Annotated in this window: 53 protein-coding genes and 2 pseudogenes (1 of these 55 running past the window's edge); 28 read left to right on the plus strand and 27 right to left on the minus strand. The window is 68.6% G+C overall.

The annotated features are described in order from the left end of the window. The 4 genes and pseudogenes from ACWELJ_RS08270 to ACWELJ_RS08285 all read left to right on the plus strand — a co-directional run. Positions 1-298: pseudogene (locus tag ACWELJ_RS08270) on the plus strand (hypothetical protein); the annotation flags it as partial. Beyond that, positions 291-899, plus strand: a complete 609-nt coding sequence (locus ACWELJ_RS08275; RefSeq protein ID WP_452365491.1) for a peroxidase-related enzyme — start codon at positions 291-293, stop codon at positions 897-899. The pseudogene ACWELJ_RS08270 and the gene ACWELJ_RS08275, both read left to right, overlap by 8 nt. A gap of 687 nt (positions 900-1,586) precedes the next feature. Next, the gene (locus tag ACWELJ_RS08280; protein ID WP_452365492.1) at positions 1,587-2,219 is read left to right on the plus strand and encodes a TetR/AcrR family transcriptional regulator; all 633 of its coding nucleotides are present in this window, start codon (positions 1,587-1,589) and stop codon (positions 2,217-2,219) included. 135 nt (positions 2,220-2,354) lie between these two features. Beyond that, positions 2,355-3,197 (plus strand): alpha/beta fold hydrolase, encoded by an 843-nt coding sequence (locus ACWELJ_RS08285; protein ID WP_452365553.1) that lies wholly within the window; start codon positions 2,355-2,357, stop codon positions 3,195-3,197. 109 nt (positions 3,198-3,306) lie between these two features. Here ACWELJ_RS08285 and aspA read toward each other — a convergent pair whose 3' ends face one another. From aspA to ACWELJ_RS08300, 3 genes and pseudogenes are all read right to left on the minus strand, one after another. Further along, complete coding sequence (aspA, locus tag ACWELJ_RS08290) at positions 3,307-4,713, minus strand: aspartate ammonia-lyase (RefSeq protein WP_452365554.1); 1,407 nt, start codon at positions 4,711-4,713, stop codon at positions 3,307-3,309. A 129-nt stretch (positions 4,714-4,842) separates the two neighbouring features. Then, positions 4,843-5,379 (minus strand): annotated as a pseudogene (locus ACWELJ_RS08295) (cyclic nucleotide-binding domain-containing protein); the annotation flags it as partial. Next, positions 5,315-7,123, minus strand: coding sequence for a protein kinase domain-containing protein (locus ACWELJ_RS08300; protein WP_452365493.1), 1,809 nt, complete (start codon positions 7,121-7,123; stop codon positions 5,315-5,317). The pseudogene ACWELJ_RS08295 and the gene ACWELJ_RS08300, both read right to left, overlap by 65 nt. Positions 7,124-7,253: 130 nt before the next feature. On the opposite strand from ACWELJ_RS08300, the gene ACWELJ_RS08305 reads away from it, so the two are divergent. Together ACWELJ_RS08305 and ACWELJ_RS08310 are read left to right on the plus strand one after the other, a co-directional pair. After that, positions 7,254-9,275, plus strand: coding sequence for a hypothetical protein (locus ACWELJ_RS08305; protein ID WP_452365494.1), 2,022 nt, complete (start codon positions 7,254-7,256; stop codon positions 9,273-9,275). Positions 9,276-9,402: 127 nt separating this feature from the next. After that, positions 9,403-10,512 (plus strand): BTAD domain-containing putative transcriptional regulator, encoded by a 1,110-nt coding sequence (locus tag ACWELJ_RS08310; protein WP_452365495.1) that lies wholly within the window; start codon positions 9,403-9,405, stop codon positions 10,510-10,512. On the opposite strand, the gene ACWELJ_RS08315 is transcribed toward ACWELJ_RS08310, so the two are convergent. Then, positions 10,478-12,538, minus strand: coding sequence for a prolyl oligopeptidase family serine peptidase (locus tag ACWELJ_RS08315; RefSeq protein ID WP_452365496.1), 2,061 nt, complete (start codon positions 12,536-12,538; stop codon positions 10,478-10,480). The genes ACWELJ_RS08310 and ACWELJ_RS08315 overlap by 35 nt on opposite strands. Before the next feature lie 106 nt (positions 12,539-12,644). Between ACWELJ_RS08315 and ACWELJ_RS08320 the strand changes: the two genes are divergently transcribed. Both ACWELJ_RS08320 and lpdA read left to right on the plus strand, forming a co-directional pair. Continuing rightward, positions 12,645-13,649 (plus strand): dipeptidase, encoded by a 1,005-nt coding sequence (locus ACWELJ_RS08320; RefSeq protein ID WP_452365497.1) that lies wholly within the window; start codon positions 12,645-12,647, stop codon positions 13,647-13,649. A gap of 102 nt (positions 13,650-13,751) precedes the next feature. Beyond that, a complete protein-coding gene (gene lpdA / locus ACWELJ_RS08325) occupies positions 13,752-15,155 on the plus strand; it encodes a dihydrolipoyl dehydrogenase (protein WP_452365498.1) in 1,404 nt (467 codons plus the stop codon). Positions 15,156-15,260: 105 nt separating this feature from the next. Here the strand turns inward: lpdA and ACWELJ_RS08330 are convergent, their stop codons facing one another. Both ACWELJ_RS08330 and ACWELJ_RS08335 read right to left on the minus strand, forming a co-directional pair. Further along, positions 15,261-15,740 (minus strand): nucleoside deaminase, encoded by a 480-nt coding sequence (locus tag ACWELJ_RS08330; protein ID WP_452365499.1) that lies wholly within the window; start codon positions 15,738-15,740, stop codon positions 15,261-15,263. A gap of 8 nt (positions 15,741-15,748) precedes the next feature. Further along, a complete protein-coding gene (locus ACWELJ_RS08335) occupies positions 15,749-16,147 on the minus strand; it encodes a winged helix-turn-helix transcriptional regulator (protein WP_452365500.1) in 399 nt (132 codons plus the stop codon). A gap of 109 nt (positions 16,148-16,256) precedes the next feature. Between ACWELJ_RS08335 and ACWELJ_RS08340 the strand changes: the two genes are divergently transcribed. Next, the gene (locus ACWELJ_RS08340) at positions 16,257-17,108 is read left to right on the plus strand and encodes an SDR family oxidoreductase (protein WP_452365501.1); all 852 of its coding nucleotides are present in this window, start codon (positions 16,257-16,259) and stop codon (positions 17,106-17,108) included. Between the two features lie 19 nt (positions 17,109-17,127). Here the strand turns inward: ACWELJ_RS08340 and ACWELJ_RS08345 are convergent, their stop codons facing one another. The 4 genes from ACWELJ_RS08345 to ACWELJ_RS08360 form a co-directional block, all read right to left on the minus strand. Continuing rightward, entirely contained in the window at positions 17,128-17,583 is a 456-nt protein-coding gene (locus tag ACWELJ_RS08345; RefSeq protein ID WP_452365502.1) for an aggregation-promoting factor C-terminal-like domain-containing protein, read from the minus strand. A 187-nt stretch (positions 17,584-17,770) separates the two neighbouring features. Beyond that, positions 17,771-19,030: an RNA polymerase sigma factor gene (locus tag ACWELJ_RS08350; RefSeq protein WP_452365503.1), complete on the minus strand. Its 1,260-nt coding sequence runs from the start codon at positions 19,028-19,030 to the stop codon at positions 17,771-17,773. Between the two features lie 46 nt (positions 19,031-19,076). Next, positions 19,077-19,433 carry a YciI family protein gene (locus tag ACWELJ_RS08355; protein ID WP_452365504.1) on the minus strand — a complete coding sequence of 119 codons (357 nt, stop codon included), beginning with the start codon at positions 19,431-19,433 and terminating at the stop codon, positions 19,077-19,079. 93 nt (positions 19,434-19,526) lie between these two features. Continuing rightward, the gene (locus ACWELJ_RS08360; RefSeq protein ID WP_452365505.1) at positions 19,527-19,904 is read right to left on the minus strand and encodes a VOC family protein; all 378 of its coding nucleotides are present in this window, start codon (positions 19,902-19,904) and stop codon (positions 19,527-19,529) included. A gap of 123 nt (positions 19,905-20,027) precedes the next feature. Here ACWELJ_RS08360 and ACWELJ_RS08365 point away from each other — a divergent pair, with 123 nt between their 5' ends. Continuing rightward, positions 20,028-20,804 carry a TetR/AcrR family transcriptional regulator C-terminal domain-containing protein gene (locus tag ACWELJ_RS08365; RefSeq protein WP_452365506.1) on the plus strand — a complete coding sequence of 259 codons (777 nt, stop codon included), beginning with the start codon at positions 20,028-20,030 and terminating at the stop codon, positions 20,802-20,804. Between the two features lie 136 nt (positions 20,805-20,940). Then, on the plus strand, positions 20,941-21,642 hold the full coding sequence (locus ACWELJ_RS08370; RefSeq protein ID WP_452365507.1) for a GNAT family N-acetyltransferase: 702 nt from the start codon (positions 20,941-20,943) through the stop codon (positions 21,640-21,642). Positions 21,643-21,672: 30 nt separating this feature from the next. Here ACWELJ_RS08370 and ACWELJ_RS08375 read toward each other — a convergent pair whose 3' ends face one another. From ACWELJ_RS08375 to ramB, 8 genes are all read right to left on the minus strand, one after another. Then, complete coding sequence (locus ACWELJ_RS08375; protein WP_357090805.1) at positions 21,673-22,212, minus strand: carboxymuconolactone decarboxylase family protein; 540 nt, start codon at positions 22,210-22,212, stop codon at positions 21,673-21,675. 58 nt (positions 22,213-22,270) lie between these two features. Further along, a complete protein-coding gene (locus ACWELJ_RS08380; RefSeq protein WP_452365508.1) occupies positions 22,271-23,107 on the minus strand; it encodes a GntR family transcriptional regulator in 837 nt (278 codons plus the stop codon). A gap of 12 nt (positions 23,108-23,119) precedes the next feature. Further along, positions 23,120-23,812 carry an urea ABC transporter ATP-binding subunit UrtE gene (urtE, locus tag ACWELJ_RS08385; protein ID WP_452365509.1) on the minus strand — a complete coding sequence of 231 codons (693 nt, stop codon included), beginning with the start codon at positions 23,810-23,812 and terminating at the stop codon, positions 23,120-23,122. Beyond that, positions 23,796-24,677, minus strand: coding sequence for an urea ABC transporter ATP-binding protein UrtD (gene urtD, locus ACWELJ_RS08390; RefSeq protein WP_452365510.1), 882 nt, complete (start codon positions 24,675-24,677; stop codon positions 23,796-23,798). The genes urtE and urtD overlap by 17 nt, the downstream gene beginning before the upstream one ends. Further along, entirely contained in the window at positions 24,674-25,852 is a 1,179-nt protein-coding gene (gene urtC / locus ACWELJ_RS08395; RefSeq protein WP_452365511.1) for an urea ABC transporter permease subunit UrtC, read from the minus strand. Before urtC ends, urtD begins: the two co-directional genes overlap by 4 nt. Beyond that, entirely contained in the window at positions 25,849-26,733 is an 885-nt protein-coding gene (gene urtB, locus ACWELJ_RS08400; protein ID WP_452365512.1) for an urea ABC transporter permease subunit UrtB, read from the minus strand. Before urtB ends, urtC begins: the two co-directional genes overlap by 4 nt. A gap of 106 nt (positions 26,734-26,839) precedes the next feature. Beyond that, positions 26,840-28,075 (minus strand): urea ABC transporter substrate-binding protein, encoded by a 1,236-nt coding sequence (gene urtA / locus ACWELJ_RS08405; protein WP_452365555.1) that lies wholly within the window; start codon positions 28,073-28,075, stop codon positions 26,840-26,842. Between the two features lie 539 nt (positions 28,076-28,614). Beyond that, positions 28,615-30,024 (minus strand): acetate metabolism transcriptional regulator RamB, encoded by a 1,410-nt coding sequence (gene ramB / locus ACWELJ_RS08410; protein ID WP_452365513.1) that lies wholly within the window; start codon positions 30,022-30,024, stop codon positions 28,615-28,617. A gap of 106 nt (positions 30,025-30,130) precedes the next feature. On the opposite strand from ramB, the gene ACWELJ_RS08415 reads away from it, so the two are divergent. Continuing rightward, positions 30,131-31,648, plus strand: a complete 1,518-nt coding sequence (locus ACWELJ_RS08415; protein WP_452365514.1) for an ATP-dependent DNA ligase — start codon at positions 30,131-30,133, stop codon at positions 31,646-31,648. Positions 31,649-31,949: 301 nt separating this feature from the next. On the opposite strand, the gene ACWELJ_RS08420 is transcribed toward ACWELJ_RS08415, so the two are convergent. After that, a complete protein-coding gene (locus tag ACWELJ_RS08420; RefSeq protein WP_452365515.1) occupies positions 31,950-32,390 on the minus strand; it encodes a DUF4254 domain-containing protein in 441 nt (146 codons plus the stop codon). Positions 32,391-32,473: 83 nt separating this feature from the next. On the opposite strand from ACWELJ_RS08420, the gene ACWELJ_RS08425 reads away from it, so the two are divergent. The 6 genes from ACWELJ_RS08425 to ACWELJ_RS08450 all read left to right on the plus strand — a co-directional run bounded on the left by ACWELJ_RS08425 (position 32,474) and on the right by ACWELJ_RS08450 (position 37,562). After that, complete coding sequence (locus ACWELJ_RS08425; protein WP_452365516.1) at positions 32,474-33,439, plus strand: hexose kinase; 966 nt, start codon at positions 32,474-32,476, stop codon at positions 33,437-33,439. Positions 33,440-33,563: 124 nt separating this feature from the next. Continuing rightward, positions 33,564-33,917: a hypothetical protein gene (locus ACWELJ_RS08430; protein ID WP_452365517.1), complete on the plus strand. Its 354-nt coding sequence runs from the start codon at positions 33,564-33,566 to the stop codon at positions 33,915-33,917. Positions 33,918-34,002: 85 nt separating this feature from the next. Next, positions 34,003-34,806, plus strand: coding sequence for an ABC transporter ATP-binding protein (locus tag ACWELJ_RS08435; RefSeq protein WP_452365518.1), 804 nt, complete (start codon positions 34,003-34,005; stop codon positions 34,804-34,806). Continuing rightward, a complete protein-coding gene (locus ACWELJ_RS08440; RefSeq protein WP_452365519.1) occupies positions 34,803-35,555 on the plus strand; it encodes an ABC transporter permease in 753 nt (250 codons plus the stop codon). The genes ACWELJ_RS08435 and ACWELJ_RS08440 overlap by 4 nt, the downstream gene beginning before the upstream one ends. Positions 35,556-35,578: 23 nt before the next feature. After that, entirely contained in the window at positions 35,579-36,382 is an 804-nt protein-coding gene (locus tag ACWELJ_RS08445; RefSeq protein ID WP_452365520.1) for an ABC transporter permease, read from the plus strand. Positions 36,383-36,461: 79 nt separating this feature from the next. Beyond that, a complete protein-coding gene (locus ACWELJ_RS08450; RefSeq protein ID WP_452365521.1) occupies positions 36,462-37,562 on the plus strand; it encodes an ABC transporter substrate-binding protein in 1,101 nt (366 codons plus the stop codon). A gap of 14 nt (positions 37,563-37,576) precedes the next feature. Here the strand turns inward: ACWELJ_RS08450 and ACWELJ_RS08455 are convergent, their stop codons facing one another. From ACWELJ_RS08455 to ACWELJ_RS08465, 3 genes are all read right to left on the minus strand, one after another. After that, positions 37,577-38,602, minus strand: a complete 1,026-nt coding sequence (locus tag ACWELJ_RS08455; protein WP_452365522.1) for an XdhC family protein — start codon at positions 38,600-38,602, stop codon at positions 37,577-37,579. Positions 38,603-38,615: 13 nt separating this feature from the next. Further along, positions 38,616-39,383 carry a nucleotidyltransferase family protein gene (locus tag ACWELJ_RS08460; RefSeq protein ID WP_452365523.1) on the minus strand — a complete coding sequence of 256 codons (768 nt, stop codon included), beginning with the start codon at positions 39,381-39,383 and terminating at the stop codon, positions 38,616-38,618. Positions 39,384-39,504: 121 nt separating this feature from the next. Continuing rightward, a complete protein-coding gene (locus tag ACWELJ_RS08465; RefSeq protein ID WP_452365524.1) occupies positions 39,505-42,117 on the minus strand; it encodes a tetratricopeptide repeat protein in 2,613 nt (870 codons plus the stop codon). A 279-nt stretch (positions 42,118-42,396) separates the two neighbouring features. On the opposite strand from ACWELJ_RS08465, the gene ACWELJ_RS08470 reads away from it, so the two are divergent. Beyond that, positions 42,397-42,831: a hypothetical protein gene (locus ACWELJ_RS08470; RefSeq protein WP_452365525.1), complete on the plus strand. Its 435-nt coding sequence runs from the start codon at positions 42,397-42,399 to the stop codon at positions 42,829-42,831. Beyond that, on the plus strand, positions 42,828-43,040 hold the full coding sequence (locus ACWELJ_RS08475; protein WP_452365526.1) for a hypothetical protein: 213 nt from the start codon (positions 42,828-42,830) through the stop codon (positions 43,038-43,040). Before ACWELJ_RS08470 ends, ACWELJ_RS08475 begins: the two co-directional genes overlap by 4 nt. Positions 43,041-43,117: 77 nt before the next feature. On the opposite strand, the gene ACWELJ_RS08480 is transcribed toward ACWELJ_RS08475, so the two are convergent. Next, on the minus strand, positions 43,118-43,597 hold the full coding sequence (locus ACWELJ_RS08480; protein WP_452365527.1) for a DUF1772 domain-containing protein: 480 nt from the start codon (positions 43,595-43,597) through the stop codon (positions 43,118-43,120). 514 nt (positions 43,598-44,111) lie between these two features. Between ACWELJ_RS08480 and aceA the strand changes: the two genes are divergently transcribed. The 6 genes from aceA (at position 44,112) to ACWELJ_RS08510 (ending at position 50,699) form a co-directional block, all read left to right on the plus strand. Beyond that, positions 44,112-45,401, plus strand: coding sequence for an isocitrate lyase (aceA, locus tag ACWELJ_RS08485; protein ID WP_452365528.1), 1,290 nt, complete (start codon positions 44,112-44,114; stop codon positions 45,399-45,401). A gap of 308 nt (positions 45,402-45,709) precedes the next feature. Next, a complete protein-coding gene (locus ACWELJ_RS08490; RefSeq protein ID WP_452365529.1) occupies positions 45,710-46,582 on the plus strand; it encodes a 3-hydroxybutyryl-CoA dehydrogenase in 873 nt (290 codons plus the stop codon). Positions 46,583-46,800: 218 nt separating this feature from the next. Next, a complete protein-coding gene (gene metE / locus ACWELJ_RS08495; protein ID WP_452365530.1) occupies positions 46,801-49,116 on the plus strand; it encodes a 5-methyltetrahydropteroyltriglutamate--homocysteine S-methyltransferase in 2,316 nt (771 codons plus the stop codon). 125 nt (positions 49,117-49,241) lie between these two features. Next, positions 49,242-49,946 carry a helix-turn-helix transcriptional regulator gene (locus ACWELJ_RS08500; RefSeq protein WP_452365531.1) on the plus strand — a complete coding sequence of 235 codons (705 nt, stop codon included), beginning with the start codon at positions 49,242-49,244 and terminating at the stop codon, positions 49,944-49,946. 103 nt (positions 49,947-50,049) lie between these two features. After that, positions 50,050-50,430, plus strand: a complete 381-nt coding sequence (locus ACWELJ_RS08505) for a VOC family protein (protein ID WP_452365532.1) — start codon at positions 50,050-50,052, stop codon at positions 50,428-50,430. A gap of 77 nt (positions 50,431-50,507) precedes the next feature. Continuing rightward, positions 50,508-50,699: an antitoxin gene (locus tag ACWELJ_RS08510; protein WP_357281948.1), complete on the plus strand. Its 192-nt coding sequence runs from the start codon at positions 50,508-50,510 to the stop codon at positions 50,697-50,699. A 61-nt stretch (positions 50,700-50,760) separates the two neighbouring features. Here ACWELJ_RS08510 and ACWELJ_RS08515 read toward each other — a convergent pair whose 3' ends face one another. Continuing rightward, complete coding sequence (locus ACWELJ_RS08515; protein WP_452365533.1) at positions 50,761-51,813, minus strand: NAD(P)-dependent alcohol dehydrogenase; 1,053 nt, start codon at positions 51,811-51,813, stop codon at positions 50,761-50,763. 109 nt (positions 51,814-51,922) lie between these two features. Between ACWELJ_RS08515 and ACWELJ_RS08520 the strand changes: the two genes are divergently transcribed. Continuing rightward, positions 51,923-52,660 (plus strand): ZIP family metal transporter, encoded by a 738-nt coding sequence (locus tag ACWELJ_RS08520; RefSeq protein WP_452365534.1) that lies wholly within the window; start codon positions 51,923-51,925, stop codon positions 52,658-52,660. A 66-nt stretch (positions 52,661-52,726) separates the two neighbouring features. Beyond that, a complete protein-coding gene (locus ACWELJ_RS08525; RefSeq protein WP_452365535.1) occupies positions 52,727-53,839 on the plus strand; it encodes a S1C family serine protease in 1,113 nt (370 codons plus the stop codon). Between the two features lie 10 nt (positions 53,840-53,849). On the opposite strand, the gene ACWELJ_RS08530 is transcribed toward ACWELJ_RS08525, so the two are convergent. The 3 genes from ACWELJ_RS08530 to ACWELJ_RS08540 form a co-directional block, all read right to left on the minus strand. Next, positions 53,850-54,416, minus strand: a complete 567-nt coding sequence (locus tag ACWELJ_RS08530) for a vitamin K epoxide reductase family protein (protein WP_452365536.1) — start codon at positions 54,414-54,416, stop codon at positions 53,850-53,852. Next, positions 54,416-55,222 (minus strand): DsbA family protein, encoded by an 807-nt coding sequence (locus ACWELJ_RS08535; protein WP_452365537.1) that lies wholly within the window; start codon positions 55,220-55,222, stop codon positions 54,416-54,418. The genes ACWELJ_RS08530 and ACWELJ_RS08535 overlap by 1 nt, the downstream gene beginning before the upstream one ends. An 88-nt stretch (positions 55,223-55,310) precedes the next feature. After that, on the minus strand, positions 55,311-55,922 hold the 3' portion of the coding sequence (locus ACWELJ_RS08540) for a polyphosphate kinase 2 family protein (protein WP_452365538.1). The gene runs 240 nt beyond the window's last position; the window shows 612 of its 852 coding nt (coding positions 241-852); the start codon falls outside the window, past its right edge — the gene reads right to left on this strand; it ends in the stop codon at positions 55,311-55,313.

The following is a 55,922-nucleotide window of genomic DNA, read 5'->3' on the forward strand; positions in this document are numbered from 1 at the left end:
GCTGATCGCCGCGGCCGTGGCGGTGGCGGCGCTGGCGGGCGCGCCCGAGCTGGCGGCGCTTTACGCGGGGCTGGGAACGGCTCCGGCCGAGGGGGATCCGGTGCTGGCCGCCATCCTGCGGCACGCCGCGCGGGTGACGACCGCGCCCGCCGCCATCACCCGCGCGGATATCGACGCCCTGGCCGCGGCCGGGCTGTCCGAGCGCGACATCGTCACGGTGGCGCAGCTCATCGGATTCGTGCACTTCCAGGTCCGGCTGCTGGCCGGTCTCACACTGATCGGAGCGGAGCATGGGTGAGCAGGGCGTGAGCGAGGTGCGCCGCGTCGAGAACGGGCGCCGCCCAACGGGATTCACCCAGGAGCAGCTGGACTGGGTGCCGTGGGTGGAACCCATCCGGCTGGCTGATGCCGATGAGTTGCAGAAACCCCTGCTGGAGGGCGATCGCGGGATCGGGCCGTACTTCCGGCTACTCGCGCGCAACCCGGAGGTGCTGGCGCATCGCAGTGGCAACGACAAAGAGATCTTCTACGGTCGAGGGGGACTGACCCGCGCGGAGCGCGAACTCGCGGCGACCGTTACCTCCCGGCACAACGGGTGCGAGTACTGCGCCTCCGTTCATTCGCGTTTCACATCTGCGTTGTCCAAGCGGCACGGGGATGTTCAGCGGTTGCTGGACGAAGGCAACGAAGTACGGATCGACGAAAGGTGGGACGCGGTCATCGATTTCGTGGACGCGCTCGCCGCGAACCCGCCCCGAGCCACCGCCGGCCATCTGAACCGCTTGCGGCAGTTGGGTTTCGATGCCGCGGAGCTGCACGATCTGGTGTTGTCGGCGGCGTCGTTCTCCTGGGCCAACCGTCTGATGCTCACGCTCGGGGAGCCGGAGGTGCCCGCGTAATCCAGTGCGCTATCGAGTTGGTTCTGGAAAGTTCATCCGTAATCTTCCCTCCGAGGTATCGGCTCGGTATCGTCGCGATGGCAAACAGTCAGTGACAACACTGGCAATCGTTCGGATCGGAGCATCACATGGCGAACTTCCTTTCGGATGTTCTTTCTCAGACCCTGTTCAAGCTGCTGGCTACCGGATCGGCGAGCCTTTCCGCCAAGTAGCCACGCGAGCGCCATCTTTCGGCAACTGAACGGTGTCGGAGTGATGCGGAAGGGCCCTCCCACGGTTTCGGGGATCGGGCCCTTTTTCGTGTCCGGATTATCCGGATGCGGCGTGGGGTACTCCGCCCCTGCGCCGGCTCCGGTGCTGGTCCGGCGGCGCGTCGCGAGGGACGCTCAAATAAAACCTAAAAAGTTCCTCGAAAAGTATTCCGTCCAGTTGGCCTGCTCTGTATCGTGATGAACGGCAAACGATCAGTGACTTTCGGGTCAACGCGACATCGGGCCGCGAGTCTCTCCCCCCGGACCCGCGTACCGAACTCGGGACGGTTCCCCTGCCTATACCCACCGTCCCGGGTGCGTCGCATGTCCCGATGTTGCTGAGCCAACTTTCGGCTAACGCGCGGTAAGTCGAAGGTTCAAACGAAGGGCCCGATCCATGACGAGGGGATCGGGCCCTTCGGTATTGTCTGGCGCAATGTCACAGGAAACGAACGCGGGAAGAATGTACGCCGGGCAGCCCGTAGAAGACCGGCAGCGGCAGCGTCGTGCGCGTTTTCTGGAGTCCGGGCTCACGGTGTTCGCGCGCGACGGATACGCCAATAGTTCCGTCGGGGCCATCTGCAAGGACGCCGGACTCTCCTCCAGACAGTTCTACGAGGAGTTCACCGGTCGCGAATCGCTGTTGCTCGAGCTCTACGAGCACATCGATCGCGAGTCGCGGGAAGCCGTGGCGGCCACCATCGCCGAGCACTCCGACGCCAACGCCATCGACATCATCGACGCGGCGGTCCGCGCCTACATCGAGTCCATCGGGCGCGATCCGCGCAAGGCCAGAGTCGCGCTCGTCGAAGTCGTCGGCGCCGGCCCCAAGGTGGAGAAGTTCCGCCTGGAGCTGCGCCGCGCCTGGGGCGCGTTGCTGGCCAGCGCCGCGGAGGACGCGGCCCTGCACGGCGAGATCCCGCCCGGCGACTACGAAATGCGCGTGCTCGCCATCATCGGCGCGGTGAACTACGTGGTCGACGCCTGGAGCGGCTCGGATCCGCGCCAGCCGCTCGACGACGTCATCCGGGTGCTGCGCCGCATCATCATGGGCGCGGTCAGCGCCTGACCCGAAAACCCACCTTCCGACGCTCTTTCGCGCCCGTCCGCCTCGCGGACGGGCGCGAACTTTACGGGTAGCGTGCCGATCATGGAGGCTGCGCCGAACAGCGGGCCCGGGCCGAACAGCGGGCCCGGGCCGACCATGGAGACCGTGCCGATCCAGCTGCCCGACGGGACCACGGTCCCGGTACGGCTGATTCCGGCGAAGGGCTCGCACCGGCATCCGATCACGGCCGATACGCCGCGCCCGGTGGTGGTGATCGCCCCGGGCCTGGGCGTGCCGGGGGAGTACTACTCGCTGTTCGGAATGCCGCTCGCGGCCCGGGGTTTCGACGTGGCGCTGCTGGAGATCCGCGGCAACGGCGGCGGAGCCGCGACCGGACCGGCCCGCTACGGCTATCAGGACCTCGTGTCGGTGGACTTCCCGGCCATGTTCGAGGCCGTGCGCCTGCGCTTCCCCGACAGCACCCCGTACCTGCTCGGCCACAGCATGGGCGGCCAGCTGGGCGTCATGTACGCGTCCCGGATCCGGGGGCGGCTGGGCGGGCTGATCCTCATCGCGTCCGGCACACCGCATTTCCGCGGGTATTCCGGGCTGGCCGCGGTCGGCAGCGCGGCGCTGTCGCTGACCGCCAATCTGGCCGGGTTCTGGCCGGGCGACACGGTCACGGCGGGCGGCTTCGGGCGGCAGTCCAAGGCGCTCATCGCCGATTGGGCGCGACTGGCCCGCACCGGCAGGTTCGAACCCGCCGGAGCCGATATCGACTACGAGGAGCGGATCGGGCGGCTGAAACTGCCGGTCCTGTCGATCACCATGACCGGCGACGAGCTGACCCCGCGCGGATCGGCCCGCCAACTGCTCGCGAAACTGCCGCAGGCCGACATCACCACCTGGCACAATCCGGCCCCGCTCGGGCACAACGGCTGGATCAGCGACCCCGGCTCCACCATCGACTACGTCGAGAAGTGGCTGCGCGACCGCTGACAGGCCGCGTGACCGCTGAAACGGGCTGTGTGATCGCTGAAACGGGCTGTGTGATCGCTGAAAGTGGCTGTGCGACCGCTGATTCGGCAGCGGCCCGGCGGCCGGCCGCTCACAGCAGCCCCGAGCGCGGCGCGGTCATCTTCTCCGGGCTCAGCAGGTCGTCGAGCTCGGCCTTGGTCATCGCGCCGCGCTCGAGTACCAGGTCGTAGACGCTGCGGCCGGACTCGAGCGCCTCCTTGGCGATGGCCGCCGACTGCTCGTAGCCCAGCGTGGGCACCAGCGCGGTCACCAGTCCGATGCTGTGCGCCACCAGATCCCGGCAATGCTCCCGGTTGGCGGTGATGCCGGTGACGCAGCGGCTGGTCAGGGTGACCGCGGCATTGCGCAGCATCATGGTGCCCATCATGAGGTCGTGGGCCATAATCGGTTCGGCCATATTGAGTTCCAGCTGGCTGGCCTCGGCGGCCATGGTGACGGTCATGTCGTAGCCGATGAGCTGGAAACAGACCTGGCTGACCACCTCCGGGATGACCGGGTTGACCTTGCCCGGCATGATCGACGAACCCGGTTGCATGGCGGGCAGATTGATCTCGCCCAGGCCCGCGCGCGGACCGCTGGACAGCAGTCGCAGGTCGTTGCAGATCTTGGACAGCTGCACCGCGGCGCGTTTGAGGGTGGCCGACACCGCCACGAAATCGCCGGAGTCCTGGGTGGCCTCGACCAGATTCTCGGCCTGCACGATCGGCAGTCCGGTGATCTCGGCCAGTTTGACGGTGACCAGGTCCGCGTAGCCGGGCGGGCTGGTGATGCCGGTGCCGATGGCGGTCGCGCCCATGTTCACCGCGAGCAGGTCCCCGCCGATGCGCCGCAGATGGTTGACGGCCTCGCCGATCATGACCGCGTACGCGCCGAATTCCTGGCCCAGGGTCATCGGGACCGCGTCCTGCAGCTGGGTGCGGCCCATCTTGATCACGTCGGCGAACTCGACGGCCTTGGCGCGCAGCGCGTTCTGCAGTTCGACCAGCGCCGCGGAGGCGTCCTGCAGGGACAGGTAGACGCCCAGCTTCACCGAGGTGGGGTAGACGTCATTGGTGGACTGCGAGCGGTTCACGTCGTCGTTGGGATGCAGGTACTGGTATTCGCCCTTGCGGTGGCCCATGAGCTCCAGGCCGCGGTTGGCGATCACCTCGTTGGCGTTCATGTTGGTGGAGGTGCCGGCGCCGCCCTGCACCATGTCGACGATGAAGTTCTCGCGCAGATGGCCGGTGAGCAGCTCGTCGCAGGCCGCCACGATGGCGTCGGCCTTGGGCTGGGCGAGCGAGCCGAGTTCCGCGTTGGCCAGGGCCGCAGCCTTTTTCACGTGCGCCAGGGCGTTGACCAGGTGCCCGAACTTGCGCAGTTCGATGCCCGAGATCTGGAAGTTCTCCACCGCGCGCAGGGTCTGCACGCCGTAGTACGCCTCGGCGGGCAGCTCCCGGGTGCCGAGCGAATCGTGTTCGGTGCGAATGCCGCCCAGCGGCTGCTGGGCCGCGATGGCGGCCGACAGCTGGGCGGAGACCGCGCGCATGCGGTGCGCGACCAGCTGGGCGACCCGGGAGACCATGCGGTAGTAGCGATCCGGGTGCAGGACAGCGAGCTCCCGCAGCGTCGCGCGCGGCACGGTGAGCACGACCGCGCCGGTGACGCTGCGCCCGGTCGCGGTGTGGGGCGTGTCGTCGATCAGCGCGATCTCCGAGATCAGGCTGCCGGGGCCGAGCAGGGCGAGCTCGATCACGTGGCCGGTGAGGCCGGCGGTGATCCGGATCTCGCCCTCGACCACGATGCCCGCCCACTCGCGCGGCGTGGATTCGTGGAACAGCACCGCCCCGGCCGGGTATTCGCGCCGCTCCGCGGTGGCGGCGAAGGCGCGGACGTCCTCCGGATCGAGTCCGGTGGCCGCGGCGGTGCTACTGATCAGCTCGTCCAGTTCGGCCACGTCGACTCCTCGCTCGGTGGAAATCCCCACATAGGCAACCGAGTCGCATCTTTCCGAACCGGGCGGATCTTTCAAGCGCGACGCGGCCGTGCAGGCCCGCGGCCTGCCCTCGGGGCGAAAGGCTGACGGCGGCCGGCTCGATTCAGCTGTCCGTGCGCAGCACGACGATTCGGCTGTTGTCCGTGTCCGCGACGTACACGTCCCCATTCCCGCTCACGGCGATTCCCTCGGGTACCCCGAGCCCGGTGAACGGCAGTACCTCCGGAGTGTGCGAGGCCGGCGGCAACTTCAGGATCCGGTGGTGGTTCTGATCGTTGACGTAGATGTTTCCGGCGTCGTCGACCGCCACCCCGGCGACGCTGTCGAGATCGGTGAACGGCAGGAAACCCTGGCTCCGGACGACGGCGTTCCAGACCAGAACCTTGTTGGGCGTTCCGACATAGACGTCACCGACCTTGCTCACGGCGACCGAGAGCGGACCGATGACCGAGAGCGGCAGCGTGGTGAGGTTCCCGGCATTGCTCGTGATGATCCGGTTGTTCAGCAGATCGGCCACATAGAGGGTGCCGTCGTGGCCCAGCGCGATGTTGAAGGGCTGGTTGAGGCCGGTGAACGGCAAGGTCGACTGCGCGGTGTCGTGCAGCAGGGTCACCCGGTTGGTCTCCGGGTCCGAGACATAGACGTCGCCGGTGGGGCCGACGGCGAGGCCCATCGGGTATTCCAGTCCGGTGAACGGGAGCGCGGCGGGCGTGTCGGAGCCCGGGCGCAGCACCGACACCTGCTTGGTCCCGTGATCGGCGATGTAGAGATCGCCATTGGCCGCGACCGCCAGCCCGGCCGGTCGCTGCAGGCCGTGGACGGGCAGGACCGTCTCTCGGTTCCGATGTTCGGGACGGTGCAGGACGAGGTACCCGCCGCCGGCGGCCACCACCAGCGTCACGATCGCGGCAGCCGCGACGAGGCCCAGCCGGCGTCGCCGCGGCGGCTTGCCCGCCGGGGGTGTCGATGACCTGGGTGCCGTGGCCGTGGCGTCGGCCTCGCCGGGCCCCGTAGCGGCTCCGCGATCGACCTGGCCGTTGTCGATGGCCATCGGCGGCGAGAGGCTGCGGCTGCCCAGGGCCTCGTTCAGCGCATCGGTGAACTCGCGGCATGTCGAATATCGGCTGTCCCGGTTCTTCGCGAGCGCGGTGGCGAGGACTGTATCCAGCGCCGGCGGCAGCAGCGGACGGGCGGAGCTCACGTTCGGAATCGGTCCGTTGAGGTGAGCGTTGATGACGGCGGTCGTTGTGCCGCCGGCGTATGGCGGTTTTCCGGTCAAGAGGTGAAAACAGGTGCAGCCCAAGGCGTATACGTCCACTCGACGGTCGAGTTCGGCACCTTCGATTTGCTCGGGCGACGCGTAAAGCAGTGTCGCGACAACCATTCCGGTTCTTGTCAGATGATGGGTTTCATCCAATAACCTGGCCGTTCCGAAATCGGTGAGGAAGACTCGTTCGGGATCGCCTGGAGCCAGCAGAATATTCGCCGGTTTGACGTCCCGGTGCAAGACGCCCGCGTCGTGCGCGACGTCGAGCGCAGTGCCGACCTCGGTCACGATGCGCACGGCCCGCTCGGGGTCGAGCGGGCCGAACTGCAGCGCCGATCTGGCGTCGACGCCATTGATGTATTGCATTGCGATCCAGAGCAGGTCGCCGTCGCGGCCACGGTCGTGAATGGCCACGATATTCGGATGTTCCAGCCGCGCAGCATGATCGGCTTCGGAATAGAATCGCGCGCGAATGTACTCATCGTGGACCCATGAGGCATGCAGCACCTTCAATGCGATCTTCCGGGGCAGATTCGGATGTTGCGCCAGATAGACGGTCCCCATTCCGCCCTGTCCCAGAACTCGTTCGATCACATAGCCGGCGATGACTGCGCCGGGCTCCGGTTCGCTGCTCACCGTGATCATCACCTCACGTCGTAGGGACTGGCCGATGGCTGGCTTTTGTCAGGTTAGCGCGGGGTTGGGGCCGGGTTAGCGCAGGTCGCGAACCTCGTTCAGGTAGCCGGAGTGACCGGCTCGGAACGAAGGGGACACCATGAACGCGTTCGGACTCGCCACCCGCCGACGTACCGCGATTATCGGAATCGCGGCGGCGCTGTCGGCCACGGTAGGCATCGGTCATGCGGCCGCCGCGCCGCACGTGCGGCAGGCGGCCCCCGGGTCGACAGCACAATTCATCCTGCGAAACGGCAAGGCTACCGAGGTGAATGGCGACTCGGTGCGGTACTGCAGCACTGCCGGAACCGAGATTCTGCTGGTGGACGGACAGCATGTGCCGCTCGAGAAGGTGCAGCGCGTCGATATCCTGCGGGCCGACAGCTCGTCCGACAACAATGGCACGGCGACGGTGCGGATCGAATTGGTGAACGGTTCGGCGATCAGCGGCGCCATCGCCTCGAACTGCAATTTGCTCGGTGACAACGAGGTGGGGCGTTTCAGCGTCTTCCCGCAGGATCTGCAGCGGCTGCAATTCCTTCCCGCGGACGCCGTTGCCCCGGCGCCCGGCCCGGTACCCGCGCCGAATGCGCCTGTGCCGAATGCGGTGGTCGTGCCGAATGCGCCCGCGCCGGATGCGGTGGTCGTGCCGAATGCGCCCGTGCCGGATGCGGTGGTCGTGCCGAATGCGCCCGTGCCGGATGCGGTGGTCGTGCCTAATGCGCCCGCGCCCGACGCGGTGGTCGTGCCGAACGCGCCCGGACCGGACGCGGTGGTCGTACCGAATGCGCCCGGCGATGTGAAGGCGGCTGGTCCGGAAGGCAAGGCCGGTCCGGACGGCAAGAGTGGTCCGGAGGGCAAAGCCGGTCCGGAAGGCAAGGCCGGTTCGGAGGGCAAGAGTGGTCCGGATCCGGTGTTGACCAATGCTGAGAAGGAGCTGGCGGACGCCCAACAGCGGGACGATGCGGCCACGGCCGCCGCGACGAAAGCCGGAGCAGCTCTCGAGGCTGCGAAGTCCCGCGCACAGCATGCCGACGACGACGTCGCGGGCATCCAGAAGGACCTGGAAGGGATCGGCGGCGATGTCCGCGACGCTTCCAACAACTTTTCGGATGCCTCGGCAGTGGCGACCCGATTGCGCGCTGAAGCGAACGCAGATCCTGGTAGCCACGTGAAATCCACCGCCGCATTCAACGCCGAGACACGGGCGAAAGAATGGCGCGACGAGCTGGACCGGAGAGTCGCGACTCGCGACAAGACCGCGACGGCGTTGACCGAAGCCCAGCACACGGCAACTGCCGCCCACAACCAAGTCGAGACCGCCGCAGCCGCCAACACCAGTGCCGCGGGCGTCAAGCAGCAAACCCAGGCGATTCTGAATCAGGCCAAGGACAACCTGAACAAGGTCAAGCAGCAACACGGCCCGGAAGACAAGGCCGCTCCGAAGGCAGACCCCAAGGACCCTGCGGGTAAGACCGACGACAAGGGCAAGCCCAAGACCGACGAGAAGGCCGATTCGAAGGCAGATCCCAAGAACCTTGCGGGCAAGGCCGACGACAAGGGCAAGCCCAAGACCGACGAGAAGGCCGGTCCGAAGGCAGACCCCAAGGACCCTGCGGGCAAGACCGACGACAAGGCCAAGCCCAAGACCGACCAGAAGGCCGATCCCAAGAACCAGCCTGGCAAGCCGGACGGTACGGGCAAGGCTGACGGCGAGGGTAAGACCAAGCCCGACGGTAAGGCTGATCCCCAGGCCCCGGCAGGGAAAGCTGACCCGAAGGGCGACGGCGGCAAGGCCAAGACCGATGGGCAGCCCGGTGGCCAGCCCGGCGGCTTGCAGATACCGCTTCCCGGTGGGTTGCACATTCGTTTGCCTGGTGAGAATCCGGTTGCTCCGAAGCCCGCACCGCAGCAGGCTCCGAAGCAGGAGGCTCCGAAGCCGGCACCGCAGCAGGAGGCTCCGAAGCAGGCGCCGCAGCAGCAGGCTCCCCAGCAGGAGGCCCCGAAGTCGGCTCCCCAGCAGCAGGCCCCGAAGCAGGCGCCGCAGCAGCAGGCTCCGAAGTCGGCTCCGCAGCAGCAGGCTCCGGCACCGCAGCAGCAGCAGGTGCCGTCTGGTGGCTGAGCGTGGGTTTTGATTGAACGCGCGCTGAAAGCTGTCTTCCAGCCCTCGTCCGGTTCCGGGCGGGGGCTGGTGGCGTGGGGGTTGTGCAGGCTCGGTTTCCGCTGTTCGGGCGGGTAATCTCGGGTTTATGGACCTTCGGGTGCTTGGTCCAGTGCAGTTGCTCGTCCACGGTGTTCCGGTGCCGTTGGGTGGTCGTAGAGGGTGTGCTGTTCTGGCCGATCTGGCGGTGCATCGTCGGCGTGTGGTGGCGGCGACGGCGTTGGCCGACGCGATCTGGGATGGGGATCCACCGTCGACGTATGTCGCGAGCATTCAGGTTTCGGTGAGCAGAGTCCGCAAGGCGATGCGAGCGGCCGGACTGGACGCCGAGCAGGTGCTGCGCACCGTGGCACCGGGGTACCTGCTGGATATCAGCGAACGGGAATGCGACGTCGGGCGTTTCGAGCAGGAGCGAGCGCTCGGCGTCGCGGCGGGCAGCGCGGCGACCTCCGCCGAGCACTTCCGGGCCGCGTTGGCCGAATGGCACGGTGAGGTACTCGCCGATCTGCGGGACCTGTCGTTCGCGAACGAATACGCGGCGGCGCTCGAGGAGCTGCGCTGGGCTACGGTATCGGGCCGTATCGAGGCCGACATCGCTTGCGGAAAGGCATCACTGGTCCTCGGCGAACTGCAGTCGATGGTGATCGATCAACCGCTGCGTGAGCCGCTGTGGGGCCAGTTGATCACCGCGCTGTACCTGTCGGGCCGTCAGGTCGACGCGCTCGAGGCCTGCCGCCGGGTGCGGGCGGTGCTCGCCGAGGAACTCGGAATCGATCCGAGCCGTCAGCTGGTGGAGTTGGAGCAGCGGATCTTGCGTCAAGAGCCGGTCGGCGGCGCCGAACAAGAGCACGTGATGGCAGCGACGATCGCCGACACCTCAGCGTTGCCGCGTGGCTGCCGCCTGCGGCTGGCAGACGGCAGCAGCGTCGAGATGCGGGCCGGTGTGCTGCGCATCGGCCGGATGCCGGGTAATGAGCTCACCCTCGATGATCCGAAGGTGAGCCGGTGGCATGCCGCGATCACCCGCACGGGTGGCGCGGTCGTATTGCGTGATCTGGACTCCACGAACGGTGTTTACGCCGACGGCAGCCGAATCCTCGCCGACACGGCGGTGGCCGACGGTACGGAGATCCGGATCGGGTCCTGCACGATGGTCGTCGAGATCACGCCCGGCGATTCTCGATCAGCGTCTGGATGAAGAACTCGTAGACGAGCGCCGCCTGGAACGCGGACTGCTTGTTGTCCGCCGCGCCGCCGTGGCCGCCCTCGATGTTCTCGTAGTACCAGACCTCGTGGCCCTCGGATGCCAAGCGCGCGGCCATCTTCCGGGCGTGGCCGGGGTGCACCCGGTCGTCGCGGGTGGAGGTGGCGAGCAGGATCGGCGGATAGGTCCGGTCGGCGCTGGTGTTCTGGTACGGCGAGTACTTGGAGATGTACTCCCACTCCTCGGGCTTGTCCGGGTCGCCGTATTCGGCCATCCAGGACGCGCCCGCCAGCAGCAGGTGATAGCGCTTCATGTCCAGCAGCGGCACCTGGCACACGATGGCTCCGAACAGCTCCGGGTAGCGGGTCAGCATGACGCCCATGAGCAGGCCGCCGTTGCTGCCGCCGACCGCGCCCAGCTGGTCGTGGGTGGTGATGCCGCGCGCCACCAGGTCGCGGGCGATGGCGGCGAAGTCCTCGTAGGCCTTGTGCCGGTTGGCCTTCAGCACCGAGGTGTGCCATTCGGGGCCGTATTCGCCGCCGCCGCGGATATTGGTCATGACGTAGGTGCCGCCGCGTTCCAGCCAGCCCATGCCGACCGCGCCGCTGTAGGCGGGGCGGCGGGAGACCTCGAAGCCGCCGTAGCCGGACATGACGGTCGGTCCGGGGGTGCCGCGCAGATCGCGGTGCCGGATCACGAAATATGGGATCTCGGTGCCGTCGTCGGAGCGGGCGAAGAACTGCTCGGTCTCCATGCCGTCGGCGTCGAAGAACGCGGGCTCCTGCTTCAGCACCTGCACCGAGCCGCCCACCGAACTCGACATGAGCGTGGCCGGGCTGGTGAAACTGCTGGTGGAGAGCATGAATTCGTCGCCGCCCTCGAGCCGGTCGAGGTTCATCACGCTGGTGGTGGACATGGCGGGGGCGTCGGCCAGCGGCGCGCGGGTCCAGCCGTCCGGGCCGGGGGTGAGCACGTGCAGCTCGGTCTGCACGTCGTGCAGGGTGGCCAGCAGCAGGTGGTTCTCGGTCCAGCTGTAGCCGTGCAGCGCGGTGTGCGGGTCGGGGGTGAACAGCACCTCGAAATCGCGGCCGCCGGAGAGGAATTCCTCGAACCCGGTGGCCAGCAGCGCGCCCGCCGGATAGGTCGTGCCGTTCACCTCCCACGGCGTCTTCGGCCGCACCAGCAGCCACTCCTTGAACCAGGAGACGTCGGCGTCGGTGGGGGCCTCGATCAGGCGCAGGGTGTCGTCGGAGTCGAGCAGGTAGACCTCTTCGTTGAAGAAGTCGGTGGCGCGGCTGAGGTAGTGCCGTTCATAGCCGGGGGTGCGGTCGTAGCCCGCGGAGACGGCCACATCGGTGGACAGGCCCTCGTACACGAATTCGGCCTCGGCCAAGGGGGTTCCGCGCCGCCAGCGCTTCACCACCCGGGGGTAGCCGGAGTCGGTGAGCGAGCCGGGGCCGAAGTCCGTGCCCACGTACAGGGTGTCGTGATCGATCCAGGCGTAGTCCGACTTCGCCTCGGGTAGGTGGAATCCGCCGTCCGCGGGGTCGATGAAAGTCTTTGTCTCGATATCGAATTCGCGGATCACCTTGGCGTCCGCGCCGCCGCGCGACAAGCTGATCAGCGCGCGCCGCTGCTCGGGGCGCTTCACCGCCGCGCCGCCCCACACCCAGTTCTCGCCCTCGGCCGCGGCCAGCGCGTCCAGGTCGATGAGGATCTCCCAGTCCGGTTCGGTCTTGGCGTATTCGGCGAAGGTGGTGCGCCGCCACAGGCCCTTGGGGTGTTCGCGGTCGCGCCAGTAGTTGTAGAGCCACGGCCCGCGCCGGCTCGGATAGGCGATGCGGGTGTCGGTGTCGAGCATGGCGAGCACGCGCGCCTCGAGTTCGCCGAAACGCTCGGTCGAGGCGAAACGCTCCTTCGACACCACGTTCCGCTCTTCCGCCCACGCCAGCGCGCGGTCGCTCTCGACTTCTTCGAGCCACAGGTAGGGATCCGTCACGCCCTCTCCAACACCGGTCATGCCCCCATTGTTGCCCAGTGGCGCGTTCGCCGGTCGCGAACGTGTTGCCGATGACAGCCGAACCGGGTTGCCGGTGACAGTCCTGTCCGGTCAGTAGGATTGCCGGGTGTCACATGAGCCCCGGCTGTGGGAACAGCACTGCTGCCTGCCGTTACTGCCGTCCGCGGATGTGACCGAGCTGACCCGGTATCCGCTGGGCTCGTATCTCTCGGTGAATATCGGGTATTCGCCGCAATCCACCCGCGAGTCCCTGGAGCTGGTGACCCAGCTGCGGCGAGATGCCTTGACGGACGGCCGATTTCGGCTGGTGCACAGCGTCGAGGACGCGTGGCCCGCCACGCCCACCGCCGAGACCGAGGCCACCATCGGGCTGGCCTTCGACCTCGAGGACGCCGGGCCGCTGGGCGGCGATCTCGACAATGTGGAGCTGTTCCACGAGCTGGGCCTGCGGTCGCTGCTGCCCACCTACAACCACGCCAACGCGGCCGGGTGCGGGTGTCTCGACACCGACGACACCGGGCTCACCGCCTATGGCCGGGACCTGATCCGCACCCTCAACGCGGTCGGGGTGTTCGCCGACGGGTCGCACTGCTCGCGCCGCACCGGCCTCGACATCGCCGAGCTCACCAGCGTGCCGATGATCTACAGTCACTCGAATTTCGCGGCGCTGTGGGCGCATCCGCGCAATATCGGTGACGACCAGGCCAAGGCGTGCGCGGCCACCGGCGGGGTGATCGGCATCAATGGCGTCGGCATCTTCCTGGGCCACAACGAGGCGGACGACCGGGCCGGCCGGGTCGAGGCCATGGCCGATCACATCGCCTACGGCGCGGAACTGGTCGGTATCGAGCACATCGGGGTCGGCTCCGACTACTCCTTCGACGCCGAGGATTTCAACCGGGAGCTGGCCGAGAATCCGGAAAGCTATTCCGAGGAGTACCTCCGCTACGGCCAATTGCGGTGGACGCCACCGGAGGATCTGCTCGGAACTTCCCCGGGGGTGCGCGGCCTGGACGCGGCGCTCGCCGCCCGCGGCTTCTCCGTAGCCGATCGGGCGGCCGTCTTCGGCGGCAACTTCGCGCGCGTGGCCCGGGAGGTCTGGCGGGATTGAGCCGGGTTACCGCACCCAGCCGCCGGCCCGCGATGTCGATAGGTGACGGCTCTTGGCCGGGCGCTGAGGCGCGGGGAGGCGGGGGAGTCTAGTCTCGATGCCGTGACTTCCCACTACGATGTCGTCGTTCTCGGCGCTGGTCCCGGCGGTTACGTCGCCGCGATTCGTGCCGCTCAACTCGGCCTGCGAACAGCGATCGTCGAGCAGAAATACTGGGGTGGCGTGTGCCTGAACGTGGGCTGCATTCCGTCCAAGGCACTGCTGCGCAATGCGGAGCTGGCCCATATCTTCACCAAGGAAGCGAAGACCTTCGGTATCTCGGGTAACGCGACCTTCGACTTCGGCGCGGCGTTCGACCGCAGCCGCAAGGTCGCGGACGGCCGGGTCAAGGGCGTCCACTTCCTGATGAAGAAGAACAAGATCGACGAGTTCGACGGGAAGGGCACCTTCACCGGCCCGAAGTCGCTCTCGGTCGCGCTCACCAAGGGCGGCACCGAGGACATCACGTTCGACAACGTGATCATCGCCGCCGGCACCGAGACCAAGCTGCTGCCGGGCACCTCGCTCTCGGCCAATGTGGTCACCTACGAGGAGCAGATCCTCACCCGCGACCTGCCGGGCTCCATCCTCATCGTGGGTGCGGGCGCCATCGGCATGGAGTTCGGCTACGTCCTCAAGAACTACGGCGTGGACGTGCGCATCGTCGAGTTCCTCGACCGCGCCCTGCCCAACGAGGACACCGACGTCTCCAAGGAGATCACCAAGGCGTACAAGAAGCTCGGCATCACCATCACCACCGGTGCGGCCGTGCAGTCCATGGACGACGACGGCTCCAAGGTCACCGTCGCCATCAAGGACAACAAGACCGGCGCCATCGAGACCGTCACCGTCGACAAGGTGCTGCAGGCCGTCGGCTTCGCGCCGCGGGTGCAGGGCTACGGCCTGGAGAACACCGGCGTCGCGCTCACCGACCGCGGCGCCATCGCCATCGACGACTACATGCGCACCAACGTCCCCGGCATCTACGCCATCGGTGACGTCACCGCCAAGCTGCAGCTCGCGCACGTCGCCGAGGCGCAGGGCGTGGTCGCCGCCGAGACCATCGCGGGCGCGGAGACCCAGGCGCTGGGCGATTACCGCATGATGCCGCGCGCCACCTTCTGCCAGCCGCAGGTCGCCTCGTTCGGCCTCACCGAGCAGCAGGCCAAGGACGAGGGCTACGACGTCAAGGTCGCCACCTTCCCGTTCACCGCGAACGGCAAGGCGCACGGCCTCGGCGACGCGCAGGGCTTCGTCAAGCTGATCTCCGACGCCAAGTACGGGGAACTGCTCGGCGGCCACCTGATCGGCCCGGACGTCTCCGAACTGCTGCCCGAGCTGACCCTGGCCCAGAAGTGGGACCTCACGGTCAACGAAGTGGCGCGCAACGTCCACACCCACCCGACCCTGTCGGAAGCCATCCAGGAAGCGATCCACGGCCTCGCCGGCCACATGATCAACTTCTGACTCCGAAGGGTCTCAGGGGCTTCGCCCCCGAACCCCTTCGAGATTTTCGCAAGACGGCCTGATGTCGGCGTAAGTCGCCGGTATCAGGCCGTTCTCGGGTAGCGATCAGTTCGCCAGGTGCAGGCGGCGGTGCAGGGCGTAGACGCGGTCGGTGAGTTCCGGGAAGGGGCCGGAGACCGGGATGGCGGGGGCCACCTCCGGGATGGCGAGGGGGCGGATCGGGCCCGCGGGGACACCGAACTCGTTGAGCCACTCGGTGAGCTGCGCGGTGGAGGTGGCGTAGACGATCGGGCCCAGGCCGACCCAGGCGTGGGCGGCCGAGCACATGGCGCAGTGTTCGCCGGAGGTGTAGACCGTGGCGGTGGCGCGCTGCTCGGGGGTGAGGTGGTCGGCCGCCCAGCGGGCCAGCTCGAATTCGGGGTGGCGGGTGGCGTCGCCGCCGGAGACGCGGTTGCGGTCCTCGGCCAGGACCTTGCCGTCCGCGTCGACCAGCAGGGAGCCGAACGGCTCGTCGCCCGCGTCCAGGGCTTCGGCGGCCAGCTCCACGCAGCGTTCGAGGTACTGCAGGTCGGTGTCGGCGGACATACGGCTCCTTAGGGGCGGTGGTAGGCGGACTGGGCCGCTTCGATGGTCGCGATATTGGATTCGAGGATGTCGATCAGGCCGATGAGCTGGTCGGCGACCCGCGCGCCCAGGTCGGTGAGGGTGTACTCGACGACCGGCGGGATGGACTGCTGGACTTCGCGATTGACCATGCCGTCGCGTTCCAGGGTCTGCAGGGTCTGGGAGAGCATGCGCTCGGAGATGCCGTCCACCCGGCGGCGCAGCGCCGAGAAGCGGTAGGGGCCCTCGCGCAGGGCGGCCAGGGCGAGCACGCCCCAGCGGCTGGCGACGTCCTGCAGGACCGGGCGGGAGGCGCAGTTGCGGGCGAAGACGTCGGCTTCCAGGGTCGGGTCGTCCGCGAAGGACTGGTCGGAAGGCCGGGCGTTCATGAGATTCAGGTTACCTGTCATTCGGGTAGCGGTTCAGGAATAGCATGTGCTTACTATTAGTTAGTACATGTCGAACGTGCAGTTCATTCCATCGAACCTGGAGGTAGTCATGACCGTCGCAGTCACCGGAGCCAGTGGTCAGCTGGGTCGCCTGGTCGTCGAGGCACTGCTGAAGGACGGGTCGCAGCCCGTGGTCGCCGTGGTCCGCGATCCGGCCAAGGTGGCCGATCTGGCCGAGCGCGGCGTCGAGGTGCGGGTCGCGAGCTTCGATGATCCGGCGGCGCTGGAACGCGCCTTCCAGGGCGTCGACCGGGTACTGCTGATCTCCGGCAACGAGTTCGGCAAGCGCGTCGCCCAGCACACCAATGTGCTGCGCGCCGCCGAGGCCACGGGCGTGAAACTGCTGGCCTACACCAGCATTCCGCGGGCCGACCGCAATCCGCTGATCCTCGCTCAGGAGCACATCGGCACCGAGGCGGTGCTGGCCGGGGCGAGTATCCCGACCACCCTGCTGCGCAACGGCTGGTACTGGGAGAACTACACCGGCGGTCTGGGGCACGCCGTCGCGAGCGGCGTGCTGCACGGCGCGGCCGGGGACGGCAAGGTGTCCGGCGCGGCGCGGGCGGACTACGCCGAGGCGGCCGCCCGGGTGCTCACCACCGACGGGCACGAGGGCCGGGTGTACGAGCTCGGCGGCGACGAGACGCTCTCGTATGCCGAACTGGCGCAGGTGATCTCGGAGGTTTCCGGCACGCCGGTGCGTTACGAGGATCTGCCGCAGCAGGATTACGCGGCCGCTCTGCAGGGCGCGGGCCTGGACGCCGGCTACGCGGCGGTGCTGGCCGACGCCGACGCCGGGATCGCGGGCGGCATCCTGGCCGTCGACTCCGGCGACCTGCAGCGGCTGCTGGGCCGCCCGTCGACCCCGGTGGCCGAGGTGTTCCGGGCGGCGCTGAACTGATCGAGCGGGCGGGGCGGGCTCAGTACCAGTTGTGGGCCTGCCAGAACGCCCAGGCGTTGTTCGGGCTGCCGTAGCGTTCGACCATGTAGCGGTAGGCCCAGCGCAATTGGGTGAGCGGGTTGAACATCCAGTCCGGGCCCTCGCTGAACATCTTGTGCGCGGGGAGGGCCTGGGGCAGGCCGTAGGCGCCCGAGGTCGGATTGATCGCGAACACCTGCCAGTCGCTCTCGCGGGTGATGATGTGGTTGAACGAATCCCACTGATCGAACGGGACCATGAAGCGGGACATGGTCTGCAGCGCGGGCTTGGAGTAGTGCTGCGCCGAGCCGACCAGCTGTAGCAGGGAGGCCGGATCGACCGGCAGTGCGGCCGGGATCCCGGTGTCGGAGACGGGGTTGGCGACCTCGGTGCGCGCGTCGGCGCGGACGACGCCGACGGTCAGTGGCGCGAGAGCCGCCATGAGGAGTCCGAGCACGGTGACTCGGATCGTTCGCTGGGGGCAGCGGGAGTGCTGGGAAGCTGGCAACGCCTCGTCCTTCCGTGTCGTTCACGAAAAAACAGACCCGATCGACTTCCAATCAGAAACCGACCGTACGCCCCTCAACTTCGCCGACCGGGTCAGCGACACGCGGTGAAGCACCTGATCGGAGTGGATTCGCCGGTCAGCGGGCCCGGCCGCGCAACAGTTCCCGCTCGCTGTCATTGGCGGTGAGTTCGCCCGCCCGCCCGAAAGCCGCACGCGCCTCGGCGCTCCGGCCGAGCCGTTCCAGCAGGTCCCCGCGGACCGCGTGCAGCAGGTGATATCCGTCGAGCTCCCCGGCGATCGCGTCGATCAACTCCAGGCCGGCTGCGGGCCCGTGCACCATGGCCACCGCCACCGCCCGGTTCAACTCCACGACCGGAGACGGAAAGCGTTGCACGAGTACGGCGTACAGCCCGGCGATGCGCCGCCAGTCGGTGTCGGCGGCGGTCGGGGCCACGGCGTGCACCGAGGCGATGGCGGCCTGCAGGGCGTAGCGACCGGGCGGCAGACCGCGCATCCGGTTCGCGGTGTGGGCCCGCGCCAGCGCCGCCAGTCCGCGTTCGATGTACAGCCGGTTCCATCGGGATCGGTCCTGATCGGGCAGCAGTACCGGGCCGCCGCCGGAGTCGCTGCGGGCCGTCGTGCGCGAGGCCTGCAATTCGAGGAGCGCCGCGAGGCCGAGCGCCTCGGGCTCCGCGGGCAGCAGCCCGGTCAGGATGCGGGCCAGGCGCAGGGCGTCCTCGCACAGTTCGGCGCGCACCCAGCGTTCCCCGGAGGTGGCCGCGTAGCCCTCGTTGAAGATCAGGTAGATCACTTCGAGCACCGAGTCCAGCCGCGCGGCCAGCTCCGGGCCCTCGGGCACCTCGAAGGGGATGCGCTTCGCGGCGATGGTGCGTTTGGCGCGCACGATCCGTTGCGCCACCGTCGATTCCGGGACCAGGTAGGCGCGCGCGATCTCGGTGGTGGTCAGCCCGCCCACCATGCGCAGCGTGAGCGCGGCCCGCGCCGGGGGTGTGAGCACCGGGTGGCAGGCGGTGCAGATCATGCGCAGGAGATCGTCGGCGATGGCCGGTTCCGGTTCGCCCACGGGCGATTCCGCGAGGACGGCTTCGCGCCCGAGCAACTCCAGCTTGCGCGCGAAGTTCGCGTCGCGCCGAATGCGGTCCACCGCGCGGTGTTTGGCGGTGAGCATGAGCCAGCCGCCCGGGTTCGGCGGGACGCCCGCGGCGGGCCACTGTTCGAGCGCCGCCACCAGGGCGTCCTGCGCGAGCTCCTCGGCGGTGGCGATATCCCCGACCAGGCGGGTCAGGCCCGCGACCAATCGGGGCCACTCGATGCGCCAGGCCGCCTCCACGGCCCGGCGGGCGCGCTCCTCCGGCGAGCGGCGCGCGGGGTTCACGCGCCGCTCACTCGGATCGCGCGAACCCCGCGCGGCTGCCGCGGATTCAGTTCTGGCCCTCCAGTTGCCGCACCTCGACCTCGATCTCCCATTCGGGTCCGTGCACGCGCAGGAACCGGGAGGCCCATTCGGCGGCCTCCTCCGGGGAACGGGTCTGCAGCAGCAGGTAGCCGCCGATGATCTCCTTGGATTCGGTGAATGGACCATCCATGACGGTCTGCGTGCCACCGGACTGCCGGATCCGGGTGCCCTCCTCGACCGGGCGCAGGCCCGCGGTGTCGAGCAGCACGCCGGCCTTGGTCATCTCCTCGATGATCTCGTTGACCCGCGCGATCAGTTCGTCGCCGGGTCCGTCCGCGGGCATCTGGGCGGGGTCCAGGCGAATCAGCACCAGGTGTCGCATAGTCGAATCCTCCTTCGGGTGGGGATCGTGTTTCGACCCTCGCCTACTCCTCGAACGGGGTGGGGTGGAATCGACATCTCCGGTGCGAAATTCTCAGACCCACTGCACCAGCTGGATGACGATCCCGTTGGGGTCCAGCGCCTGGAAGTAGCGCTCGCCCCACGGTTCGGTCTCGATGGGCGTCACGATCGGCACGCCCTCGCCCCGCACGCGAGCGTATTCGGCATCGATGTCATCGACCACGAAGACCACCAGCAGGCCCTGCCCGGCGCTGCCCGCGATGCGGTCCGGTTTGAAGCTGCCGAGGCCGGTGCGCAGGTAGATGACGTCGAAGCCGGCGTCGGGCCGGGTCAGGTTGACGAAGCCGTCGGCGGACATCTTCTCGGTGAAGCCGAAGTGGTCGATGAGGAACTTCGCCGAGGCGGTCTCGTCGGGCACGTTCAGGGAGATCGCGGATGCGGTGACGTTCAAGGGTCCTCCTAGGTGGTGCCGATTAACTCTGTACTTAGTACGCTGTACTTTGTACGTAAATTCCCGGCGGGATGCAAAGTGATGACCGTCACATGGATACGATCGGCGGCGGAGGTGACGCGAATGGCCGCGAAAGGCGCGGAACGCAGCAGCGCGGGAGACCCGGTGCGAACCCTGGAACTGCTCTGGCGCGAGCCCGGCTCCGGCGGTTCGGCGCGCGGGCCCAAACAGCGCACCACGGTGGACGCCGTCGTCGCGGCCGCCATCGGCATCGCCGATGCCCAGGGGCTGGCCGCGCTCACCATGCGCTCGGTCGCCGCCGCGCTCGGCATCACGCCGATGTCCACCTACACCTATGTGCCCGGCAAGTCGGAACTGCTGGACCTCATGCTCGACACGGTCTACCAGGGCATGGACCGCCACGATGTGAACGGAATGGGCTGGCGGGAGCGGGTTTCCACGATCGCCGCCGAGAACCGGGCCATGCTGGCGGCGCATCCGTGGGTGGCGTATCTGCCCACCACGCGCCCGCCGCTGGGGCCCGGGGTGGCCGCGAAGTACGACCACGAACTGCGTGCCTTCGACGGCCTCGGGCTCACCGATCTCGACATGGATGCCGCGCTCACGTACGTGCTGGGGTTCGTGACCTCCACCGCGCAGCTCGCGATCGACGCCGCGGGGGCGGCCGCGGAAAGCGGGCAATCCGACCAGGATTGGTGGGAGCGCGCGGCCCCGTTGCTGGCCCGGGTGTTCGACACCGAGCGCTACCCCTTGGCGGCGCGGGTCGGGGAGGCGGCCGGACAGGCGCACGACAGCGCCTACAGCGCGGACCACGCCTACGAATTCGGCCTGGCCCGGGTCCTCGACGGGCTGGCGGCGCTGATCGAGAAGCCCTGGTGAGCTGATCGAGAGCACAGCTGAACTGATCGAGAAGCGCTGAGCGCGGCTGTCTCTTACGCGAACCTGGCACAGACCGACCGGGACGATGGTCTCAATTTCGCCGCACGGAGCGGCGGGTGGCGGCAGAATTTCAGCTATGCCCCGATCGGCCCCGGCAATCGTTGCCGCCGAAACCTTCACCAGGGCAGCGCAGCCGGTGCTTCCCGTCGGGGAGGGACTGGTCCTGCGGCCGTGGCTGCGGCGCGACGGCCCCGAGGTGTACGCGGCATTCCAGGATCCAGCTATCGCCCGCTGGCATGTGCGCACCGCCGACACCGTGGAGGAGGTCGGGGACTGGGTGGACTCGTGGGCGCGGTCGTGGAGCGGCGGCGCCGCGGCGAATTGGGCGGTCGCGGACAGCCGTAGCGGCCGTCTGATGGGCCGCGCCTCGCTGCATCACATGGAGTTGTGGCATGGCGAGGCGGAGGTCGCGTACTGGGTGGTGCCGGCGGCCCGGGGTCGCGGCATCGCGCCGCGGGCGGTGGAGGCGCTGGTCGGCTGGGCCTTCGAGGTGGCCGGATTCCATCGCCTCGAACTACGGCATTCCGTGCACAACGCCCAATCCTGCCGCGTCGCCTGCAAATCCGGCTTCGTGCTGGAAGGCATCAACCGCAGCGCGGGCCTGCACACCGACGGCTGGCACGATATGCACCTGCACGCCCGCATCCAGCCGACCCGCCCCACCGAACCGGCTTTCGCACGCCATCTTCCGTACGACGCGGTCCCCTACGACACGGCCCCGGGCGACGCCGTCCCGGAGCCCGCCACCCAGCCCGTCTATCGGCTCCCGCGCCGTTGAGCCCTCGCGCCTTCGAGCCGCCGCCACCCGCTAGTGGTCGGTTTCGATGCGCAGCGCGGTGATGGTGCTGGCCAGGCCCTCGTACTGGTTGGTGAGCAGCACGATCTCGATGAGCCGCTGCTCGTCGTAGTGCGCGGCCAGGGCCTGCCAGGTGGCGTCGTCGAGGTCACGGGTAGTGACCAGCTGGTCGACGGCGGTGAGCAGGGCGCGTTCCTTGTCGGTCCAGCCCGCGGCGGCGGGTCCCTCGCGCAGCCGGTCCAGGATTTCCGGGGTGACGCCCGCCCGCCGTCCCAGCCGGATGTGGTGGTCGGTTTCGTATTCGCATTCGCGCAGGTGCGCGACGCGCAGAATGACCAGTTCGGATTCGTAGCGTCGCAGTTTGCCGCCGGGCATGAGCCGCCCGGAGAAGTGCAGCCAGCCGCGGAACAGACCGCCGGTGCGGCCGAGCGTGCTGAACAGGTGGGCGTCGTCCGTACCGGCGGCGCGGGAAAGCGCCTGCCAGACAACCCAGTTGACCGGTCCGAGCTCCCGCAGACGGCCGGGAGCGATGCGTGGCTTCGTCGACACCATGGCTCCAGTCAACACCCTGTCTGGGCCACCCGCCAGGCCATCGCGGTGCGAGCCGCGATCATTCGCGCACCGCACGAGCGAGTCTGGTGAGTTCCAGGGCTCGGCGGGCGCGGGTGAGGACGTGGGCCCGGGAGCTGGCGAGGTGCGCGAGCAGGGTGCGCAGGGCGGTGTCGAGGTCGTCCGAGAGCAGGTGTTCGGCGATGGCGATGTGGTCGTCGGCCATGGCGGCGATGCGACCCGGCGTGGGGATGTCCAGGGCGCGCACGGGGCGGACCCGGGCCTGGACCGCCGAGAGCGCGTCGGCCAGTGCGGCATTGCCCGCGGCGAGCAGCAGGGCGGTGTGGAAGCGCTCGTCCGCGGCGATGAGATCGGCGTCGGGTTCGGGTGGCTGGTCGCGCAGGTCGCGCCAGAATTCGAGTTCCCGCCGGACCGCGGCCGAGTCGAGCCGCAGGCCGCCGGGGGACGGGGCCGTGGCGGTGCTGGAGGGCGGTGTGGCACCGGGCGATGCGGACGCGGTGGACGCTGCGGCGGCGGCCGTGATCGGTGCACCGGGTCCGGCCGATGCCACGGTCAGGGCACCGGGGAAGCCGGTCGCCGTGGCTTGCAGCCGCTGAATTCCCCGGGCCTCCAGCACGATTCGGAGTTCGTACAGGTCGCCCAGGTCATCGACCCGAGGCCGGTACGGGTACAGGCCGTCGGGGTGGCGTTCCAGCAGCCCGTCGGACAGCAGCCGGGCCAGCGCCTCCCGGACGGGGGTGCGGGAGACGCCGTACGCCTCGGCGAGCCGTTCCTCGCCGAGCCGTTCGGTCGGCACCAGCACCCCGGCCGCGAGATCCTGCTGGAGCGCGCGGTAGACCCGCTCCGACAACGGAATACGCCCCCTGCGCGCGTTCACGCCGCCGTCCGATCAGATCGCCATGGCCAGGCGCACCGCGGATTCCGCGCCCGCGCCGCCCTCCCCGGAGGAGGTGACGCGGCCCGAGCGCAGCACGTAGAACTGTTGCGCGGCCTGCAGGGCGAAACCGATGTGCTGTTCCACCAGCAGCACGCTCAGGCCGCCGCGGGCGGTGAGATCGATGATGGTGCGCTCGATCTCGGCGACCACCGACGGCTGGATGCCCTCGGTCGGCTCGTCCAGGATCAGCAGTTTCGGTTCGGTGATGAGGGCGCGGGCGATGGCCAGCTGCTGGCGCTGACCGCCGGAGAGCAGTCCGGCCTTGCGGGACAGCAGTTCCCGAAGCGCCGGGAACAGGTCCAGGGCTTCGGCGATGAGTTCCTTGCCCTTGGCCCGGCCGTCGGCCACCACCTGCAGGTTCTCCAGTGTGGACAACTGTGGAAAACTCTGCTGCCCCTGCGGCACGTACGCGATGCCGCGCTTGACCCGCCGCGACGGCGACATCTTGGTGATGTCCTCGCCGCCGAAGCGGATCTTCCCGGACTTGGCGGGCAGCAGGCCGACCGCCGCGCGCAGCAGCGAGGTCTTGCCGGCCCCGTTGTGGCCCATGATGGCGGCCACGCCGTTGTCCGGAACCGTCAGGGACACACCGTGAATCACTTCGGTCCGGCCGTATCCGGTGTGTAGGTCAACGAGTTCCAGCATTCGTGGCCTCCTTCGCGTCGTCCGATTCCGGCTCCGGGCCGGCGGTGGTGTGCTCCTCGGCGGCGGTGGCCTCGGCGGGCGGCAGCTCACCGGCCGCGGCGGTGCCGAGGTAGACCTCCTGCACCTTCGGATCGGCCTGTACCTGCTCCACCGTGCCCTCGCTGAGCACCCGGCCGCCCGCGAGCACCGTCACCGAGCTGGCGAACGCGCGCATGAAGTCCATGTCGTGCTCGACCACGATGACCACCCGCTCACCGCCGATGCGGCGCAACAGGTTTCCGGTCTCCTCGCGTTCCTCGGTGCTCATACCCGCCACCGGTTCGTCCAGCAGCAGTACCGACGCGTTCTGCACCAGCAGCATGCCGATCTCGAGCCACTGCTTCTGGCCGTGCGCGAGCACCCCGGCGGGCTGGTCGCGCAGCGCGGTGAGCCCAATGGTCTCGAGCGCCTCCTCGATGGCGGGCAGCACGGACTTGCGCCGCCGCAGCAGGGTGAGCGCCGAGCGTCCCGCGCCCGCCGCGATATCGAGGTTCTGCAGCACGGTGAGCTGTTCGAACACGCTCGCGGTCTGGAAGGTGCGGCCCACGCCCAGGCGCGCGATCTGATGCACCTTGCGGCCGATGAGTTCGGCGCCGGTCTTCTGGGCCGAACCGGTCGCTGGAACCAAGCCGGTGATGGCGTCGATGAGGGTGGTCTTGCCCGCGCCGTTGGGTCCGATGAGGAACCGCAGATCACCTTGCAGGACGGTGAGATCCACGTCGGAGACGGCCTTGAAGCCGTCGAAACTCACCGAGAGGCCGCGGATTTCGAGGTATTCGCTGTCCATGCCGGCGTTGCCGCCGAGCTTCGGTTCGGGTGTGGTCATCGGGCTTCCACCTTCTGCTCGGCCGTGGCGGGCTCGGCTTCGGCCCGCGGCTCGGTGTCGGCGGCGGGTTCGGGTTCGGCGGGCGCCGGGGCGGTGCCGGCGGCCCCGGCAGGTCGCCACCGCTCCAGCAGCCGCTTGGCCATCGGCCCGAATCCGGCCAGCCCGGCCGGGATGAAACCGACCACCACGATGAACAGCGCACCCTGGAAGTAGGTCCACGCCGAGGGGAAGTTCTCGGAGAACGTGGTCTGCGCCCAGGCCACGCCGATCGCGCCCAGCACCGGCCCGAGCAGGGTGGTGCGGCCGCCGATGGCGACGCCGATCAGGAACGCGATGGACGGGACCACGCCGATGTCGGCGGGGGAGATGATCCCGACGATCGGGGTGAACAGCGCGCCCGCGATGCCCGCGAAGAACGCGGCCACCACGTAGGCGACGATCTTGATATTGGCCGGGTCGTAGCCGAGGAAGCGAACCCGCTCCTCCTGATCACGCACGGCGACGAGCAGTTCCCCGTACCGGCTGTGCATCAGCTGTCGCGCCACCGCCACCACCGCGAGCAGCGTGGCCGCCGCGATGAAGAACAGCATGCGCCGGTTCACCGGATCGTCGAGGCGGAAACCGAAGAACGAGCGGAAGTCGCTCAAACCGGTGAAGCCGCCGATGGTCTGCTGCCCGGTGAGCAGGATCGCCAGCGCCGCGGCCAGCGCCTGGCTCAGGATCGCGAAGTACGCGCCCTTGACCCGGCGCTTGAAGACGCCGAAGCCGAGGACCGCGGCCAGCGCCGCGGGCAGCACCAGGATGCTCAGGATCGCCACCGGAGCGGACTCGAAAGGCCGCCAGTACGCGGGCAATTCGGGCACACCGGCGATGACCATGAACTCCGGCACGTCCTCGTGCGCCTTGGCGGCGTCGGCCATCTGCAGGTGCATGGCCATGATGTACGCGCCGAGCCCGAAGAACACGCCCTGGCCGAGGGTGAGCATGCCGCCGCGGCCCCACGCCAGGCCGATGCCGACCGCGACGATGGCGAAGCACAGGAACTTGGCGAGCAGGCTCAGCCGGAAATCGCTGAGCATCGCGGGCGCGAGCCCGAACAGCACGATGGCGGCGATGGCGAAGCCGCCCAGGGCTTTCAACGAAGAGCTGGCGCTCAGGCGCCCGATGGTGGTCATGCCAGACTCCTCGTCCGGACGGTGAACAGACCCTGCGGGCGGACCTGCAGGAAGATCACGACCACGATGAAGACGATCACCTTGGCGACCGTCGCCGTGGTCGAGTATTCGACGAACGAATTCAGCAGCCCCATACCGAAGGCCGCGATCACGGTGCCCTTGATCTGTCCCAGGCCGCCGATCACGACCACCAGGAACGCGTCCACCAGATACGACTGCCCGATGGTGGGGCTGGTGGAACCGATCAGGGTCAGGGCGACACCGGCCACGGCAGCCAGTCCCGACCCGATGAAGAAGGTGCTCACGTCGGTGAGACGGGAAGAGACGCCGGAGGTTTCGGCCAGGCTGCGGTTCTGCACCACCGCCCGGATGCGCCGGCCCAGCGGGGTCGTCTTGAGCGCGGTGGCCAGCGCGATCACCGCCGCCACGGCCAGCACCAAGATGAAGATGCGGGTCTTGGGCACCACGGTGCCCGCGATGCCGATGCCGCCGGTCAGCCATTCGGGCGCGACCACGTTCTTGGCGGGGGCGCCGAAGATGTCGCGCACCGCCTGCTGCAGCACCAGCCCGACACCGAAGGTGACCAGCAGGGTGTCCAGCGGGCGGTCGTACATCCAGCGGATGAGCCCCATTTCCAGGGCGGCGCCCAGCAGACCGCCGACCAGGAAACCGACGAACAATGACACGATCAGGGCCACGCCCGTCGCCGAGATCAACTGCTCCACGACGTAGGTCGTGTAGCACCCGGCCATGATGAATTCGCCGTGCGCCATATTGATGACGCCCATCTGACCGAAGGTCAATGACAGGCCCAGCGCGGCGAGCAGCAGGATCGAGCCGAGACTCAGACCCGTGAACAGCTGTCCGACAGCGACGTCCATGTGAGATACCTCGTGAGTTCTATTGGTGGAGAACGCCGTACGGCTGGTGCGGTGCGCGGGGTGGCGCGCGCCGCACCAGCCGCCCCTCATCGGCGGCCGCCGGAAGTTACTTGAGGCCCTTGGCCCAGTCGTAGTTCTTCAGGTACGGGTCCGGCTGCACGGCCTTGCCGGAGTCCCACACGGTGTAGATGAGCCCGTCGGGGTGGATCTCGCCGATGCGGGCGGTCTTGGTGATGTGGTGGTTGGAGCCGTCGATGGTGACGGTGCCCTCCGGGGCGTCGAAGCTGACACCGTCGGCGGCCTGCTGAATGTCGGCCACCGCGAACGACTTCGCCTTCTCGACGGTGTTCTTCCACAGGAAGACCGAGGTGTAGGCGGCCTCCATCGGGTCGGAGGTGGGCTTGGCGGCGCCGAAGGCGGCCTTGTACGCCGCGACGAACGCCTTGTTCTGCGGGGTGTCGACGGTCTGGTAGTAGTTCCAGGCGGTCAGCTGGCCCGCGACGTTCTGCACGCCGACGCCGCCGACCTCCTCCTCGGCGATGGACACCGAGACCACCGGCATCTCGGCGGCTTTCAGGCCCGCGTTGGCGTACTCGCGGAAGAAGGCCACGTTGGAATCGCCGTTGAGGGTGTTGAACACCGCGCCCGCCTTGGCGTTGCGGACCTTGTTGACGATTGTGGAGAAATCGGTGGAGCCCAGCGGCGCGTAGTCCTCGCCCTTGATCTCGATGCCGTTGGCCTTGGCGTAGGCCTTGATCTCCCGGTTGGCGGTCTGCGGGAAGACGTAGTCCGAACCCACCAGGTAGAGGGAGGTGATGCCCTTCTGCTTCAGGTAGTCCAGCGCGGGGATGATCTGCTGGTTGGTGGTGGCGCCGGTGTAGAAGATGTTCTTCGAGTCCTCGAGGCCCTCGTACTGAACGGGGTAGTACAGCAGCGAGTTCAGCGATTCGAATTTGGGCTTCATGGCCTTGCGGGACGCGGAGGTCCAGCCGCCGAACACCGCGGCCACGCAGTCGGAGCTGACCAGCTTCTCGGCCTTCTCGGCGAAGGTTTTCGGGTCCGACGCGCCGTCCTCGAGCACCACCTCGATCTTCTTGCCGAGCACGCCGCCCGCCGCGTTGATCTGATCCACCGCCAGCTTGGTGGCATTGGCGACGGTGACCTCACTGATGGCCATGGTGCCGGTCAGCGAGTGCAGCGAACCGATCTTGATGGTGTCCTTGGAGGTGTCCACGCAGGACTTGGCATTGGATCCGGACGCGGTGTCGCTGTCGCGCGACCCGCAGCCGGCGACCATGACGGCGGACAGCGCCAACGCGGTCGGAATGGTGATCGCCTTCATCAGGCGGGAAGCCCTGTCCCGGCGGGAAGAGTCGTGCATGGGGCGGATCCTTCGGTTCACATGTTCGGCGACGTCGGCTGCGCCGCTTGCGAATACCGCCGCGTATACAGCGGCTGTATTCGTGAAACGAAAGGTAAACGTGAAGTGTTGCGCCGGAATGACTCTCGATTAATGTCCGATTTCCAGTGTTTCCCAGGTGTGAATTTCTGCTCACCGCAACGCAATTCGTTCGGCGTAAAGAACCCATCACCGCAGGTCAGGGCGGATGAAACGACACGAGCCGGGGCCAGTGGAACCTGGCACCGGCTCGACGTGGTCGGTGAGATCGCTCAGTAGCAGTACTGGTCGCCGTAGCGGTCGGTGCGGCAGTCCTGCTGCCAGGGTCCATCCGTCCTGACGATCGTCGTCCGTGGTGCTCGCGCCGGCGGCGCTGCCGGTGCCGCCGCCGATCAGCGCGCCGCGACCTCGACCGCCTCCGGATGCGCGACCAGCTTGGTGCCGTTGTCCTCGATGCTCGGGTGCATGGGTCCCCGAATCGGTCACTGAATGATGTACGGCGAGATGGAACTTCGGTGCTCGCTGATGTCGAGAGATTTGCCGAGCGGCGGGAATGCGCGCTGCGGGCAGTTCGAACGTTCGCAAACCCGGCAACCGGCACCGATGGGAGTCGCTTTGGGCTCGTTGAGGTCCAGGCCGTCGGCGTAGACGGTGCGACCGGCGTGGCGCAATTCGCAGCCGAGGCCGATAGCGAAGGTTTTGCTGGGTTCGCCGTAGCGGGTGGCGCGGCGTTCCACGGTGCGGGCCACCCAGAGGTATTTGCGGCCGTCGGGCATCTGGGCGATCTGGGTCATGATCTTCGCGGGGTAGGCGAAGGTCTCGTAGACGTTCCACAGGGGGCAGGTGCCGCCGCTGGAGGAGAAGTGGAAGCCGGTCGCGGACTGGCGTTTCGACATGTTGCCGGCGCGGTCCACGCGGACGAAGGAGAACGGCACGCCGCGGAGTTTGGGGCGTTGCAGGGTGGACAGGCGGTGGCAGATGGTCTCGTAGCTCTGGGTGAAGAAGGCCGACAGGCGTTCGATGTCGTAGCGGAAGTCCTCGGCCACCTCGTGGAAATGGGTGTACGGCAGCACGGTCGCGGCCGCGAAATAGTTGGCCAGGCCCAATTTCGCCAGCACGATCGACTCCTGGCTGGAGAAATTGCCCTCGGCCACCAGCTTTTCGATGAGGTCGCCGCATTCCAGATAGGCGAGTTCGGCGGCGAGTTTGAACACGCGCTGGCCGCCGGAGAGGTGCGGGGCGATTTCGAGGCGGCGGCCGATCGGGTCGAAGCGGTGCAGGACGCCGTCGCCGAGGTCGATGCGTTCGACGATCTGGACGCCGTGCGCGTCGGAGAGGCGACGCGGGATCTCGCGTTTCAGATCCCCGCCGTGGAAACGCATGCGATGCGTGAGTTCCTCGGCCGCGGTGTCCAATTCGTGAATGTAGTTCTGGCGCTGATAGAAGTAGTCGCGCACTTCCTCGTGCGGTTTCGAGATGGCGGCCGAACCGCTGCCGTCGGCGAACCGGTCCTCGGTGGCGGCGGCCAGCTGGGCGGTGGTGTTGCGGTAGCGGCGGTGCATGTTCACCATGGCGCGCGCCAGGCCCGGATGCGCGGACACCATTTCGGCGATCTCCTGCGCGTCGGCCTCCACCCCGAGTTCCTGATCCATCACGACCTCCTGGAGTTCGGCGATGAGCCGGGTGTCGTCCTGGGAGGAGAAGAAGCCGGCGTCGACGCCGAAGACTTCGCTGATGCGCAGCAATACCGGTACGGTGAGCGGGCGCACGTCGTGTTCGATCTGATTGAGATAGCTAGCCGAGATCTCGAGCTTCTTGGCCAGCGAGACCTGACTCAAACCGCGCTCGGTGCGCAGCTGACGCAGCCGCGCTCCGACGTAAGTCTTGGCCATGCGCCCAAGTTTATTGGCGAATTCGCATCCCTGCCAATGGCAGGATTAGCAGACCCGCTGAGCAATGCGTCACACCGATGTCGGTAGCCCGGGTTACCGTCGGGAAATGCTCTTGTCCGAGGTGGTCGAAGCATCAGGTGCCGTGCGGGCGACATCGTCCCGCAAGAACAAGATCAATATCTTCGCCGAGCTGCTGAAACGGGCCGAGCCGGGGGAATTGGCGCAGGTCGTGGCATGGCTGTCCGGTGAGCTGACCCAGGGCCGGATCGGCACCGGGTGGCGGACGCTGACCGGGCTCGAGGTGGCGTCGGCGACCGCCCCCACCCTGACCGTGGAAACCGTGGACGACGTCTTCGAGGAGCTTTCCGGAGTGCGCGGCTCCGGGTCGGCCGCGCGGCGGCAGGAACTGCTGGCCGCCCTGTTCGGAGCCGCCACCCGGGACGAGCACGACTTCCTGATCCGCCTGCTCACCGGGGAGATGCGGCAGGGGGCGCTGACCGCGATCGTCGCCGAAGCCGTGGCCGTCGCCTTCGACGTGCCGATCGCCGCGGTCCGGCGGGCGCACATGCTGTCCGGTCAGCTGCCGGTCACCGCGGTCGCGGCCCGCACCGGCGGGGCCGCGGCCCTCGACGGGTTCCGGCTGCGGGTCGGGCGGGCCATCCAGCCGATGCTGGCCTCGCCCGGCGCCAGCCTCGAGGAGGCGGTGGCCGAATTCGACGGGCAGGTCAGCGTCGAGCACAAGATGGACGGCGCGCGCATTCAGGTGCACCGTGACGGCGACCGGGTGTGGGTGTTCACCCGGACGCTGCGCGACATCACCGCGAGCGTTCCCGAATTGGTGGAACTGGTGCGGAAATTGGATTGCGCCAGTGTGGTGCTCGACGGAGAAACCCTGGCGCTCAACGATTCCGGGCGGCCGCGGCCGTTCCAGGAGACCATGAGCCGCTTCGGCGCGACCGTCGCGCAGGAACTGCTGCTGCACCCGTACTTCTTCGACTGCCTGCATCTGAACGGCGAGGATCTGCTCGACGCGCCGCTGCGGGATCGCCGCCGGGCGCTCACCGAGGTGGCCGGGGGTCTCGGCATCCCGGCGCTGATCGCCCCCGACCTCGAGGCCGCCGCCGAATACTTCGACGGCGCGCTCGCCGCGGGGCACGAGGGCATCATGATCAAATCCCTGGACGCCCCCTACGCGGCGGGCCGTCGCGGGCGGGCCTGGCAGAAGATCAAACCCACCCACACCCTCGACCTGATCGTGCTGGGCGCGGAATGGGGTTACGGCCGCCGCACCGGCTATCTGTCGAATCTCCATCTGGGCGCGCGGGATCCGCGGGGCGGGCCGCCGATCATGGTCGGCAAGACCTTCAAGGGGCTCACCGACGCCCTGCTCCACTGGCAGACCAGTGAATTCCCGCGCCACGAACGCGATCGCGACGCGAATACCGTCTATCTCCACCCGGAACTGGTGGTCGAGATCGCCTTGGACGGCGTGCAGACCAGTCCCCGCTATCCCGGCGGAGTAGCCCTCCGCTTCGCGCGCGTCGTCCGCTATCGCCCCGACAAGGAACCCCAGCAGGCCGACACCATCGACACCATCCGGGCTCTGCTACCCGTGACGAAATAGGGGCTGCGGGGGCGAATCCCCGGTGAGAGCCCCGAGAGCTGGGCCGCTCACAGGGGATTCACAGCGGAAAACCGGGTCGCTCCGAGATTCGTATCGCACGATTCGGAGGTCGGGCTTCGGCGGACGGTTGTCAGGTGACGGGCCGTCGCAGGAACTGCCACCGCATCTCCCACGCGGAATTCCCTGCGCGCTCCGTGCCCTCCGCCGGCTCGACGGTGGATTGCGCATGGTCCACCTGTGTGGCCGGTGGTGCCCCGCCCCCTCGCCGGGTACCACCGGCCGCGGTCATTGCTCGCGGCGGTCAGGATTCGTAGTCGTGGGTGCCGGTGAGGTTCGGCAGCCGGCGCCGGCCCGCCGCGAGTTCGCCCGCGAGATCCTCGTAGGCGATGGCCAATTCGGTGAGCCGCACGGCGGCGTCGAGCATGGTGTTGTCGGGCGACATGGCCAGGGTCAGGTAGGCCAGGGCGGAGAACTGGGCCAGCCGGTCCACCACGGTGCCGACGGTCTCGGTGTGCAGGTGCGCGTCGCGGGCGGCCTTGGGCATCTCGGCCGCGACCCAGCAGTCGATATCGTGCACCAGGCGGGCCCGGTCGTGGTCGATGCGGTTGGTGCCATCGGCGGAGGTGAGCCGCCGCTCGTGCAGGTCCGCGAGTAATCCGGCGCAGCGCAGTACCGGATGGTCGTCGGGGGGCAGGCCGCGGCAGGCCTGCAGCAGGAGGTGTTTCGGCGGGAGCGCATGCACGGCCGACATCCTGCCCCTCGAATGTCTCCGAACGGCAACGACATTCGGTGCCACATTGCCCTCCAGGGGTTGCATCCGGTGCCGTGACGTGCAGTGATGGTGGGGTGATCGTCACCGTGACCATGAACCCCGCCTACGACATGACCTACCGGGTGGAGCATTTCGAGCGTGGTCGCGCGCATCGGGTGCACTCGGTGGACCAGCGGCTGGGCGGGCGTGGCATCAATGTCACGCGGGTGCTCAACCAGTTGGGCAAGTACGCCCGCGCCACCGGCTTCTCCGATCACTCCTTCGCGGCGGCGGCCGAACTCGAGATGCCGGTGGACTTCGTGCACGCGCTGCCGTGGGTGCGGCGCACCGTGGTGATCAGCGAGTCCGACGACGGCACCGCCACCGCGCTGTGGGAGCCGGGGCCGCGGGTCACCGAGCCGCGCGCGGTGGACCAGTTGCGGGTGCGGGTGGCGGGGCTGCTCTCGGATATGAGCGGGCTGGTCATCTCCGGTTCGCTGCCGAGCGGGGTGAGCGCGGGGCTGCCCGCCGAGCTGGCCCGCACCGCCATCGCCCGGGGCGTGCCCACGATCTGCGATTGTGACGGTCAGACACTGGAATTGGCGGCGCGGGTGCCGGGCATCGTGCTCACGCCGAACGTCGAGGAGCTGGAACGGCTGACCGGCCGCCCGGCGGGGACCGTTCCGGAGATCCTGGCGGCCGTGGATCCGCTGATCGCGGACGGCGTGGGCGCGGTGGTGGTGACCCGCGGCGGCGACGGCATGGTGGCGGTGACCCCGACCCGGGCCTGGACCGCCGCGCTGCCGAAGCCGCTGGCGGGCAACCCCACCGGGGCGGGGGACGCGGCGGTGGCGGCCATCATCGCCACGCTGGCCGCCGAGACCGCGCCCGACTGGCCGGTGCTGCTCGCCGACGCGGTCGCCACCTCGGCGGCGGCCGTGGTGATCCCGGTCGCGGGCGAGATCGACCGGGTGCTGCGGGATCGGCTGCTGCCCACCGTGCGGGTGCGGGAACTGGAGACGGCCGCGGTCCGCCCGTAGACCGCGGGAAACAGACCCGGCGGCGTGGTGGCCCGATCGGGGGATGACTCGGGGTTACGTTGGGGGAGTGTCGGACCTGGAGACTCAACCCGATCGAGGGGCGGGTGTCGGGAATGGATATCGCATGCCGCGGGTGGTGCGCGCGGCGCAGGTGCTCGCCGTGGGCATGGGCGGGTTGGGCGTGCTGTGCGTGGCGGCCTCGGGCTGGTTGATGGGTTCGACGGCGGCCATCGCGACCGGGGTGCCGTTCGTCCCGGCGCTGCTGCTCGCGCTGGTGGGGTTGACCTTCAATTCCGAGGGGCAGGCGATCCGGGTCGGCGCGATCCTGGCGGCGCTCGTGAACATGTTCTGGACGGTGCCGTCGATCCTGGACGGGCGGCCGCCGGGTCCGCTGGGCCCGCTGGTGTCGCTGGTGGTGATCGTGCTGCTGTTCCGGCGCGAGGCGCGCGACTGGTTCGAGCCGTCGAGCGTCTGGTGAGCGATCCGGGCGCACCGTAACAAGTCGGTCATCTGGTCCGGTCATTCGCAATCCGCCCGCAATTGCGGGCACCTACCGTGGCCCTATGAGTTCGGAAGTGGCCGCGGGGACGGGCATTCACATCAGCGGGCTGAGCAAGACCTTCCGGTCGGGGCGGCGGACGGTGGCCGCCCTGGACGCGGTGGACCTGCACACCGAACAGGGCGCGTTCCTGTCGCTGCTCGGGCCCTCGGGCTGCGGCAAGTCCACGATCCTGCGCATTCTCGCGGATCTGGAGTCGCCGTCGGCGGGGACGGCGCGGATCAATGGCGAGACCCCGGCCGAGCTGCGGCGGCGGCATCAGTTCGGGATCGCCTTCCAGGATTCGGCGCTGTTGCCGTGGCGCAGTGTGGAATCCAATGTCAAGCTGCCGTTGCAGGTGGCGGGCCTGCCGGTGGACAAGGAGCTGATCGCGGACCTGATCGCGCTGGTCGGGCTGGAGGGCTTCGAGAAGAGCAAGCCCGCGCAGTTGTCCGGCGGTATGCGGCAACGGGTTTCGATCGCCCGCGCGCTGGTGGTGAAACCGAGCATCCTGCTGCTCGACGAACCCTTCGGCGCGCTCGACGATATGACCCGGCAGCGGCTGAACCTGGAACTGCTGCGCATCTGGACCGAGAAGCCCGCCACCACCCTGATGGTCACGCACGGCATCGCCGAGGCCGTCTTCCTCTCCGACGTGGTGGCGGTGATGAGCCCGCGGCCGGGCCGGGTGGTGGAGATCGTCGAGATCGATCTGCCGCGGCCGCGCACCCCGGAGATGATGCGCACCCCCGAATTCCACAAGCTGCACGACTACCTGTCGGAGCTGCTGTTCGGGCGCAGCGGACACGGAGGGGTGGCCCCGGAATGAAACGGATATCCCGAATCGGCGGCGCGGCGGGCATTCTCGCGCTGCTGCTGCTGTGGACGCTGCTCGCCGAGCTGCGGGTCGCGGGCGGCACGGTGCCCAGTCCGTGGACCGTGCTGCACACCATGTACACCGACGGCTGGGCGCTCTACGGGCCGAACTTCCGGATCACCGCGTGGGGCGCGCTGCGGGGCTTCGCGTGGGGGAACGGGCTGGCCATCGCGCTCGCGGTGCTGGTGGTGCTGATCCCGCCGATCGAAATGCTGGTCACCCAGCTGGCCATCCTCAGCTACTGCACGCCGCTGCTGGCGCTGGGGCCGATCATCCTGGTGGTGTTCGGCGGCCGCACGCCCACGGTGTTCCTGGCCGCCATGTACTGCTTCTTCACCACCATGGTGGGGACGGTGTCGGGCCTGCGGTCGGCCGATCCCACCGGACTGGATCTGGTGCGCGCCTACGGCGGCGGGCGCTGGCAGCGGCTGTGGCGGGTGCAGCTGATCGCGGCGCTGCCGAACACCTTGGCGGCCTTGAAGATCGCCGCGCCGTCCGCGGTGCTGGGCGCGATCATCGGCGAGTACCTGGGCGGCGTGGACAGCGGTATCGGAGTGGCGCTGACCGCCGCGCAGACCGCCTACAACGTGCCGCGCACCTGGGGCATGGCGCTGGCCGCGGCCGCGCTGGCCGGGCTCGGCTACGCGATGGTGGCCCTGGTGGCCCGGATCGCGGTGCCGTGGACGCGGGCGGAGGCGTGATGCGGACGGCGACCGGAGGCGTGATGAGAACCTTGACCGTGCTGCGCCCGATCGGCAGATTCCTGCTGCCGCTGTTGGTTTCGCTGATCCTGCTGGTGGCGCTGTGGTACGGCTTCCTGAAGCTGTATCCGCAGGTCGGTCTGGTCGGCAAGAGTCCGGGCGAGGTGTGGCGATACCTGGTCACCGGGCCGACCTCCGACTCCGCCCGCCGCGTCATCCTCGGCGAGCTGCGGATCACGCTGCGGGACGCGGTGATCGGGTTCGGTTCCGGCATGGGCGCGGCGCTGCTGGTGGCCGCGGTGTTCGTGGGCGTCCCGGCGGTGGCGCAGGCGTTCATGCCGGTGGCCATGCTGCTGCGGTCGGTGCCGCTGGTCGCGATCACCCCGATCATCGTGCTGGTGTTCGGCCGCGGGCTGCTGGGTGTCACGGTCATGGCGGCGATCGTGGTGTTCTTCCCGGCCCTGGTGATGATCATGACCGGATTGCGGTCCGCGCCCCGGCAGGCCACCGAACTCGTGGTGGCCTACGGGGGTTCGCATTGGACGGCCCTGCGCAGGGTGGCGCTGCCCGCCGCGCTGCCGTCGGTGTTCGCGGCGGCGCGAATCTCGGTGCCGGGCGCGCTCATCGGGGCATTGCTCGGCGAATGGCTGGGCAGCGGAACGGGTTTGGGCGCGGGACTCATCCGTGCCATTCCCACCTTTCAGTACAACCGGTTGTGGGCCTCGATCGCGCTGGTCACGGTGGTGTCGGTGGTCGCCTACGCGGTGGTCGGCGTGCTGGAGAACCTGGTGCTGGCGCGTTTCTCGCCGGGCACCGGACGGGATTGAGCACACGAGTTAACGCGGCGCACACAAATACCTCGGTCAAAGCAAAATATCGGAAATCGAAACCGCCTACATTCGCCGCATGAGTGGTTTGTTCCGGCCGGTTCCGGCCGCACAGATGTCCATGGGCCGTCGTTCCTTCCTCCGCTACGCCGGCCTGACCGGTGCGGCGGTGACCGGGGCCGGGGTGCTCGCCGCCTGCGGTACGGATTCGTCGGGCGGCGGGAACGGCAGTGTCGCCGACGGATCCAAGTTCGGGACCGTGGCGGTGCAGTTGTCCTGGCTGAAGAACATCGAATTCGCGGGGGAGTATTTCGCCGATTCCAAGGGCTATTACAAGGACGCCGGATTCGGGTCGGTGAATCTGATCGCGGGCGGCGCGGCCAGTACCTCGGTGGAGGCCGGGCTCGGCACCGGCAAGATCTGGATCGGCATGTCCGCGCCGCAGACCACCGCGCCCGCCATTCTGGAGGGCCTGCCCGCCAAGATCGTCGGCACCACCTATCAGAAGAACCCCTTCTGCATCGTGAGCGCCGCGAGCAAGCCGATCCGCGGCCCGCAGGACATGAAGGGCCGCAAGATCGGGGTGCAGGACACCAATCAGCTCATCTTCAACGCGCTGCTCGCCGCCAACAACATGTCACCGGGCGACGTCACCGTGGTGCCCGCGCAATACGATCCGACGCCGCTGGCCAACGGCGAGGTGGACGGCTGGGTCAGCTACGCCACCAACGAGCCGATCACCCTGGCGGCCAAGGGATTCCAGAACGTCAACTTCCTGTTCGCGGATTTCGGGCTGCCGCTGGTGGCGGAAACGCTGACCGTGCACCAGAAGACCATCGACTCCGAGCGCGACAAGCTCAAGGCCTTCCTGATGGCGGAGGTGAAGGGCTGGAAGGACGCCGTCGCCAGTTCGGCGGAATCGGCGCGGCTGGCCGTGGAGGTGTACGGCAAGGATCAGCGGCTGGAACTGAAGGAACAGACCATGGAGGCGGCCGCGCAGAACGGGCTCGTGGTGTCGGCCGACACCAAGGCCAACGGGCTGTTCACCATGACCGACGACCTCATCGCGCAGAACATCGCGGCGCTGGCCAAATCGAAGATCGATATCAAGGCCGACCAGCTGTTCGACCTGTCGGTGCTGAAGGAGATGTTCGCCGAGCACCCGGAATTGAAGCAGTAGACCGGGATCGGGGGTCAGCGTGCCAGTTGCACGTGCCGCCGGCCCCCACCCGGCGAGGCGGACAGCGGCTCGGCCGACCTGCCGTTGCGGACCGCCAGCAGTTCCGCGGCGATCGAGACGGCGGTCTCGGCCGGAGTGCGCGCCCCGACGTCCAGGCCCGCCGGGGAGTGCAAACGCGAGAGGGTCTCGTCGCTGAAGCCGCCCGCCTGCAGGGCCTCCAGCCGATGCGCGTGCGACGCCGAGGTACCCAGGGCGGCCAGGTACCCCAGCTCCGGTAGTCGCAAAGCGACGGTGAGCAAAGGGATTTCGAACTTCGGGTCGTGCGAGAGCACCACCATGGCGGTGTCGCGGTCGATCTCCCCGGCCGAGGCCAGGGTGTTGAGATAGCGGTGCGGCCAGTCGACCACCACCTCGCAGCCGGGATAGGCGGTCGAGTTGGCGAAGGTGGGGCGGGCGTCGACGATGGTGATCCGGTAGCCGAGCAGCCGGGCCTGGGTGGCCAGCGCGCTCGCGAAAGCGTTGGCCCCCACCAGGATCAGGTGCGGCGGGCGGGCGAACGAGGACACGAACACGTCGGAGTCGGGGAGCGAGACCAGCTCGGTGCCGTGCTTGCGGTCGGTGATGAGGTGCTGCCCGATCACATCCGGATCGGAGTGCCAGACCACGGTGAACAGGGTGACCTGACGCTGCGCCTCGATATCCGCCGCGATATCCGGGAATTCCGGAAAGTGCCTGCGCGAGAACGGCTCCGTGAAGACATCGAGGGTGCCGACGCAGTCCATCTGGGCGTCCAGGCCGCTGCCCGGGCCGAACCGCTGCAGCCCGCGCCGCCCGGTGCGCGCCGACTCCGCGGCCGCCTCGTACGCGGCGGCCTCGGCGCAGCCCGCCGAGATGGATCCGAAGGCCCGGCCGTCGGCGTCCACCACCATGGCCGAACCGATCGGCACCGGCGTCGCCCCCTGTGCCCGAACGAGAGTGGCCAGACCTCCGGTCCGCCCGCTGTGCCACACCCGAAGAAGGTCGTCGATGATTTCCCGCATCACATGCTCCCGCTCACCGTGCGCTGCCCGCCGGGTAGTCCCGATCGAGCCCCGTAGCGAGGTCATCGCACGTGACGCACACCATATCCGCTCGTTGTCGTAAATAAGTGCCCGCCCCTGAATTTCCCGCCGCGCTCGCGCGGACCCCCGCCCAGTGCGCGCGCCCCAGCACCACCGGATGACCCGGGACCGACCCGAAGAACGCTCGCGCCAAACGGCTCTCGCTCGCTCGCGCCGCCGCGATCACCCGCGCCACCACCTCGGGGCCGACATCCGGGGTATCGACCGGCATGATGGCCACGAACTCGGCGGGGGAGTGGGTCGTACCGGCCGCGGCATTCCCCACCGCGGCATTCCCCGGCAGCGCGTTCCCCGCCGCGACAGTCCGCGTCGCAACTGTTGAATTCGCGGTCTGACCTGGGATTTCCGTAGCTTCTCCGGTCGTCGCGAAGCGGGCGGTGATGCCGGGCGCGGCCGCCGCGGCCAGGCCCGCCCGGGTCGAGGCGCTCAGTCCGAGGTCCCAGTCCTCGGCCCAAATGGGTTGCACGCCTTCGGGAATGGCGATGCCCGAGGTTTGCGACACCAGCCAGCGCCCGTCCGCCGCCCGATACGCGGGCCCGGTCGCACCCAGCACCACGACGATCCGCTCGCAGCCGCCCTCCCGCAGCGCCCGCACCGCCCCGCGCAGCCACGCACCACCCTCGGCCAGCACTTTCGGCATGCCATATCGCCGACCGGCACCGGCCGCGAGCAGAATTCCATCGCAGCGTTCGGGACTCACGCGAGCAGGGTAATCCCGCCCGCGCGGGTTCGCTGGCCAAGCGACCAGAAGGGTGTCCCGACCGGCCCGCCGCGCATCGGACCCGGAGCCCCCGCGCACGAAACCCGGAGCGGCGCCGAGCTCACCCGCCCAGGGCGGTCAGCGTCTGCTGGACCTTCAGCAGGCGGCCGGGATCGATGCCCTCGCTGAGGGTGCGGGCCTTCTCCAGATAGACCTGCGCCAGAGCCGGGTTGTCGGCGCGGCGCTCGAGTTCGCCCAGCGCCCACCACGCCGCCGCCTCACCACCCGCGTCGGACATGCCGCGGGTCAGGGCGCGCGATTCCTCGTATTTGATACGGGCGGCGTCGAATTCGCCGCGGTTGCGGTGGATGTGGCCGAAACCGCGCAGGGTGTCGATCTGCAGCAGGGTGTCCGGAATCTCCTTGCTGATCCGGTACGCCTCCTCGAACAGCGCCCAGGATTCGTCGAGATCGCCGCGCAGACCCGCGATGCCGCCCAGGCCCCACACCGACCAGCCCTCGCAGTAGCCGTCCCCGATCCGCAGGGCGATGGCGTGCGCGCGGTGGTAGTACTCGTCGCCCGCGGCGTAGCGCTCGCTGAGCCGCTCGATATGGCCGAGCTCGCGCAGGGCGTCGCATTCCAGACGCGGATCGCCGAGCGAACGCGCGATGCGCAGCACCTGCCGGACCGCGTCGCGGGCCGCGCCGCGCCGATCCTGGTGCCGCAGCACCGCGGCATGCCAGAGCAGGGCGCGGGCGGTGCGGGCGTGATCGCCGATATCCTCGGCCAGCCGCCGGGCGTGCTCGAAACACACCGCCGCCCTGGAGTATTCGCGCACCGTCTTGAGCAGGTGGCCGAGGCCGTACCAGGCGTCGCATTCGGCGGTCCGGTCCCCGATGGCGTGATTGATCGAGGTGGCGAGCTCGAACATGCTGCGGCTCTCGCTCAGATAACCCAGGGTGGCGAGCTGCCCGGCCAGCAGATCGGCGAATCGCGCGGTGTCCGAGGTGCGTTCGGCGGTGCGGGCGCAGGCCAGCATGGTGCCCAGGCGCTCCTCGAACCACGGCCGGGCCTGCATCACGGCCATGTTCGGATTGCGGGAGTCGCGGCCCGCGTGCTGGTGCACGGTGTCGAAGGGGCGCGGCTTGCCGATGCCGTTCGCCGTCTCCAGGTAGTGCCCGAGCAGGCGGCCCAGGGCGGCCCCGTGCTCGCCGGGCAGGCTCTCGGCATCGGCGCGGCAGCGGGCGTAGAGGTGCAGCAGATTGTGCATCCGGTACCGCTGATGACCCGGACGGCTGGCGAGTTGATCGATCATCCCGTCCTCGAAGACCCGCTGCAGCAGGCGTTTCGCCGCCGAGTCCTCGGCCTGCGCCATGGCCGCGAAATCATCGGATGACACCGTCGAACTCGGGAACCAGCCGAGCAGCCGGACCGCGCGGCGCGCCTCCTCGTCACGCAGCCGGGCATAGGAGAGGGCGAAGGCGTCGCGGATGGACTCGTCCTCGGCGGAGAATTTGTCGAGGATCAGCTCCGCGGGGCACAGGCCGCCGCTCGGTCCGGTCGCGGGCAGCGTCACCAGGGTGCTCAGGGCGTCGAGGTCGTCGCGCAGATCCGCCAGCAATCCCGGCCGGCGGCTGATCCGGCCCGCCACCAGCCGGATCGGCAGCGGCAGCCCGCCCGCCACCTCCACGATCCGGCGGGCGGCCGCGGAGTCGTAGCCGGCGCCCAGATTGCCCAGCGTGGCCAGCATCTCCTCGGCCTCGTCCGGGCCCAGCGGTTCCAGCTCCAGCTGATTGACCCGCACCATGCCGGTCAGCGGCCGCCGACTGGTGATCACCACGAAGCAGCTCGGCGACTGCGGCAGCAACGGCCGGATCTGCTTGCTCTCCAGCACATCGTCGAACACCACGATGAGCCGCCGCCCCGCCGTCTCGCGCCGCCACAGCTGCGCCAACCGGCCCTGATCGGCCCGCAGCGGCGGCCGCACCCCCAGCTGGCTCAGGCCCGCCGCCAACAGCCGGGCCGCGCTGGTCGCGCCCGCCTCCCGATCGTGGCTGCGCATCCCCAGCCACACCGTGCCGTCCGGGAAGCGGTCGGCGAACTTCGCGACCAGCTGCCGGGTGAAGGCGGTCTTGCCCACCCCGGCGACACCGGTGATCAACTGCGCGCGGGAGTCGCCCAGGAAGTGCAGGTCCACCCGGCGGCGCAGCTCCTCCATGGGATGGCGGCGCCCGATGAAGGTCGTCGAGTCCGCGGTCGGCACGTACAGCTGCCCGGCCCCGGCCCGGTTGAGCCCCAGCCGTTCCCGCGCGGACTGATAGGCGCGGCGATCGCCCGGCGACAGGTGGCCCAGATCCTCGATATCGACGAGCCGGTCCCAGGTGGTGTTGTACACCAGCGCCAGCAGCTCCAGCGTGTGCAGCGCGGGCGCCCGATAGCCGTACCCCTCCGGGGTGCGGGCGGGCCACTTCTCGATCTCGCACAGACGGCTGTTCTTCATCCGCGGCTCCTGATGGCCGTCCGGATCCACCAGGGGCGCGAGCTGATTGAATCGCTCCGCGGCCTGCCGCTGATTGAGCCCGTTGGCCTTGCGCCATGCCGTCCGCGGCCGCAGGCCCCGCCGCATCAGCTCCACGGCCAGCGGTTCCACCAAGGTCTGCTCGCTCAAACCGAGCGCCCGCAGCGAGCGGCCGAGCCGGGCGATCTCCTGCGAGGAAGCGGCGGTCGACTCCATCGGGGGCACCTCCTCGCCCGCCACCGCCCGGCAATCGGTCACGCGGGCGTATTCACTTGGCGGACAGCTGTATTCGCTATCGACGGTAGCGAAGAAATCGGTGGCCGGGCGGGAAACTTCCGGCCGGACCCCGACTCGCGCCGCAGGTCGGGGCCGGTTCGGGCCGGGAAGAAACCGTGGGACATCGCGGTACCGGGGCGGTGGTCCGGGGCCGGTCCAATGGAACTGTCGGGCAATGCCGGGACGGGGCGGGTCCGAGTAGAACGGAGGATCGGATCGATGGCCGTAATGGAATTCGAATGGCTGATCACCTCGGACGTCGCGCACGAGGTGGCGTTCCGGGTGGATGTCCCCGAGCGGGGACGGGGACGGTGGGTGCTCTCCTACCTGCCCACGACGCGGCGGCTGACCAGGGAAGAGGCCCTGGCCGGAGTCCGGCTCGCGGAGTCGATCCTGCTCGGATTTCCCGGGCCTGCAGCGGAATTCGACACCGAGTCGGCGACGCTGTACGCCGCCCTGATCGGGCTCACGCTGACCGATGCCATGTGCCTGCTCGCCCTGCGCGACACCGGTCGTGCGGCGGAGGCCGAGCCGCGCGCGGAGGGCGGGACCCGGGCGCGGCGGCCGATCGAGCGTTGCCATCCCCGGCCTCCGGGGTCTCGTGAGCCGGCGAACGGTATCCGGAATCGGCCGGGGCGGGAGGCGATCCGATGATCATCTACGTCGGCGGGCTCGGCATGTACGTGCCGATCCCGCGCCGGATCCACGCCGGGTGGTTCGCCATCGGCTGCGCCGCGGTGCTGATGTTCGCCGTCACCGTCATGCTCGTGGTGGCGACCAGTTGCGGGACCCGGGTCTCCACCGACCCGGGCCCGCCGCCTGCCCCACCGCCCGTGGCGCTCACCGAACCATCGACGGGCTGAGGGTGTCCGCCGGGAAACACGAGGCCCCGCACCGGGTTCGGTGCGGGGCCTCGCGCGGGCCGGGGTGCGGGCGGTGGTCAGAACAGGGCCAGGGCGGCGATCAGGCCGGACAGGGCGACGGTCTGCAGGGCGACTCGCGCGTTGAGGATGCTGTCCCACTTGTCCTGCAGCGCGCGGGCATCGGCGGGGATGACGCCGGTCCGCGCGGCGGCGGTCTGGGCGGTATTGATCGGCTTGGCGATCAGGACGTAGCAGGCCAGCCAGGTGAGCAGGGCGGCGAGCGCGAGTCCGGCGGCGACGGCCGCGGCGGTCTGGCCGGCGGCGATCGCGCAGCCGAGGGCGAGGACGGCGGTGACGACGCCGCCGGCGCCGAAAACCGGCATGCGCTTGTCGCCGTAGTAGTGGCCCCAGCCGGCGCTGATCGTCATCGTGGCGTCGTCGAGGTGGTCGCGGTAGACGGACCGGGTAATGAGGGCGACGGACCAGTCGGTTCCGTAGACGACGGCATTGGCGAGAATCGCGAGGGCGGCGAGGATCTGGCCGGTCAGGATGAACATCGGGGGCCTCTTTCGGCTGAAATCTAGCGGTGCTAGGAACTGAAGCAACGATAACAACACGTCGGCTAGATTGTCTAGCGCTGCTAGAAGTTTGGCCGTCAGTCGACCGAACGGTCTGAAATTCGGACCCCGGTGGCATGCCTCACAACCATCAAGATCACACTGTGCTGTGAAGGTGCTCACATCTGGACGGCCGTCGGCGCGTCATGCACCGGTGGCCCGCATCACCCAAACAGTACGGGCGTTATGCAAAACTGCACGTCAGGGCTACTGGCAAGTAGATTCCACCGCTGCTATTAACAGGCAAATTTTGCAGGCTTAGCAAGATGCCGGTGAAAGCTAGCGGGGATTCACACTTGCAACAGGTAGACGGACATTTTTTCCTGTGCCATCGTGTGGAAGTACACCTCGCGGGCCTAGCAAGTCTGCAAATTGCCGCTCCAGCAGTGGTCGAACATCCTCGGAGATTCGACCGGCGGGGCTACCGAGACCGAACGAAGAAGTGGAGTCAGAGATGTCGAACGTCGGCACCCCGAAGACCGCTGCGGAGATCCAGAAGGACTGGGACACCAACCCGCGCTGGAAGGGCATCACCCGCAACTACACGGCCGAGCAGGTCGTCAAGCTGCAGGGCACCGTCGTCGAGGAGCACACCCTCGCTCGTCGTGGCGCCGAGATCCTCTGGGATCTGGTCAACAACGAGGACTACATCAACTCCCTGGGCGCCCTCACCGGCAACCAGGCCGTGCAGCAGGTCCGCGCGGGCCTGAAGGCCATCTACCTGTCCGGTTGGCAGGTCGCCGGTGACGCGAACCTCTCCGGCCACACCTACCCGGACCAGTCGCTGTACCCGGCCAACTCGGTTCCGGCCGTGGTGCGTCGCATCAACAACGCGCTGCTGCGCGCCGACGAGATCGCCAAGGTCGAGGGTGACACCTCGGTCGCCAACTGGCTGGCCCCGATCGTCGCCGACGCCGAGGCCGGCTTCGGTGGCGCGCTGAACGCCTACGAGCTGCAGAAGGCCATGATCGCCTCCGGCGCGGCCGGTGTGCACTGGGAGGACCAGCTGGCCTCCGAGAAGAAGTGCGGCCACCTGGGCGGCAAGGTGCTCATCCCCACCCAGCAGCACATCCGCACCCTGACCTCCGCGCGTCTGGCCGCCGACGTCGCCGACGTGCCGTCGGTGATCATCGCCCGCACCGACGCCGAGGCCGCCACCCTCATCACCTCCGATGTGGACGAGCGCGACCGCGAGTTCCTGGACGGCACCCGCACCGCCGAGGGCTTCTTCGGTACCCGCAACGGCATCGACCCCTGCATCGCGCGTGCCAAGGCTTACGCCCCCTACGCCGACCTCATCTGGATGGAGACCGGCGTGCCGGACCTCGAGGTCGCGCGCAAGTTCGCCGAGTCGGTGCGCAGCGAGTTCCCGGACCAGCTGCTGGCCTACAACTGCTCGCCGTCCTTCAACTGGAAGGCGCACCTGGACGACGCGACCATCGCGAAGTTCCAGCGTGAGCTGGGTGCCATGGGCTTCAAGTTCCAGTTCATCACCCTGGCCGGCTTCCACTCGCTGAACTACGGCATGTTCGACCTGGCGCACGGCTACGCCCGCGAGGGCATGACCGCCTTCGTCGACCTGCAGGAGCGCGAGTTCAAGGCCGCCGCCGAGCGTGGCTTCACCGCCGTCAAGCACCAGCGTGAGGTCGGCGCCGGCTACTTCGACACCATCGCCACCACGGTTGACCCCAACACCAGCACCGCTGCGCTGAAGGGCTCCACCGAAGAGGGCCAGTTCCACTGAGTTCGGAACTCCGGTACCTGGGAAACCCCTTGCCGCCTTGGGTGGCAACAGGTTTCGAGGACTAGATCCGAGCGGCAGTCGCATCACAACCTCCGCCGCCCGGACCCCGAACACCGCCGGGAGGGATGGCAAGCCCCTCCCGGCGGGTGTTCACCCGCCCTTCCCGTCGACAGCCCCGGCGGGGAGGGCATTTCCTTATAACGTTTTTGCGAGACCTGATTTTCAAGACCTTACGAAGGCGCAGGGTCGTTTCCGTTAGTACGACGCCTTCATCCACAGCCACGACGGCCAAACAGCAGGAGCGGGACGTGAGCAGCGAAAAGATTCAGCGCGTCGGCATCATCGGTGCCGGACAGATGGGTGCGGGCATCGCGGAGGTCTGCGCCCGGGCACACGTCGATGTGCTCGTCTTCGAACAGACCCGTGAATTGGCCGCGGCCGGCCGCGCCCGCATCCTGCGGTCGCTGGACCGCGGGGTGTCCAGCGGCAAGATCACCGAGCGCGAGCGCGAGCAGGCCGCCTGGCGGCTGCGCTTCACCAGCGACCTCGGCGATTTCGCCGACCGCCAGCTGGTGGTCGAGGCCGTCGTGGAGAACGAGGACGTGAAGACCGCCATCTTCGCCGAACTCGACAAGGTCGTCACCGATCCCAACGCGGTGCTGGCCTCCAACACCTCCTCCATTCCGATCATGAAGATCGCCGTGGCGACCAACAACCCGGAGCGGGTGGTCGGCATGCACTTCTTCAACCCGGTGCCGGTGCTGCCGCTCGTCGAGCTGGTCACCACCCTCAAGACCACCGAGACCGTCACCAAGCGCGCCGAGCAGTTCGCCGCCGACGTGCTGGGCAAGCAGGTCGTGCGCTCGGCCGACCGCTCCGGTTTCGTGGTCAACGCGCTGCTGGTGCCCTACCTGCTCTCGGCCATCCGCATGGTCGAATCCGGTTTCGCCACCAAGGAAGACGTCGACAAGGCCATGGTGCTGGGCTGTGCCCACCCGATGGGCCCGCTGGCGCTGACCGACCTGGTCGGCCTCGACACCGTGAAGTCCATCGCCGACTCCATGTACGCCGAGTTCAAGGAGCCGCTCTACAGCGCGCCGCCGCTGCTGATGCGCATGGTCGAGGCGGGACTGCTGGGCAAGAAGGCCGGAGCGGGCTTCTACCAGTACAACCGCGGCTAGAAGCAGCAGGCTAGAAGCAGCCAAACGATGAGTCGCCCGGTTCTTTGTTGCGGGTAACGTGACAACTGATTTCGTCGGAATCGGGTAACTCGTCGGGTACGTCCAAAATTGGTGCTGCACCTGACCGCCGGCCGCGTGTGAATTGGCTACGGCTCTTAGTCTGGCCTGAAGGCGCGGAGAGGCGGGTTAGCCCGCAGCTCGGAAGGAGTGTCCTTCTCATGGTCAACGTCGCCGACGGATTCGGGTCCAGCATTCTGGGTTACCCGCGGATCGGGCAACACCGCGAACTCAAGCGTGCGCTCGAGTCCTATTGGCACGGCACGCTCTCTCGTGACGAACTGCTCGCGGTCGGGCGCGAGATTCAGGAGAGTCAGTATCTGGAGCTGGCCGCCACCGGGTTGACCCAGGTCCCCGGCAACACCTTCTCCTTCTACGACCACATTCTCGACAACGCGCTGCTGTTCGGCGCGGTCCCCCAGCGGTTCGAGCCCCACCGGGAGGGCCTGGACCCGCTGGACTTCTACTTCCTGATGGCTCGCGGCCGGCCCGACCTGCCGCCGCTCGAGCTGGTCAAGCTGCTGAACACGCCGTACCACTACCGGCAGCCCGAACTCGAGACCGACACCGAATTCTCCCTGCACCCCGACGCGCTGCTCGACGAGTTCGACCGCGCCAAGGCCGCCGGCATCGAACTGCGGCCGGTGGTGCTCGGCCCGCTGTCGCTGCTGCTGCTGTCCAAGACCGGTCACGTCCCCGGCGAGACCGAATTCGACAAGCTGGTGCTGCTCGACAAGCTGCTACCGGTGTACGAGGAACTGTTCGAGATCCTCGCCAAGCGCGGCGCCACCTGCGTGCAGCTGGACGAGCCCTGCTTCACCAGCGATCGCTCGCCCTCCACCATGGAGCTGTTCGAGAAGACCTACCAGCGCCTGTCCAAGGCCCCGCTGCGTCCGCGCATGCTGGTCACCGGCTCGTACGGCGATTTCGGTGAGGCCGTGGAAATCCTGTGCCGCACCGCGGTCGAGGCCATCGGCCTGGACCTGGCCAGTCACCGGGTCCGGCCCGAGGACCTGGCCGCCATCCCCGGCATCAGGCGCAAGCGGCTCTACGCCGGTGTCATCAGCGGCACCAATGTGTGGCGCGCCGACCGGTACGTGACGCTGGAATACCTCAACGCGCTCGCCCAGGTCTGCCCCGACATGGTGGTGTCCACCGGCGCCTCGCTGCTGCACGTGCCCTACGACGTGCTGCGCGAATACGAGCTGGAGGGCAATGTCGCCGACCGCCTCGCCTTCGCCAAACAGAAGGTGCTGGAAGTGGTCTCGCTGGCCAAGGCGCTCACCGAGGGCCCCTCGGAGAAGTGGCGCAAGAAGCCGACCTCGGTGCACTTCAAGCAGAAGCACGCGGTGCGCCAGCGCGTCTACGCCGTGACCCCGCAGATGCGGGTGCGCGAACCGTACGCGACGCGAAAGCTGGCCCAGCAGGCCAAACTTCAGCTGCCACTGGTGCCCGCCACCACGCTGGGCTCCTTCCCGCAGACCGCGACCGCCCGGCAGGCGCGCCACGACCTCGGTCAGGGCCGGCTGTCGTTCGACGAGTACCGCAAGCGCATCGAAGCCGAGATCGAGTCCACCATCCGGCTGCAGGAGGACATCGGCCTGGATGTGCTGGTGCACGGCGAGCACGAGCGCAACGACATGATCCAGTTCTTCGCCGAACAGCTGGACGGCATGGCCACCACCCACTTCGGCTGGGTGCAGGTGTACGGCTCCCGCTGCGTGCGGCCGCCGATCGTGTACGGCGATGTGGCCCGCCCCGAACCGATGTCGGTGTCGTGGACCGCGTACGCGCAGTCGCTCACCGACAAACCGGTCAAGGGCATGGTCACCGGCCCGGTCACCATGCTGGCCCGCTCCTTCGTGCGCCAGGACCAGCCGCTCTACGAGACCGCCGACCAGGTGGCGCTGGCCATCCGCGACGAGGTGACGGACCTGGAGAAGGCGGGCATCGCCATCATCCAGGTGGACGAGCCCTCCATTCGTGAGCTGCTGCCGCTGCGCAAGAAGGGGCAGGCCGAGTACCTGCGCTGGGCCGTCGGCGCGTTCCGGCTGGCCACCTCGGGCATCAAGCCCGAGACCCAGATCCACACGCACATCGGCTATTCCAGCCGCGGGGACGTGGTGGCGGCCATCGAGGAACTCGACGCCGACGTGACCGCCATCGTCGCCACCCGCTCCATCGAATGGGTGCTGGAGGCGTTGAAGGAGGACTGCGCCGAGGGCCGCGGCCTCACCCACGGCGTCGGCCCGGGCGTCTACGAATCGAGGTCCGCGCGGATCCCCGACATCGACGAACTCGACGAGCTGCTCACCGCGGCCGCCGCGGCCGTCAGCCCGGAACGGCTGTGGGCCAACCCGGACGGCGGTCTCAAGACCCGCCACCACTGGCAGCTGGATCCGTCGCTGCGCAATCTGGTCGCCGCCGCCCGCCGCGTCCGCCGCCGCGCGGAAGCGGCCGCGGGCGAAACCGCTTGAGGCCGTAGCGTTCTCACCCCGGAACCCCGGTTCGATCCGCCGATCGGACCGGGGTTCCCGCGTTCGCTGTCCCGAATGGTGCGCGGCCGCCCGGAATTGTCGGTGGGCCTGGCTATGGTGTCGGCGTGAACCGCACCGACCGGCTCTACGCGATCGTCGAGGAGTTGCGGGCGGTGTCGCCGCGTCTGCGCACCGCACGGGAACTGGCCGCGCGGCACGGGGTGAGCGTGCGCACGGTCGAACGCGATATCAGCGCGCTCCAGCAGTCGGGGGTGCCCATCTACGCCGATGTCGGGCGGCGGGGCGGGTACGCGCTGGAGAAGAGCATGTCGCTGCCGCCGCTGAACTTCACCGCGGCCGAGGCGGTGGCGCTGGCCGTCGCGGTGGCGCGGGCCGACGGCGGGCCGTTCGCCGAGGCGGGGCGCAGCGCGCTGCGCAAGATCCTGGCCGCCATGTCGGCGCGGAACGCCGCCGCCGCACGGGAATTGGCGCTGCGGGTGCGGCTGCTGGAATCGCCGGAGGCGGTCGCGCCCATGCCGGTGCCGCCCGAGGTGGAGCAGGCGGTGGTGGCGCGGCGGGTACTGCGCATCGAGTACCTGGATCGCGCGGGCGTGCTCTCCGAGCGCGAGGTGGAACCGGTGGCGCTGCTGCACGGTGGCCGGGGCTGGTACCTGCTGGCCTGGTGTCTGCTGCGCGACGAACCGCGCAATTTCCGGCTCGACCGGATGAAGGCGATCGAGCTGACCGAGCGGATCGGGCCGGAACGGTCCATCGAGATGTGCAGCCCCGCCGAACCGGTGCACGAGATCCGGATGATCTCGCTCGGGTAGGTCGGAAACTCCGACAGAAAATCGGGAAACACCGACAGGGGGTTGTCGCCGGGCGGCGCGATCGTGGTGGAGCAATCGACATCCACCATGACGGGAGACAGACATGACCACCCCGCCCTTCAACACCGTCGCCTGGTTCCAGGTCGGCAGCGACCAGCCCGACTCGGTGAAGACCTTCTACAACGGATTGTTCGGCTGGAACTTCGCACAGGACCCGGACCAGGACAACGGCTACGACCTGATCACCTACCCGGGCAACGAGATGCCCGCCGGCGGTGTCGCGCACGTCGAGGACGCCGCGGCCAATCACGCCATCTTCTATGTGCTGGTCCAGGACGTCCCCGCGACCCTGACCGCCGCGGAGGGGCAGGGCGGCAAGGTCTTCCTGCAGCCCGTGACCGCCGCGAACGGCCTGGTCTTCGCCGAGCTGCTCGACACCTCCGGCAATCGCTTCGGCGTCTTCAGCCCGCCGCCCGCGAACTGAGCTGCCCCGGTCCGGCCCGCCGTACGGAGATAGCCTGTCCTCGACGTAGTTTCGAGACAGGAGTGTGGACCGTGGGCATGTTCGATCAGTTGAAGGACGCGGCGGGCAAGGCGGCGGAGCTGGCGGGCCAGCACGCCGACAAGCTGGAGCCGCTGATCGACAAGGCCGGCGACGCGCTGGACCAGCAGACCGACGGCAAGTTCGCCGGCGCCGTGGACAAGGTCCAGGACGCCGCCAAGCAGGCCCTGCGCGAGCAGTCCGGCCAGTAGCGCCGGAACAGCGGGCAGCACCGGGGATTTCGCGCCGGGCGGTGCGAAATCCCCGGTGGCGTCACATGGTGGCGGTGTCGATGACGAAGCGGTAGCGCACGTCGGAGGCGATCACGCGCTCGTAGGCGTCGTCGATGCGGTCTGCGGAGATCACCTCGATCTCCGCGCCGATGCCGTGCTCGGCGCAGAAGTCCAGCATCTCCTGGGTCTGCGCGATGCCGCCGATCATCGAGCCGGACAGGGAGCGGCGGAAGCCGGCCAGCGTGGAGGCCCGGACGCTGTAGGGCTGGTCGGGCAGGCCCAGCGCCACCAGGCTGCCGTCCAGGCGCAGCAGCTTGAGGTAGTCATCGATCGGCAGGTCCGCGGACACGGTGTTGATGATCAGGTCGAAGCTGCCGCGCAGCTGCTTGAAGGTGGCGCGGTCACCGGTGGCGTAGTAGTGGTGCGCGCCGAACCGGCGGCCGTCCTCCTGCTTGGACAGCGAGTGGCTGAGCACGGTCACCTCCGCGCCCATGGCGGCGGCGATCTTCACGCCGATGTGCCCGAGCCCGCCCATGCCGATGATGGCGACCCGCTTGCCCGGCCCGGCGTTCCAGTGCCGCAGCGGCGAGAACAGGGTGATGCCCGCGCACAGCAGCGGCGCGGCCACATCCAGCCCGATGCCATCGGGAATGGACAGCACGAAGCCCTCGGTCACCACGATCTGTGTGGAGTAGCCGCCCAGGGTGCGCCCGCCCGCCTGTTGTTCGGCGGGAACGGGGGAGTTGTAGGTCCAGACCGCGGCCCGGGTGCAGTACTGCTGTTCCCCGGCCACACAGGGCTCGCACTCGCCGCACGAGTCGACCAGGCAGCCCACGCCGACCCGATCGCCGACTCGGTGCCGGGTCACCTCCGAGCCGACGGCGGCCACGATGCCGGCGATCTCGTGGCCGGGCACGCACGGGTAGGCGGTCCCGTGCCATTCGTTGCGGGCGGTGTGGATGTCGGAGTGGCAGATGCCCGCGTACTTCACGTCGATCAGCACATCGTGGGGGCCCAGCTCGCGACGCTCGATGGCGACCTTCTCGAAGGACCCGTCCGGGGCGTTCACGGCATAAGCGGTGGCGGTGGTCATGTAGTCATGCCTACTCCGGCCGGACTTGGAGCTCAAACCCACCCGTCCGGTATGTCACGGTCGGCGCGGCATCCGCGAAAGCCCGGCAATCGATGGTCATGCTGGCGGAATGGCGATTCTGCTGTCGTTCCTGTCGTTCTGCTCGACCCTGGTGGGCGGGTTGCTCGCGGTGCGCATCGGCGAGCGCAAGCGACTGGTGCTGGGGCTGGCCGCGGGCGTCATGCTCGGCGTGGTCGCCTTCGATCTGATGCCCGAGGCCCTCGAACTGGACCACAGCGAGGCGCTCGGCGTCCCGGTGCCGCTGCTGGCCGCGGTGGTCGGCTTCTTCACCGTGCACGTGATCGAGCGGTCGATGGCCATCCACACCGGACACGAGGACGAATTCGGCGCCCACCAGCACAATCACGACTTCAGTTCGCTGGGTCTGCTGGCCGCGGCCGGACTGGTGTTCCACAGCACCCTCGACGGTCTCAGCATCGGATTCGGTTTCCAGGCGGGTGCGGCGACGGGCGTGGCGGTGGCCATCGCGGTGATCTGTCACGACTTCGCGGACGGATTCAACACTTTCACGCTGGCCACGCTGTACGGCAATGCCCGCAAGCGCGGTCTGATCATGCTCGGGCTCGATGCCGTGGCCCCGGTGCTCGGTGCGGTGATCGGCACGATGGTCAAGGTTCCATCCGGACTGGTCGGACTGTTCTTGGGATATTTCGCGGGCTTCCTGCTCTACCTCGCCACGGCCGATATCCTGCCCGAGGCACACGCGGGCAAACCCGCCCGCGGACCGCTGGTGTGCACACTGGCCGGTGTGCTTTTCATATTGGGCGTTGTGGCACTGAGCCATTGAAATGCTGGTACACCGGTAGAGAGACACATGCTCGAACCGGCGGCCGAACCGCGATCGGGAGGGTCCGTGGACAGCGACAGACGCGGTGGCGGCGGCCGGGTACTCGCGCTGATCGTGGTGGTCGTGCTCGGCGTCACCGGATTCCTCGGCTACCGCGGTGAACTGCCCCGCTGGTCCTTCGGCGACGACACCGCCACCGCCGGGCTGAGCGGCCCGCCGCTACCGCCGCTGGACGTCACCCTGGTATCGCGGGTCGCGGAACCGGCGCTGGTCAACATCACCGCGAGCATCCGCCCCTACGGTATGGGCGCGGCCGGGTCCGGCATCGTGCTCAGCGCCGAGGGTCAGGTGCTGACCAGCCATCACGTCATCAAAGGCGCTGACACCGTGACGGTTTCGGATGTCGGCACCGGTGCGGTCTACACCGCGACCGTGGCCGGATACGACGCCACGGCCGATATCGCCCTGCTGGATCTCGAGGACGCGGGCGGGCTCCCGGTCGCCCGGATCGGCAGTTCCGCCCCGCTGCACGTGGGCGACGACGTGCTGGCCATCGGCAACGCCGGCGGCACCGGATCGCCGACCGCGGTGGGCGGGCCCATCACCAATCTGGATTCGTCCATCGTGGCCCGCAATTCGGCCGACCTGACGCGGAAGTCGTTGCGCGGCATGATCGAAGTCGCGGCCGCGGTCGCCGCCGGGCAGTCCGGCGGCGCGCTGGTGGACCGCTACGGCTCGGTGATCGGCGTCGTCACCGCCGCCTCCGGGGAGGCGCAGAAGGCGGTCGGCAAGGGGCCCAACGGCTACGCGGTGCCGATCGACACCGCCATGGGCGTGGTCCGCCAGATCCGTTCCGGCACACCGACCGACACCGTGCACATCGGCCCCACCGCCACCCTCGGCATCCTCACCTCCGACGCACAGCCCGCCACCCCGCCGGGGACGCCGGCGGGCGCGCGCATCGACGTGGCCATCTACGGCCTGCCCGCCTACGAGGCTGGGCTCGCCGACGGTGAGATCATCACCGCTCTCGACGACCGCCCCGTCACGGGCTCACAAATGCTGAAAGCCGCACTCAACGCCCATCGACCGGGCGATGTGGTGCGGCTCGAGATCAGCGAACCGGGCGGGGCGCGCCGGACGGTGAACGTGACGCTCACCGTCGGCCCGCCGAACTAGCCCGGGCCGATCAGAACTTGCTGTTCCAGTACGACTGGAACTGGACGTACACGATCAGGATGACCACCGCGTAGAACACCGCGACCAGCGTCCAGCGCCACTCCGCGATGATCTGCGCGACGCCGCGGGACCGGCCGAACAGCAGTCCGGTCACGATGGCGAACATGGCCGGCGTCACCGCCCACACCACCATGCACCACGGGCACAGCGCGTGGATCTGGAAGGTGGCGTCCCAGACCAGCCAGCCAATGGCCGCCACGCCGAGCAACAGACCGGTCCACATGCCGCCGACGAACCATCGGGGCAACGAGATCCCGCAGACCAGCAACACCCCGATGGTCACGAACACCGAGAAACCCACCACGCCGATGATCGGATTGGGGAATCCGAACAGCGACGCCGTCTTGTGCGCCATGACCGTGGTGCACGACAGCGTCGAGTCGATCGTGCAGGCCGGCCGGTAGCCGGGTTCGGTGAGCGACTTGAACTTCTCGATCAGCAGCGTGACCGAGGCCCCCCAGCCGATCAGCGCGGCCAGCAGCAGCGGCCACGCCGATCGGGGTCCCGCGGAGATCATCACTTGCTTGCGTTCTCGATCACCGAGGTCATGCCGCCGGAGGACATGAGGGCCTGGGAGTCGGACACCTGGGTGCCGTTCACGTACACCGTCGGGGTGGACTTCACGCCGGTGGCGAAGACCTTGTCGGTCTGCCCCTTCACCCAGGTCGTGTACTTGCCGTCCTTGATGGCCTGGGCCACGGCGGGATCGGTGTAACCGGCGTCCTTGGCGATCTGGATGAGCTGGTCATCGCTCATGCCGTTGCCGCCCTCCTTGGGCTGGTGCTCGTACATGGACGAGAGCCAGGCCTGGAACTTGGACGGGTCGGTCTCGTACATGACGTAGGCGGCCGCGGCCCCGCGGGTCGAGAACTGGTTGCCGTTGGAGGCCCGGTCCAGGAACGTGATGATGTTGTAGTCCACCACCGCCTGGCCGCTCTGCACGGCCTTGACCAGCGCGTCGGCATTGGCGTGCTCGAACATCTGGCAGGCCGGGCACTGCACGTCGGCGACCACCCGGACCGACGCCTTCTGCTTGCCCGCGGGCGCGGGCGCGGCGGTGTTGTCGATCCGGATCGCGCCCTCGGGGGTGAGGTTCGGCGGCACCAGGGCGGCCTGTTCGGCGTTCCAGTGGAAGGTGTTCGAGCCCTCGGCGGTCTTGTCGTCGTTGTGCTTGCGCGTCGCCAAGGTGATGCCGATGGCCGCGACCAGACCGAGCAGGACGACGGCCACCGCCACTTGAATGAGGATCTTCCGGTTGCGGTCGGCCTTGGCCGCCTGCGCCAGCGGATTCCGACCCGGTTTGTTGCTCACCTCTGCGCTCACCACACCTTCCGTAGTCACGACATGTGCGGGCCCATCTTCACCCGTGAACCTGAGAGAAACCAGCAAGCCGGGCGGGTGGGGACGTGGATCACGCCCGGGCGAGGCGCTTCTTCTGTTCCTCGATATCGAAGTCGGCGGCCGGCCAGTCCAGTTTCAGGCCCTGCAGGGCGTCGATGAGCAGTTCGGTGACGGCCAGGCGGGCGTACCACTTGGAGTCGCAGGGCAGCACGTACCAGGGGGCGTAGTCGGTGTTGGTGCGGTCCAGAACCGCCTGGTACGCCTCTTGGTACTGCGGCCAGTAGCCGCGCTCGTCGATATCGGCGGGGTTGAACTTCCAGTACTTGTCTGGGCGTTCCAGCCGCTGCATGAGCCGCTTCTTCTGTTCGTCGAGGGAGACGAACATGGCGACCTTCACCACGGTGGTGCCGTCGTCGACCAGCTTGCGCTCGAACTTGTTGATCTCGTCGTAGCGCTTGCCCCACACCTCCGGCGGCACCAGCTCGTGCACCCGCACCACCAGCACGTCCTCGTAGTGCGAGCGGTCGAAGACGCCGAGCTGCCCGCCGCGCGGCAGCCGCTTGCGGATCCGCCACAGGTAATGGTGTTTGCGCTCCTCGGGAGTCGGCACCCCGAAGGCCGCGTGGTCCACGCCCTGCGGGTCGACCGAGCCGATCACGTGCCGGACGATGCCGCCCTTGCC

The organism is Nocardia sp. NPDC004582 (assembly GCF_053602115.1).

Bases quoted from the DNA above. Each gene is read 5' to 3' on its own strand.
- ACWELJ_RS08285 (WP_452365553.1), top strand. From the start codon at position 2,355: ATGGAGACCGTGCCGATCCAGCTGCCCGACGGGACCACGGTCCCGGTA.
- ACWELJ_RS08505 (WP_452365532.1), top strand. From the start codon at position 50,050: ATGACCACCCCGCCCTTCAACACCGTCGCCTGGTTCCAGGTCGGCAGC.
- ACWELJ_RS08480 (WP_452365527.1), bottom strand. From the start codon at position 43,597: ATGTTCATCCTGACCGGCCAGATCCTCGCCGCCCTCGCGATTCTCGCC.
- urtE (WP_452365509.1), bottom strand. From the start codon at position 23,812: ATGCTGGAACTCGTTGACCTACACACCGGATACGGCCGGACCGAAGTG.
- ACWELJ_RS08430 (WP_452365517.1), top strand. From the start codon at position 33,564: ATGCCGCGGGTGGTGCGCGCGGCGCAGGTGCTCGCCGTGGGCATGGGC.
- ACWELJ_RS08455 (WP_452365522.1), bottom strand. From the start codon at position 38,602: ATGCGGGAAATCATCGACGACCTTCTTCGGGTGTGGCACAGCGGGCGG.
- ACWELJ_RS08530 (WP_452365536.1), bottom strand. From the start codon at position 54,416: ATGATCTCCGCGGGACCCCGATCGGCGTGGCCGCTGCTGCTGGCCGCG.
- ACWELJ_RS08450 (WP_452365521.1), top strand. From the start codon at position 36,462: ATGAGTGGTTTGTTCCGGCCGGTTCCGGCCGCACAGATGTCCATGGGC.
- ACWELJ_RS08470 (WP_452365525.1), top strand. From the start codon at position 42,397: ATGGCCGTAATGGAATTCGAATGGCTGATCACCTCGGACGTCGCGCAC.
- ACWELJ_RS08370 (WP_452365507.1), top strand. From the start codon at position 20,941: ATGCCCCGATCGGCCCCGGCAATCGTTGCCGCCGAAACCTTCACCAGG.
- ACWELJ_RS08310 (WP_452365495.1), top strand. From the start codon at position 9,403: ATGGACCTTCGGGTGCTTGGTCCAGTGCAGTTGCTCGTCCACGGTGTT.
- ACWELJ_RS08330 (WP_452365499.1), bottom strand. From the start codon at position 15,740: ATGTCCGCCGACACCGACCTGCAGTACCTCGAACGCTGCGTGGAGCTG.
- ACWELJ_RS08365 (WP_452365506.1), top strand. From the start codon at position 20,028: ATGGCCGCGAAAGGCGCGGAACGCAGCAGCGCGGGAGACCCGGTGCGA.
- ACWELJ_RS08435 (WP_452365518.1), top strand. From the start codon at position 34,003: ATGAGTTCGGAAGTGGCCGCGGGGACGGGCATTCACATCAGCGGGCTG.
- urtA (WP_452365555.1), bottom strand. From the start codon at position 28,075: ATGAAGGCGATCACCATTCCGACCGCGTTGGCGCTGTCCGCCGTCATG.
- ACWELJ_RS08415 (WP_452365514.1), top strand. From the start codon at position 30,131: ATGCTCTTGTCCGAGGTGGTCGAAGCATCAGGTGCCGTGCGGGCGACA.
- urtD (WP_452365510.1), bottom strand. From the start codon at position 24,677: ATGACCACACCCGAACCGAAGCTCGGCGGCAACGCCGGCATGGACAGC.
- ACWELJ_RS08340 (WP_452365501.1), top strand. From the start codon at position 16,257: ATGACCGTCGCAGTCACCGGAGCCAGTGGTCAGCTGGGTCGCCTGGTC.
- ACWELJ_RS08515 (WP_452365533.1), bottom strand. From the start codon at position 51,813: ATGACCACCGCCACCGCTTATGCCGTGAACGCCCCGGACGGGTCCTTC.
- ACWELJ_RS08355 (WP_452365504.1), bottom strand. From the start codon at position 19,433: ATGCGACACCTGGTGCTGATTCGCCTGGACCCCGCCCAGATGCCCGCG.
- ACWELJ_RS08440 (WP_452365519.1), top strand. From the start codon at position 34,803: ATGAAACGGATATCCCGAATCGGCGGCGCGGCGGGCATTCTCGCGCTG.
- ACWELJ_RS08510 (WP_357281948.1), top strand. From the start codon at position 50,508: ATGTTCGATCAGTTGAAGGACGCGGCGGGCAAGGCGGCGGAGCTGGCG.
- ACWELJ_RS08520 (WP_452365534.1), top strand. From the start codon at position 51,923: ATGGCGATTCTGCTGTCGTTCCTGTCGTTCTGCTCGACCCTGGTGGGC.
- urtB (WP_452365512.1), bottom strand. From the start codon at position 26,733: ATGGACGTCGCTGTCGGACAGCTGTTCACGGGTCTGAGTCTCGGCTCG.
- ACWELJ_RS08445 (WP_452365520.1), top strand. From the start codon at position 35,579: ATGAGAACCTTGACCGTGCTGCGCCCGATCGGCAGATTCCTGCTGCCG.
- ACWELJ_RS08280 (WP_452365492.1), top strand. From the start codon at position 1,587: ATGTCACAGGAAACGAACGCGGGAAGAATGTACGCCGGGCAGCCCGTA.
- ACWELJ_RS08315 (WP_452365496.1), bottom strand. From the start codon at position 12,538: ATGACCGGTGTTGGAGAGGGCGTGACGGATCCCTACCTGTGGCTCGAA.
- urtC (WP_452365511.1), bottom strand. From the start codon at position 25,852: ATGACCACCATCGGGCGCCTGAGCGCCAGCTCTTCGTTGAAAGCCCTG.
- ACWELJ_RS08335 (WP_452365500.1), bottom strand. From the start codon at position 16,147: ATGAACGCCCGGCCTTCCGACCAGTCCTTCGCGGACGACCCGACCCTG.
- ACWELJ_RS08375 (WP_357090805.1), bottom strand. From the start codon at position 22,212: ATGGTGTCGACGAAGCCACGCATCGCTCCCGGCCGTCTGCGGGAGCTC.
- ACWELJ_RS08305 (WP_452365494.1), top strand. From the start codon at position 7,254: ATGAACGCGTTCGGACTCGCCACCCGCCGACGTACCGCGATTATCGGA.
- ACWELJ_RS08275 (WP_452365491.1), top strand. From the start codon at position 291: ATGGGTGAGCAGGGCGTGAGCGAGGTGCGCCGCGTCGAGAACGGGCGC.
- ACWELJ_RS08465 (WP_452365524.1), bottom strand. From the start codon at position 42,117: ATGGAGTCGACCGCCGCTTCCTCGCAGGAGATCGCCCGGCTCGGCCGC.
- metE (WP_452365530.1), top strand. From the start codon at position 46,801: ATGGTCAACGTCGCCGACGGATTCGGGTCCAGCATTCTGGGTTACCCG.
- aceA (WP_452365528.1), top strand. From the start codon at position 44,112: ATGTCGAACGTCGGCACCCCGAAGACCGCTGCGGAGATCCAGAAGGAC.
- ACWELJ_RS08475 (WP_452365526.1), top strand. From the start codon at position 42,828: ATGATCATCTACGTCGGCGGGCTCGGCATGTACGTGCCGATCCCGCGC.
- ACWELJ_RS08300 (WP_452365493.1), bottom strand. From the start codon at position 7,123: ATGATCACGGTGAGCAGCGAACCGGAGCCCGGCGCAGTCATCGCCGGC.
- ramB (WP_452365513.1), bottom strand. From the start codon at position 30,024: ATGGCCAAGACTTACGTCGGAGCGCGGCTGCGTCAGCTGCGCACCGAG.